This window comes from Methanobrevibacter sp. (assembly GCF_017427765.1).
Classification (GTDB): domain Archaea; phylum Methanobacteriota; class Methanobacteria; order Methanobacteriales; family Methanobacteriaceae; genus Methanocatella.
Genome location: NZ_JAFRSC010000006.1, coordinates 1 through 57671, shown reverse-complemented (window position 1 = coordinate 57671; position 57671 = coordinate 1). Strand labels below are relative to the sequence as shown.

Sequence of the window (57671 nt, the reverse complement as noted above, 5' to 3'; positions counted from 1 at the left end):
TTCCTGATAACTTTACTATGGGTGGTATCTGTGCAGGTGCATCCGGAAGATTTTTGGATATGACTTCCCGTAGGTTGGATGTTGATATTACTGAATTAGGCCCTCTTGCAGTACAGGGTGACTGGAGAAAAGCAATGTTGAACTCCTATTGTATTGTATTCGGTATTCAGGATCTTGTTACCACACTTGCAGCCGGAGGTTCTAAAGCAGATGTGGCAGCGGCAGCATGTCACTCAGTATCAGAGCAAGTTTACGAACAGCAACTTCAGGAAATTGATATTCGTGAACCATTAATCCAAGTAGGTGGAACCAGTTTAATTTCAGGTCTTGTTGAAGCAGTTAGTGAAACTTTAGGTGGAATTGAAGTTATTGTTCCTGAATATTCCCAACATATTGGTGCTGTAGGAGCAGCTCTTTTGGTATCTGGAATGGGACACAGACAAGATAATAAATAATTATATTTTTTTATAGGTGATTTGATGTTAGTTGAATGCTATGATGAAAAGGGTGCAGAAGTTTATGAAATCATCATTAAACAAATCTTTCAGGATTTAGTTCTTGGTGCATCTGTTGAGGATTTAAAAGCTTATGTTAATCCAGATGACCCTGTATTTGTCTTAGCTATTAAAATGAGAAAAACTTCAAATGCTATTACTTTTGAAGAAGTAGCTAATTTGTCTTATGTTAAAGCTGAAGACATTACAAGAATTATTATTGATGATGAAAACTATCTTCCGAATATCCTTAAACAGTTATGGATGAGATTTTCAAGAGACGAAATTTATCAGCCAAACAGATATCAGCTTGAAATTGAAGGTGACCATTCGGATTTAAAAACAGTCATTGTTGATGATCCTCACTCAAATTTACAAAGAAGAATCTATGATGCAATCTTTAGAATATTGCCTGAGGGTTTTAAGATTATTAAAGATATGTCAACTAATGATATTGTTGCTGTCGTAGCTACTGATGAGTTAATTGCAGATGCATGGATTGAGAAAGCTAATGAGTATATTGATGAGTTGAACAACGGTAAATAGAAAACTTTATATATTTGTTCGTATCAATACAAATTAACAGGAGTTATATTTTGGAGAAGTGATATTATGGTTGAACATAAAGGTTCAAGATTTGCACATATAACTAAAGCACATCCATGCTTTAATGAAAAAATGCATGATAAAGTCGGCAGAGCACACGTACCGGTAGCACCAAAGTGTAATATCTTTTGTAATTTTTGTACAAGGGATTTGAATGATGAAGAAAATAGGCCTGGTGTTGCCAGTTGCGTCATGAATCCGGAAGATGCTATTAATCATATTAATGAAGTTACCTCAGATGGCCCAATAGCTGTTGTGGGGGTTGCTGGTCCTGGAGATTCTCTGGCTAATGAAGAAACTTTTGAGTTTTTTGAAAAATTAGCAACCGAACAACCAGATTTAATTAAATGTATGAGTACAAATGGGCTTTTACTTCCAAAATATGCAGATAAACTTGCAGAACTTGGGGTAAACTCTGTTACTGTAACAATTAATGCGATAGATCCAGATATTGCAGTTGATATTTATTCTTTCATTAAATATGAGGGTAAAGTCTACAAAGGATATGAGGCTGTTGAAATTTTAATTAAAAATCAGTTGGAAGGTGTTGAAAAGGCAGCTGCTAACGGTTTGGTTGTTAAAGTTAATTCAGTTTTAATTCCTGGATTGAATGATGAGCATATTGTTGAAATAGCTAAAGAAGTTAAAAAAAGAGGAGCTTCTTTAATGAATATTTTACCATTAATTCCTTTAGCTAAAATGAAACATTACTCTCGTCCGGACTGTTCTATGATGGAATCTGTAAGAGAACAGGTAGAAGAAATTATACCTGTATTTAGAGCATGCACTCAATGTAGAGCAGATGCCTATGGAATTCCTGGTAAGAAAAGCGAAGACCATCATTTAGGAATGACTCCGCAAAGTCATTACTAAACTTTCTTTTTCTTTTTTAAATATTATTTTGTACTGTATAATTGCAACAGTATTTTAAAACTTTTTTTTTTAACTTTAATTTAATTCATTGATGCTTGTACCTTTTGTTTCAGGGAATGTCCAAATCCAAATACCAACAAGCAGCGCAAATATTGCTGCAATAGCTATTCCATAACTTAAATCAAAGTATGTTGCAACAAGGGTTATAATAACTGGTGTCAAAAATTGCACTCCTCTTGCAAGGTTGAATACGGTTCCAACACCGGTGTTTCGTATTTTTGTAGGGAATAATTCTGAAAATAATGCACCAAATCCTCCGAAAAATCCTGTTCCAAATCCGGTTAAAAACATGAAGACCAGTATCAAATTTGGGATTGCAACAATCTGATTCCAGCATATGGTTATCATGGATATGCTTAAAGCCATTATAAAGCTGTAAATGGTAAATGCAGGACGTCTTCCAAGCTTTTCAGCCACAAAACCGAATGTTGTATAACCAGCAAAATCTCCGCATTGGATTAATACTATTCCAAGTGTGGTACCTATTAGTGCTAGGCCTCGCTCCTGTTCGAGATAAGTTGGAAGCCAGGAATATGTAAACCAATATGCGGACATACCGAATATACATAATATTAATGAAATAAGAAATATTTTTCTGTATTCTTTTGAGAGTAACTGTTTAAATTCTTGAAAAATGTTTTTATTAACATATTTGTCTTTGTTTTGAATCCAGACATCGGATTCTTTAAGATATCTTCTAATAAAAATTACCATAAGTGCAGGAACTATGGAAAGTAAAAATGTTAATCTCCAGCCAATTATTGGAGTTATTGTTCCACCAACTATTGAAGCTAAAATGACTCCAACTGGTGCTCCGGATTGCATGAATGCTCCAAATTTAGCTCTTAAATTGTCTGGGAATGTTTCATTAATATAAATCTGGCCTGTTGCCCATTCTCCACCAACACCTAATCCAGTAATGAATCTAAATAGTAAAAGTGAATAAAAGGACCATGAAAAAGCACACAGTAATGTGCCTATGGAATAAACTATAATTGTCCATTGTAATACTCTTTTACGACCATATTTATCACCTAATGCTCCAAATAGGATTCCTCCTAAACCTGTGGCGAATAATGATAGTCCTAAACATAAGGAAAGCATTTCAGCAGAGAAATGTAGGCTAGCTTGAAGCTGTGATATCAAAAAGGTAAACAATACCAGATCATAGAAATCAAAAACCCAACCTGCCCAACTTAAACCAAAAATCCTGTAATGATTCTTATTGAGTTTTGTCTGTTCATTCATTAACATAACTTTAACATCCTGCATTAATTTAATTATTTTCAAATTAGATTAATATATGTTCTATAATTATATTGATTATTAATTTTTTTATATATTTTTCTAATTTTATTATGCATGTATTTTTTGACAAAAGATTTGTTCCTATTTTTTTCAATTATCTATAAATTAGATGAAAAAGATAAATTAATAAGTAATATTAATTTTTGAGGAATAGATAATATGGCAAAAACTTATGTTTTTGGACATAAAAGTCCAGATAGTGATACCATTACTTCAAGTATTGTAATGGCTAATTTAGAAAAAGAATTGGGAAATGATGACGCTCAAGCTTATAGGTTAGGCAATATTAACAAAGAAACTGAATTTATTTTAAATTATTTGGGCCTTGAAGCACCTGAACTTTTGGAAAGTGTTGAAGACGATGCTGATGTTATTTTGGTTGACCACAATTCTCCTGCTGAATCTGTTGATAATTTAGAAAATGCAAATATATTGAAAGTTGTAGACCATCATAAATTGGCTTTAGAAACTTCTTATCCGTTATTTTTAAGATTTGAACCAGTAGGTTGTACTGAGACAATATTATCTAAATTATATGAAGAAAATGGTGTTGAAATCACAAAAGAAATTGCAACTTTAATGTTATCTGCAATCATTTCAGACACATTACTTTTAAAATCTCCAACTACTACTGAAGACGATAAAATGGCTGTTGAAAAACTTGCAGAAATCGCAGAAATTGATTATGAGGAATACGGTTTGGAAATGCTTAAGGCAGGTACTGATTTAAGCAGTTTTACAATTGATGAAATTTTGGCTTTGGATGCAAAGCAAATTGACTTCAAGGATGTTAAATCAATTGTAAATCAGGTAAATACTGCAGATATTTCAGATGTCATGGCAATGAAAGATGATTTGGAAGCGGGTATTAACAAAATTATTGATGAAGAGGGTCTAGATTTGTTTATGCTTTTAATTACTGACATTGTAAATAGTAATTCACAAGTTATCGCACTTGGAAAGGATGCAGGGCTTGTTGAAAAGGCATACGGTGTAAAATTAGAAGATAATACAGTTTTACTTGAAGGTGTTGTTTCACGTAAAAAACAAGTTGTACCAATCATGACTGAAAATGCTTAATAGTTAAGGTATTGCTAAATTATTTGGTTTTTTCAATTTCATATAAAAATTTATAAATGATAACTTGATAAAATAATAATTAAGATGTATTTTTAATACGTCTCTAATCAATCCGTGAGGATATTTTTTCAAAAAAGTATAATTATAAATTTTGCTCAAACATTAAACAAAATTAGAAACTAACATTTAATTATACTTTTTTACTTATTTTTTTTACATGATTTTTAAGGTGTTAAAATGAAAACACTTGAATGGGAAGATAACAAACTAAAACTTATTGATCAAAGAAAACTTCCTGATGAGTTAACTTATGTCTACTGCGATAACTATCAGGATGCTATTGTTGCAATCAAAAACATGACTGTTCGTGGAGCACCTGCTATTGGTGTCTCTGCAGGTTTTGCAATGGCGCTTGCAGAACTTGAAGGCGTTGATTTGGACAAGGCAGCTCGTGAAATAAAAGCTGCAAGACCAACCGCCGTTAATCTGTTCTGGGCGGTTGATAGAGTATTGAATAGCGATGATGATGCATTAACTGAAGCATTAAAAATGTATGGAGAGGATATGGCAACAAATCGAGCTATTGGAAAATTCGGTGCTGAAGTTATTGATGATGGAGATACAATTTTAACTCACTGTAATGCAGGAGCACTTGCATGTGTTGATTATGGAACTGCATTGGGAGTTATAAGGGCTGCAAGAGATGCCGGCAAAAACATTAATGTAATATGTGATGAAACCCGTCCACGTGGCCAGGGTGCAAGTTTAAGCGTTTGGGAAATGCAGCAGGAAAACATTCCAGTTAAGTTAATTCCAGATGTCGCTTCAGGTTTTTTAATGTCACAGGGAAAAATTGATAAAGTTGTCATTGGTGCTGACAGAATCGCAAAAGGCGGTGTTGTAAATAAAGTCGGTTCGTTTATGGTGGCGCTTGCTGCAAAACACCATGATATTCCATTTTATGTAGCTGCTCCGTATTCAACTTTTGACAATGAAATAAATATTTATGATACTGTTATTGAAGAAAGAGATGGTGATGAGGTAAGGTATTATGGCGGAGCAAGAATCTGTCCTGAAGGCACCGAAGTCATAAATCCTGCTTTTGACATTACTCCCAAAGAATTGATAACCGGAATTATTACTGAAAAAGGAATTATTGATCCTATTTAGGCAATAATCCTATTCTTTTTTTAATCTTATGAATATTTTAAATTGATTTTCAAGAAATAGATTGCATAAACAAGCAAAACAAAAGCAAAAATTAAAAATAGTGTTCCGATAGTAAATATTGACATAACACCAAAATCATTAACTAAAAATCCACCAATAGCTATTCCAATAGCTATTCCACCATTCAATATGCTTAAAAACACTCCATTTGCAAGTTCAGGGCTATTTGGAATTACTGATGTTTCAATATATTGTATTAAGTTATATCCCATGCCATCCAAAATTCCAAATATTAAAAAGAAGATTATTGTGGGAATCAAATAATCTGCCGAAAGATACAATGCCACAAAAACGGACATGCAGACTAGCTGAAATATAATCAATGTCATTTTGTCGTTTCGTGTTATTAATTTTCCACCCAGCCAAGTTCCGCAAATGGATATCAGTCCATAAACAAACAGTAAAATTCCTAATCTGTATGTGTGGATATGAGTTACGGTTTGTAAAAAGTAAGGCATATAATTATAAACAATGCTTGCGCCAATCGGCATCATTACTATTGCTACTGATGCCAGAATGAATTCTTTTGTAATTATTCTGTGCAATGGCATTTCATAATTTTTGGATTTTCCTTCAAGTTTTGGCATAAATAAAATTATAAGAATTAATGAAACAATTGTTATTGCAAAAATCCAGCTCATTGCAATTTGATAACCCCATGTAGTACCTAACCATGTTGTAATTGGAAGTCCAATAATACTTCCAACTGAAATTCCAAGTAAAATCCGAGTAATATAATCCTGTTTTTCACCTTCGGGGGCTATATCTTCGCATACGGTCAGAGCAATTGAAATAAATGCAGGATATGTTATTGCAGACATGATTCTGAAAATGAATGCAATATAAAATGTTTTTGTAAAAATAATTATAAAATTGGATATTGCAAAAACCGATAATATAAAGACAAATGTTTTCTTTCTTTCAAATTTTGAAAATAATATTGGAATAAACAGGCCACATATCGCTATTGTAAATGTAAATGAACTCACATACAGTCCAGAAATTGCAATTGTTGTATTGAAATACTCGGATATTTGAGAAATTATCCCGACAATGCTTAATGGCGTATTGATTGCAAGTGTCGATAACATTAAAACATAAAGGAGTATTTTAGAGTTTGTTTTCATAATAATCATTAAGTTTACCATAAGAATGGAAGTATTCTGTATTTCACTTTTTGTTTATATTGGACATATCCATCCAATTCATTTTCCAATACCTTTTCTTCATTTCCTATCCGGATTGCGATTATAATAGGATAAATCAAACAAATTATGAATGAATAAATGGAACCTAAAATCAGAGGCATTGTCAAAAACAATAAAATGGTTGATGTATACATGGGATGTCTTACTATTCCATATAGTCCGCTATCAATTACTTTTTGATTTGCATCCACTTCAACTGTCCGGGCTAAATACTTATTTTCACGTAAAACTTCCATGTACATTACGTATCCCAGTAAAAATAGTATTGATGCAATCATTACAATTGTTTCGGGTAATTTAATCCAGCTAAATCTGAAATTTAAACCTGCTAATATAAATGATGATATAAACATCAATCCACTAAGCAGAAGAACTAATTTTTGTGTGGATTCGTTTTCTTTAGCATTTAATCTTTTTTTTAGTAAATCCTGATCTGTAATCATTAAAATTAATCCGACTATGAACATTGGAATGAAAAGCAATCCTATAAATAACCATCCGTTAGGATAATCTAGGGTTCCTGCCGGGATAAACAATAATGCTGCGATAATGATTAGACCAACAATAAACTTTTTCAATGCTTGAGAAAATAATTTGAAATCCATATTCAATCTATCCGGTTACTTTTCCATCAATTGCCACGTGCCATTCTCCGGGACTTGTTGATTTGACTTTTCGGGTATTTATGATTTCCACTTTTTTATTTTTCTTCAAACATGCGGCTTCTAGGCGTTTAATTCCCTGTTCATATGAATCAGAAAACTCATAATAATTTATTATTCCACCATCTTCAATTAAATCCACTGCAAGGTCAAGGAAAGTATAGGCAAGGCCGGGCAAGTTCATAATAATCCGGTCAAATTTAGTGTTAAACTCCTTGCTGACCTCTGCAATATCACCAACATATGGTTTGATGCAACCTTGAAGCTTGTTAAGTCTGATATTTTCATTTAAGTATTTGATAGCTTCCTCATTGATGTCAACAGCAACAATATCAACATTTTTATTTCTTGCAATAACAATAGGAAACGGTCCGATTCCACAAAACATGTCTAATATTTTTTCACCATCGCTAACGTTTTCCATTACACGTTTTCTTTCAGTTGCAAGTCTTGGTGAAAAATACATGTTTCTAACATCTAATTTTAGTCTGGCGCCATGTTCTTTGTGTATGGTAACGGAATCGTCTGTGCCGGCTAGAAATTCCAAATCACGAACTCTTGTTGTTCCTTTAACTGCACTTTTTTTCATATAAACTGATTTTCTTTTGGTAAACTTAAGTGCGGCTTCACCTATTTTAAATTTCTTATCTTCTAAATTGTCCGGAATTTCTAGGATTATTATATCTCCAATGGTGTCGAAAGATGTTCTTAATGTTTCAATTTCTTCAGAAGTCAGTTCATCTTCTAAAATCTCAGCAAAGCTATGGGGCACTTTTTTCATTGGCTCTAATTTCATACAGACAATTTCATAGCCTTCAACATCTTCATTAACTGGAATATAACCGAATTCATTTTCTGCTTTTATTTTATATTCCATATTCATTTTTCCGGCTTCCATTAATTTTATACGTGCATCATTTAGTTGCTTTAATGGAACTTTAACACATTTCATAAAATTTATTATGTTTAAATTATTATATAATGTATTATGTTTTATTTAGTGGGTTTAGGATTATTTGATGAAAAGGATATATCTTTGAAAGGTTTGGAATGTTTAAGAAATGTTGATAAAATTTATGCCGAATTTTTTACATCAAGATTATTTGGTTCAAGTTTTGAAGCTATTGAGGAACTTGTAGGTCAAAAAATTGAAGTTTTGGTTAGGGGTGAAGTTGAAGAAGAACACAAATTCATTAATGAGGCTAAAACTGCAGATGTTGCATTAATCACTGGTGGTGATCCTTTAATTGCAACCACCCACAGTGATTTTTTGGTTCAGTGTTCTAAAAAAGGAATATATTATGAAGTTATTCACGGTTCATCAATATTGTCTTCAGCACCAGCTATCTCAGGCCTTCAGGGATACAAATTTGGAAAAGTTACTACAATTCCGTTTCCTGACTATAATTTTTATCCGAAATCTCCCTATGAGGCAATTGAAGAAAATCTAAAAATGGATTTGCATACTTTAGTTTTACTGGATATTCAGGCTCACAAAGACCGTTACATGACTGTTAATCAAGGTCTGGAGTATCTTATGAGTATTGAAAATGACCTTAATCGTGAAGGTTTGGTCACTGAAGACAGCCTGGCTATGGGTATTGCTCGAGTGGGTTCTAAAAATGTTTGTGTTAAAGCGGGTAAAATTAAAGAGTTATTAGATTTCGATTTTGGAGGTCCTCTCCATTGCATTATTATTCCGTCAAAATTGCACATTGTTGAAGCAGAGTATTTGGTTGAAATTGCCGGAGCTGACCCAAGTATTCTTGATGATGTTTAGTTTTTAAAAAAAGGGGGAGTGCGGAAGTAGATTGGTCTACTTCCCTTAAAGAACATATTCTAAACATTTTGGAGATTATAAAATGGTTGACTGATGTTCATATATAGATATGAAATTTACTTCACATCGTTTATTAATTTTATTTTAATATTATATAAATCTTATTATTTAATTTTCTTAATTTAATAAAACATTTATAATTGTCTTCTTTTAAATAAGGAATTTAAATATGTAATTAATATTTTTATAAAAAAATAGTTGGTTTCTTTTAATTAATTTCAAAAAAAGGGGGGGGAGTTTGGAAGTAGATATTGAAGTACTACTTCCGAAATGAAACATATTCTAATCATTTTGGAGATTATAAAATGGTTGAATTGTGTCATGTACAAATATGAAATTCAATTCACATCGTATAATACTTATATTTTAATATTATATAAATGTTTTCATTTGATTCAAATTATTTTTAAATATCAGTTAAGACAATATAGTACTTGATGAAATTTTAAAACAATTGTTTTATGCGATTGTTTATTTGATAGTCTAATCCTAAATATCTATACGCTAAATTTTCAAAGTGTTTTGACATATCAATTTTAATCAAATAATTAATATGGGGTGATTTAATGGATAGAAATAAAATTATTGTAGTTGCATTGATTGTGATTATTGCAGTTCTTGTAATTGGTTTGGCTTTAGTAATGCCGGGTTATGGTAAGGAAAAAGCAAACTTAACCATAAAAAGCAATGATACAATTTCTCAAGGTGAATCAATTAATGTTGAACTTACAGATGTAAATGGAACACCTATAGATAATGAGACTGTAAACGTTACAATCAAAGATGAAAACGGAACTGAAGACCACAAAGTTGCAGTCACTGACAAAAAAGGTGTTGCAGAAGTAGAAGTTGATGTGGAGGAAGCTGGAAATTATACTGTTGAGTGTACCTTTGAGGGAAACGACAATTTCACTGAAAATACAACAACTCAGGAAATAGAGGTTGTCAAAGAGGTTGTTTCAGAACAGACTTCAACTTCAGATGATGTGGATCCGGGAGCATTTTACAGCGCTCAGGAAGGAAGAATAATTTACACCGGCGAAGTTCATGAAGGGCCTGATGGCCATAAATATAAACATTTAGGATATAATGAATGGGAAATGGTTGAATAATCATTTTTCATTTTTTTTAAATGTAATCAACTTTTTTTTATTTATTTTAATTTAAAACGCATATTTTTTTATTTTAACCTTTTAAATTTATTTTTTTATATTTTTAAGATGTAAGTGAGCACTTACATTCGAAAAGCTTTATATGTGGCTTTATTCATATAATTACTTGTGAAAGAGAGTTTGTTTCTCTTGAAAAATAAATATATTCAATATTATGGTGATTATTATGGATATCTCTAAAAAATTATTAACATTACTTGCAATATTTTGTGTGATTGCATCTGCAGGTGTGGTTTGTGCAGCAGATGCAGGAAATCATGATGGGGCGGTTGGAAACAAATATGAAAACATAAGTTCTTTGACAGGAAGTCATTATGGTGGAGCCAATGACAGACTTACTGATACTTCAATATCTGAACATAACTATACTCACATGGAACATGCTGCAGGTGAACCTGTTGAAAATACATCATCTTCTAATAATACCGTTAATGATTCAATAGCTACAAATTCAGTATCTCAAAGCGCCAACAGTAATGTAAATTTCAATGAAACTGGAAATGCTTCATCCAATGCAACCACATATCATTCAATGTTAGCTACTGGCAATCCAATTTTAGGTTTTCTTGCAATTGGCGCTATTCTAGGTGGATCTGCAATAATTAACAGAAGAAATAGATTTTAACTCTTATTTTATCTGGTGCTGGTTCTCCAGCACTATTATTCTCTGTTTTTCATTTAATTTTTTTAAATAATCAAATCCTAAAATTATTGATTCACATTAATATTCATTTTTTCATCTTAAAATGACCTAAAAAACTACTAAAACTTTTATTAACTAGTTTATACAATCTATTTCTATGTCTAAAAACAAGCGTGTTACAATTAGTATCAATAATGATATTGACTTGGATTTTCGCAAATTAGCCTCAAATAAAATGCTTTTTAAAACAGGTTGGTATTCAAAAGCTATTGAGGAGGCAATGTTATTGTGGATTGAAAAGGAGAATAAGTAAAACTTTTTTTCTCTTTTTTTCTTTTTTTCATCATTAACTATTTAAATAAACATGACTTATTTATTAATATAGAGTGGTGTTAATAATGGAAAGTGATGAATTTAGAACTGTTCGAGTTTATACTAAAAAGTATACTAGTAAAGACAAAGACGGTAATGCTGTTGAAAAGGAATCTCAACAAAAACAGGTTAGTCTTAAAAAAGAAGATCCTTTTGAAGATAACGAACTGGTTAAAGTATTGGCACAAGGGGAATATGAAAATCTTATTAATAATCAGTTTTCACAAGAAAAACTCAATGAATTCGACCAGATCATTCAAGAAAAGGATAATGAAATTGCAACACTGAAAGATCAAATACAAACACTTAAAGGCTCATTTTTTGATGATGTTGGCTCACTTAAAGAACAGCTTTCAGATAAAGAGGAACTGTTGAAAGCTAAAGACGAAATTCATGAGTTAAACAAAAAAATTACAAAAATTGATGATGAAAGAGTAGCTATTTTTAAAGAACTTGATTATAAAAACAGAATGATTCTAGCTTATAATGTTGAACTCAACAAATCCATTTTAAATGCAATAAATGTTGTTATTGATGAAGCAAGAGACAATATTAACAGAAGAAATGTTGAACTTGCCGAAGGTTTAGAAAGGTCTATTGAAAAATCTAAACATGAGGTTAATGAGAAAAACAAAGCTATAGCATATGATATAAAAACCACTGTTGAGGATATGAACGAGCAGATTAGAAACACCAGCACTCTTAAAATGATTCTCAACAAAAAGAAAATTAATTTAAGAGTACCTACCGAGGATTTGCTTAAACCATTTGAATTTGACTTTGATGTTGAACAATTGCTTTCAGGTCATGCATTAGAACTTGATGCTGCTGAAATTTTAAAAGAAGTTATGCCAAAGCTTCCGGAACCATTTTCCAAATACATTGACACCATTGAAGAAGAACCTGAAACTATTGATGTTTCATCAAAAAGAGAGGATTAGTTCATGAAAACATTCAATACCGGTAGAGTCACTTTCGAATATCCTAGTTCATGGGAAGTGGAAAAGGCAGATATTCTCTCCAATCCTGACTGCATTGCAACATTATCCAAAGGTCAGGATAACTTGATTAATGCTGTGATGTTTCCTACACAAACCAATCTGGATGATTATAAAATTTTTATGGAAGATGCAATTTCAGATGATGGCGGGGTTATAATTTCTTCGGATTTTGTCCGGATTGCTTCAAAAGATGCAATTAAACTTCATGCGAACATGGATACTCCTGAAATCAATTTTGATATTCATACTTATGTTTTTATTGAGTATGGTGATATCTATATTTTTGAACTCAGAACATTAGATGTCTCAGGTGAATCAGAACGTGAGTTCAAAAACATGATTGATTCATTCAGTATAACTGGGTAAACTCAAGCAGATATTCCATAGATGTTCTATCGAGTATTTTTAAAGTTGAGATATTTTGCGGAGTTGTTCCAGAACGTTCTTCAACAAGATTTCTCAAAGACCTATTTTTCATATGTGCGCGGATTTCTTTAATTACGAATTCCATATTTTCGATATTTTTTTTCTCCAGTTCTTCCTGAGTAATATTTTCATAAATAGGATAGGTATTCAAATCATATGATTTTGTTGGTGTTTGTAAAACATTCAAATGACTATAATAATTTGCAGAGTCAGCTAAAAATCCATCAATTCCCATATATGTTAAAATTGGCATAAAAGATAATTCTGAAAATGGGAAAATAAAATAACTGCTTTTTTTAGCTTCTTTTTTAAGGGATACAATCATTTCAACCAAATCTCTTGAGTTGGTTAATAATGCATCTCCATTAGCTATTATAAATCCATTGTATCCGATTTCTTCTAATTGTTTTAAACAGTCTATTCTTAAATCAATATATTTTGATCCTTGAATAACTGCAACATCACATGAATCAACGTTTTCTTCTGCAAGTCTTAATGTTTCTTTAACATTAAATTCTGCAATTTCACGGTCAATATTATATGCAGATCCTTCATTCGGAGCTATTTTTAAATCTTTTCTATAAAATATTTTGGGAGTAATTTCTCCATCTATTTTTCCGATTCTTCCAGGCCCGTCATGTGATTTTATTTCAAATTTTTTAATCATTTGTGTCTTTCCTATTTGTTGTTATGTTAATATTTAACCTTTTAGGTTAATAAAAATTTTTTATTCATTGTAACCTTTTTGATTACACTAGCTAAAAATTTAGTAACCTTTATATATGGATTTTTAAAGAATATTATTATGGATTTGAGGAAATAGTCCGATGATTATCCGAGGTGTGTTTTCAATGTCTATTATAAATCGTTTAAAGTCTCTATTTAAAGGAGACAATGATACAGAAGAAAAAGACATCAGTAATGATGTATCAAACACATCTGATGATGTCCAAGTTACATCTTCACAAGCTGTACAAGATGACATCGTTTCAGGTACAAAGACTACTGTTCCTAGGGATGATGTAGTAAAAAGCGAACCTGAAACCGATGAAAAAGATTTAACTTTTAAAAGTGACATCGAAACTTTAGAAGAAGATGCTCCTGAAGAGGCTGCTGAAGAAATTGTGGAAGAGGCAGAAGAAACTCCTGAGGAAACTGAAGTTGAAGCTCCACAAGAAGCTGAAGTTGAAGTTGCTGAAGAAGAAGCTCCTGCTGAGGAAGTAGTTGAACAGGAAGAAGAAACTTCTGAAGAAAATGTCGAAGAAGCTAAAGAAGATTTAAATAAAAAAGATACAAAGAGAGATACTATGACTTTATTGACTGATAAAGAATTATTAACTGATAGTAATCGTGATCCAGATTTCACTGCTGAATTTATCGATGCTGGAATTGAAACTGTAAAACACTGTTTCCAATGCGGTACCTGTAGTGGAGGTTGTCCATCTGGAAGAAGAACTCCGTACAAAGTAAGACAAATTGTCAGAAAATGTTTACTTGGTTTAAAAGAAGAAGTAATCACTGACGATGCTTTATGGATGTGTACCACTTGTTACACTTGCCAAGAAAGATGTCTCAGAAGTGTTAAAATTGTAGAAATTATCAAAAAAGCACGTAACATCGCAGCTCACGCTGGTTACATGGCAAAACCTCACAAAATGACTGGTGTATTTGTAATGAATACTGGTCACGGTGTACCAATCAACGATGCTACTAAAGCTTTAAGAACTAAAATTGGTCTTTCCGAAATTCCACCTACTACTCATGCTTTCCCTGAAGCATTAGAAGAAGTACAAAAATTATGTAAAATTACCGGATTTGACGAATTAATCGGTTACGATGAAGCAACCGGTGGATTAAAAGAATAGATTTATGAGGAGAGTTATAATATGGAAATTGCATACTTCTTAGGTTGTATTATGAACAACCGTTATCCTGGTGTTGAAAAAGCTACCAGAAAATTATTCGAAGCATTAGATATTGAATTAAAAGACATGGAAGGAGCATCTTGTTGTCCTGCTCCTGGTGTATTCGGTTCTTTTGATGAAGAAACCTGGGCTACTATTGCAGCTCGTAACTTAACTCTTGCTGAAGACATGGGTGCTGACATCATGACTGAATGTAACGGATGTTTCGGTTCATTATTCGAATGTAACCACATGTTAAAAGAAAGTGAAGAGAAAAAAGCTGAAATTAACAAAAACTTAGCTGAAATCGGCAGAGAATTCAAAGGAACTGTTGAAGTAAAACACTTTGCTCAAATCTTAAGAGATGACGTTGGTTTCGAAAAATTAGCTTCATTAATCGAAAAACCTTTAGACTTAAATGTTGCAGTACACTACGGTTGCCACTTCTTAAAACCTACTAAAACTATTGGTATTGAAGAACAAGCTGAAAACCCATCCATCTTAGATGACCTTGTAGAAATTACTGGTGCTAAATCAGTAGACTACAAAGACAAAATGATGTGCTGTGGTGCTGGTGGAGGTTTAAGATCCAGAGACCTTGATGTAACTACTAGTTTCACCAAAGAAAAACTCGATCACATGACTGCTGCTGGTGTAGATGCAATTGTTAACGTATGTCCATTCTGTCACTTACAATTTGACCAAGGTCAAGTTGAAGTAAACGAAAAATACGGAACTGACTTTGCACTTCCTGTATTCCACTTAGCTCAATTATACGGATTAGCTATGGGATTATCAGCTGAAGAATTAACCTTTGATGCTCAAAGAATTGACGCAACTCCTGCAATCAAAAAAGCATTAGGTGAATAAATTTAAGGATTTTTAATCCTTTTATTTTTATTTTTTTAGGCATTGAAAAGACATTTTGGAGAGTTATCATATCTATGATAACCTTTTTTTTATCTAAATTTTTTTAGTTTGTTCACATACGAATTATTCGTAATCATGTTTATATATGATTAATAAGAAAAAATATACTATTAAATATACAATGAGGTGTAATTATGTTTGTAGCAACATTAGATGGTATTTTTAAATATTCAGACCTTCCAGAAGAATATGAGCCATATGTACAATTTAAAGCAACTATTGATAAAAGAGAACTAAAACAATCCGATGAAATAGCAATATTAAATATCGCAGGTACATCAACTCATCATGTTTTATTTTTAGATTCTTATCAAAATACTGCTGAAATTGAACGTGAATTAAAAGAAGCAGATGCAAAAATTAATCATACTACCTTAAAAATTATAGGTGGACATTTATGAGTTTGCCCTCAGAACAGAATTGGTTAGTTCTAAATCATCTCCTAACTGATTTAAGTAAAAAAGGATATGAAATTCCAAGTGGAATTAACCCCGAGATGGGATTAATTAGGTCTTCAATTAGTTCGTATAAAAGGGACCCTTCCCATCCAGATTTGATTAATGAGTTGGCAAAAGCTGAAATGTCTTTAAATAAAGTTCAAGGAACTCTTTTAACTATTGCAGAAGAAGAAGGCGAGGAATATGTTGATGAATGGCTTGATTTATTAAAGAGAGTCATGAAAGGTGAAGAAGTATTTGAATTTCCTAAATCACGATCAAAATTCCTTGTTAATTCACCGCCAGGTTTAACAACCGGTAGAATTACATTAAAAAATCCTTTAGCGGAAGAACGAGTTCAGGAAATTGCAGAATGGAATGGTCTTATCATTGAATTTGATGATGATGTGACTATTCAGCTACATGGAGATAAACCTGATCTTCAAGTAGGTTTAAAAGAAATGGGTTCATTCTTTTTAGAATAATGAAGGTGATTTTATGACAAAAATTTTAGCAGTAAGTGACGTTCACGGTGAAGAAAACGAAAACTTATATACTTATTTAAAAAATAATGATGATATTGAATTAGTTTTAATTCTTGGAGATATAACTGATTTCGGACCATTAGACTTTGTTGGAACATTTATTGATAAGGTGGCTGATTGTGGTGTTGATGTAATTGCCATACCTGGAAATTGTGACCCTAAAGGTATTTGCAATGCGATTAATGAAGTTTCTTTCTGTCTTCATAATAATATCATTGCTTATGGGGATGCAATATTGTTTGGATATGGCGGGTCTAATGAAACTCCATTTAACACTCCCGGTGAAATCCAGGACAATAAGATTTATGGAGATGTTTATGAATTGTTAGCTAATTATGACTATGTTTACAATGATAAGGTTCCTAAAGTAAGAATTCTTGTTACTCATGCTCCACCGTATAATACTGAAGCGGATAAGATGGAAAATGGGCAACATGTTGGCAGTCAGGGAATTTTAAAATCAATTCATGAATTTGAACCTGAGATTAATGTTTGCGGTCATATTCATGAAGCAAAATCAGTCAGTAAAATTGGAAAAACTACTGATGTAGCTAATCCAGGAATGCTTAAAGATAATGGAGCTGTCTTAATAGATATTAAAGATGGCTCAAATTATGATATAAGCTTAGTTTCTTTAGATGAATAATTTTTCATCTCTTTTTTTTACTTTTTTTCAATCAGAAAATCAAATAACAAATTTTATTTAATATTAATTTATAATATTTTATCATATTTTAACTGGTGAATTATTATGATTTGGATTACTGGTGATGTTGATGGTAAATTGTATAAAGAACCTTTTTCCAAAGGAATTCTGGCTCGATCTCTTAATGTTGCAGATATTGGTTCTTTAAGAGCCCATGAAATAGCCAGCGATATTGAAAATGAATTAATTAATAATGATATTTCTGAAATTTCTAATTCCGAGTTGGCCGATGTCGTTTTAAAACACCTTAGAAAAGTCGATTCAAATGTAGCTAAAAAATATCAAAATTGGAGATCACTTAGAACATCCAAAAAACCTCTTATTATTTTAATAGGTGGTGCATCTGGTGTTGGTACGTCATCAATGGCTTTTGAACTTGCAAACAGGTTAAGATTAAAGAATCTTATCAGTACAGATATGATTCGTGAAGTTATGCGTAAAATAGTTTCAAAAGACTTGAGTCCTGTTATTCATAAATCCAGCTTTGATGCATATGAGAGTATAAGAACTCCATCAATTAGAATTGACTCTGTTATTGAAGGATTTATTAGTCATGTTGATGTTGTTAATGTAGGCATTGAGGCAATTATTGAGAGATCTGTAAAAGAAGGAATTAGTACTATTATTGAAGGAGTTCATGTTGTTCCTGGGTTTATTAGAAACGATCTTTTAGAAAATAACAATATAATAATTTTTACATTGACTGTTGATGATGAAGAGTCCCACAAACAGAGGTTTTATTCCAGATGTAGGCAGCCTTGGGTAAAAAGATCCCTTGAGAGATATATGGAAAACTTTGAAACAATCAGAAAGACACAAAAATTTTTAGTTGAACAGGCAAAAATTCATGATTCTCGTATAATTAACAATGTGGATATTAATAAAACCATTGATATTATGGTTAGTGATATTCTAGAAGAGTTTGGAGGTGCTGAGAATGTTGAACAAGAAAGTTAAGGAGATTATGTCTACTGATGTCATTACAACCACATCTGATATTGATGTTGTATATGCATTTGAAAAGTTAATGAAACATAAAATTAGTTCACTTCCAGTTGTTGAGGGAGATAAACTGATAGGTATTATAACTGCAACTGATGTAGGTCATAATCTGATTTTGGATAAATATGAATTGGGTACAAGTGTTGATGAGATAATGATTAAATCTGTTTGTACAGTTTCTCCTGAAGATACTATTGAAACAGCAATAAATGTTATGAAAGAAGGTGCTTCTTCTGGAATATTGAATCAACTCCCAGTTGTTGATGATGGAAAATTAATAGGTATTATTTCTGATGGAGATATTATCCAAGAGATATTCTAATTTAACCTATTTTTATTTTCTATTTTTATTTTTTACTTATTTTTAACCAGTTACTATAATTTTATTTTTTTCTAGAAAATCGTTTTTCAGGTAATTTTTTTTATTTACAGTAATTATTTTCTTTTCCAGTAAGTCTAATTTTAATAACATTTATATAAGATTAAAGCTATATATTATTAGTGGCTAGACCGGAGGGTTAGGGGTCCTCTGTAAGCACACACCCCCTTTGGTGCGGTTGAAGTTCAAAAGGCGGCTTTTTAAGAGAATATAAGCCTAGAAAAACAACATAGAAACCTCGTCCTACAGGATTGGTGGTGGTGAAGTTTTTACTGGAGGGTAAAAATTAGTCATCTTTAGTATAGGAACGGGTCAGGCCCGGAAGGGAGCAGCTTTACTATTAACATTCAATGCTTGTAGAATCCCGGGGTGGAGTTGGCTTTTTTAGATAACTTATATTTTTGAGATTAGTCCACTTTTGAACATGCCATTATAAAAATAATTAAGTTTATAAATAAGTTTTAACATATAACTTATTATACTGTTTTTTCATATGTCGGGATGGCCCAGCCTGGTACGGCGTCGGACTGCTAATCCGATGATCATATGATCACCCGGGTTCAAATCCCGGTCCCGGCGTTTTTAATTTCAATTATCTATTTCTTGTGCATGGTTATATGATAATCCTATAGGGCATGCATGAACCATTACATATTTTACTTCTGGAATTTCGTTAAGGATGTTGTCTTGAATGGAATGTACTATTTTATGGCTTTCCTCCAAGGTTAAATTTCCATCGAGTTCAATGTGTAGTGTTACTGTTGCATATGAGCCTAAATAATCAACTTTTATATTATGAGCATTTTGAGCTTGTGGTGTTTTTTCAGCAACGTATCTGATTCTATCGATGAATTCATTAGATGGTACTTTTCCCATTATATTATCTATATTTTCTTTCCCAATTTCAATTGCAGTTTTAAAGATTAATCCACTTATGATTAATGCTATTATCGGGTCTAATATAGGAAAACCTATATTTGAAACGACAACGCCAACCAAAATCGCGATTGAAGAAAAGATATCTGTCCGCTGATGTTTCCCGTCAGCTACGATTGCAGGGCTTTTAATTTCTTTTCCAATTTGGATAATATAACTGCTAACTGAAAAATTAATAAGGATTCCAATTACAGCCATTATTGCTGCGGGTGTACTTGGAACTGTAATTAATGATGGATTCAGTATTCTTTCAACAGATCCCTGAAAAATCTCCCATCCAACTATAGCTAAAAATACTACGATTACTAATCCGCTAATAGCTTCTGCACGACCATGTCCTATTGGATGTTCATCATCTGCAGGTTTTTGTCCGTATCTAAATCCCACATAAGCTATCACTGAAGTCATCACATCTGATAATGTATGTGCTCCTTCAGATACTAATGCATAACTTCCGGAAGTCAAACCCACAATAACATTTAAAATAGTTAAAACACAGTTTGCAAGAATCGCTACTATAACTGCTTTTTTACCACCTTTTAGGCGAAGTTCATCCATTAACAACACGCTCTTCAAGAATATTCATAGCTTTTTCAATATTTTCATATGAATTTGCATAAGACATGCGCACATGGGATTTTCCATTTGATCCGAATGCTGCACCTGGAACTGTAATCACCCCTGCTTCAGCAGCTTTTGTAACGAAATTTTCATCTTCAATTCTTGGGAATACATAGAATGCACCTTCTGCATTAACAGTTTCATAGCCCATTTCATTTAAACGTGAAACAATCAAGTTTCGTCTATTTTTAAACTCATTAACCATTTTTTCCACTTCATCCTGTGGACCTGTTAATGCTGCATAAGCGCCTCTTTGTGATGTTGTGCTTGCACATGCGATGTTATACTGGTGGATTTTAAGCAATTCTTCAGTTAAATTTTCATTAGCGGTTAAATATCCAATTCTAAGCCCTGTCATTGCATAAGTTTTTGAAAATCCGTTTAAAGTAATCACATTATCACTGTATTTGGCTGGAGAGTAATGCTTTTTATCATAAATAATTTTTTCATATATTTCATCTGAAATAATTAGGAAATCATTGTCCATTGATAAATCAGCTATTGCTTTAATATCTTCTTTATCCATTACTGCACCTGTTGGATTGGATGGTGAGTTTAACATGATTGCTTTGGTGTCTTTAGTAATTTTTTCTGAGACATCATCCGCTTTTAGTTTAAATTCGTTTTCCATTTTACAGTCCACTGGGACAATATCTCCGCCAGCTATGTTTATACAGGCTTCATATGATAAAAAACTTGGATTTGGGAGGATGACTTCATCCCCTTTTTCAATAAATGCCTGAGCACACATGAATAATGCTTCACTTGCACCTACTGTAACAATAATATTTTCAGGATTTGTATTAATGTCATTTTCTTTTTTGAATTTTTTTACAATTTCTTCTCTTAATTCAATAAGTCCTTTATTTGAAGTATAATGAGTTTCATTTGCATCAATGGATTCTTTCATAGCATCCTTGATGTTTTGAGGAACATCAAAGTCAGGTTCTCCAATACCTAAGTTGATTGCATTAGGATTTGTCACTTCAAACATTTTTCTAATCTGTGATAATTCGATTGATTTTGTTCTGCTTGCAGGATTAATCATAAATTTACCTCACTATTATATTATATATTATTATAGTAAAAATTATTTTTTCTAGTAATTACTTTTTTCACAACATCCGCAATTGTAGCAAGGTGATGTTTCACACCATGGGGTTTGTTTTAAACTTTTTAATCTTCTATGCTCTGTTTTTAAAAATCTTTCAGTTACTCCAACATCAATATTGCTCCAAGGCAATTCATCATCAATAGTATAATTTGGAGTATGTTGTTTCCATTCTTTTAATGTAGGTTTTTTTTCTAAAGATTTTTCAATAAGTTCACCAACATCACTATTTCCGCAAGATAGTATATATTGGATTAGTCCTTTTTTAGGACTTTCGCATTTAATGTTATATCTTTTCATTTCACGTTTGATATATCTTGTTTTATTTTTTATATCTTTAAAATCATATGTCTCCCACTGCAGTGGTGTTTGAGGTTTTGGGATTACAGGGTTTACACTGAATTTTACATTCTTAATGTTATAATGCATATTTGCAATTTTTTTCATATAGTCTACAAGTTCTTCAATATCTTCATGGCTTTCACCTGGAATTCCAATTAAGAAATATAATTTAATTTTAAAATTCAGTTCGACAGCATCTTTGATAATTGAAAAAATTTTTTCATCGGGAATATCTTTATTAATTACTTTTCTGAGTCTGTCAATAGATTCGGGAGCAAGTGTAATTGTTTTTAACCCACTTCGTTTTAATGTTTCTAAAGTTTTTCTTGTGATTGATTCTATTCTAAGTGAAGGTGTTGATATTTGAAAACCTTCTTTTTCAAGACCCTCTGTAAGCCTGTCAAGTTCTTTATAATCTGAAACTGCAGCACCAATTAGGGTGATTTTATTTAATCCTGTTTTATTTCTGCTTTCGATAGCTATATCAATTAATTTATTATAATTTGTTTCTCTCATAGGTCTATAGATGTATCCTGACATGCAGAATCTGCATCCTCTTGTACATCCTCTTGAAACATTCAGCATTATTGAATTGTTAAAAACAGTTTGGTATGCATCATCATCACTTTCACTAAGTATCGGTTGGGTAATGTGGTATGCTTCAGTCATATCTTCAATAAGAGATATTTTTGTTTTATTATTAAGTTCGGGAATGTAAACTCCAGGAATTTCAGAATATCTTTTTAAATCTTTTTTGGGATTTTCACTGTAGGAATCTAAAAATTCATTTATGCTGTTTTCACCTTCACCGATAAAAAAAATGTCAATATAATCTGATAATGGCATGGGGTTTGATGTTGCACACGGGCCTCCTGCAATAATTAATGGATCATCTTCTGTTCTGTCTTTTCTTTTGAGTGGAATTTCTGCCATTTTTAGCATTTCCATAACATTAAAATAGTCTTCTTCAAATTGCAGTGTGAAGCTTATTATGTCAAAATACTTGCTGGGTGTGTTTGATTCAATTGATTTTGTGTTAGGATATATTATTCTCTCACACCAAACATTTTCTTTCTCATTGATTTGATTATATAATATATTAAATCCTAATGATGACATTGCAGTTCTGTAAATGTTGGGATAGGCTAATCCAAAATGAACATCGATCTGTTTTAGATTTTTTTTGAATATGTTTTTTTCATATAGCATATAATCAACAATTTTTCCATTTTTACTACTTTTTGTTTTTTTTATTAAAATAGCTTATTTTCTTTATAATTATTTTCTATTAACTCATTTTTTCTATTTAATACAATAATTTGGTGAATTTCGCTATAAAACATGAAAAATGTATTATTTTTCTTATAAAAGCTCATTATATTTAAATTTTATCTTTCATCGTTCATTAAAATTTTTAACTTAAATTCAAGTTTTTTAATCTTATCTTAGTTTATTTCAACATGAATATTCTTTTATTTTAATTTTATACATTATTTCTATCTTTTTTAGTAAATTTAATTTATTTTAATAGGTTTTTTAATTTTTAAACATGTAAAAACATTTAAATAATATTAAAATATATCTTTATCCACTCATTATGAAATACTATATTTTAGTATAATCATATTTTACTATAAAATTTTCGTAATGAGAACCAAGAGGTGGAAAAATTTCGATAAAAAATAAAGCATTTATTATATCAGTTGTGCTCCTGTTCTTTGTGATTGCAGGAACTGTATGTGCAGTTGATGTAGGTTATGCTTCAAATACAGAAGATTCAAATTTAACTACTGATAATGTTAATGCATTATCTCAAGAAAAATTGGAAATTTCTAACGAGGTTTCTATCTCAGAAACTAATATAGTTAATTCTCATGATGATAATTTAAATGATTATCCTGGAGGCGCTGTTTTAAAAAGCAGTTATGAGTCTTATTATGAGGATAATGGGGAACAAAAATTAGCTCTTGCAAATGAGGGTAGTAATGTTGTATCAGTTTCAAACGATGATTCAGTTTTAAACAAACATATTGATGAGGAAGTAATTGGTGCAAGTAAAACATCAACTTCTTTGTCTGTGTCAGATACACATTATGACAAATCAGCTACCTATTTCAAAGTAACTTTGCAAGATGCAAATGGTAAAGCTTTAAATAATCAGAAAGTTTCTTTGAAAGTTAACAGTAAGACTTTTAGCGGAACTACCAATAGTAATGGTATAGCAAATATTAAGACTACTGCTTTGGCAATAGGTACATATTCTCTAACAATTAGCTATGCAGGCAGTTCCACTTATTCTGCTTCATCAACTTCAAAGAAAGTAAAAGTTTTATCTTCAATTAGTGGAAAAGATTTGACAAAAACATATGGTACTGGTAATTATTATTCCGCAACATTCTGGAAAGATAATTCACCTTTAGCTAATACTAAAGTTACATTGTCTATTGGTAGTGCGAAATATAATCCTACTACTGATAAAAATGGTGTTGCTAAATTAAATATTAATTTAAATCCGGGAAAATATGTTATTACTGCAACAAATCCATATTCCAATGAAAAAATTACAAATAATATAATTGTTAATAAAGATTCAACTACAATTACTGGAAACGCTAAAACTTATATTTTACCTTACAATTATTATACCTACACTGTTACTTTAAAATCTAAACAAGGAAGTCCAATTAAGGATTGTAAAGTATCTTTTAGCTATAACAATCAAACTGTTAGTGCTAAAACAAATTCTGAAGGGAAAGCTTCAACAGTTATTCCTCTTCTCAAGGAAGGTACTTATAAGATAACTTATAAATTTGATGGAACAAAAGGATATGGTTCATCATCTTCATCTGGAACAATAATTATTAAAAGTGCTTCAACCAAGTTCACTGCTTCAGATTTGAAGATGACTTATAATGACGGTTCTAAATTTAGTGTGAAATTTACAACAAAAGATGGTAAAGTTTTAACCGGTAAAACCATTAAATTTATTTTAAATGGTAAAACTTCTAAGGTTAAAACAGATTCAAAAGGTGTTGCTAAATTAAGCATTGGAAACTTAAAACCGGGAACTTATAAAGTAAAATATCTATTCTCTAGTTTAGGTTCAAGTGACTATAATTACGGTTATAAAAAAGTTGTAATTAATAAAAAATCTTTAACTTTATCCGTATGGAATCTAGTAAAGAGATATAACGAAGCGGTCCAGTATACTGCTACTGTTAAAGATTCAGCTGGAAAGTTAGTCCAAAACATTGTAGTTAAATTTACTGTCAATGGTAAAGATTATACAGCTAAAACCGATTCAAAAGGTGTAGCTAAAGTAAAACTTAGCCTGCCAGTAGGTTACTATCCTGTTAAATCCACAGTTTCAGAGTCATATTATAAATCTAACACTGTGTCTAAACATATTCTAGTAAACGGATCTAGATTTAGCTGCGGTGAATTGTATGTTGCATCAGGAAACACAGTATATTATTCAGTTAAACTACTTGATGGTATGAAAAAAGGAATAAAAAATGCAAATATTAAGTTTACTATTAATAGCAATTCATATTCCAAAAAAACAGATGCTAACGGTGTTGCCAAATTCAATTTAGGTAAACTATCAGCAGGTAATTATAAAGTTAACTTTGCTTATGGTGGAAATAAAGGAACATCACAGATTCATGTTGTAGATAAGGTTTCTTTAAATGATATTATCAAGGCATCCAAGTCTGTTAAAAGTTACATTGAAAGTAATAAAAAGTTACCGTCAACTGTTAAAATTGGAACTATTACATATTCCACTGCAGATTATTTATATTTAGCTTCTAAAGCAATTGTAAATTTGGACGCTAATAAAAAAGATAGCATCGCTTCTAAAAGTATTAAAGATCCTTCTAGTCCTGGTGCTGCTTCTAATAAAGATAATTTAAATGATTATCTTTCAGTTGCAAAAAGTATTATTCAAACTGCAGATTCCAAAGGCCAAATGCCTAATTCTGTAAGTTCTGATGTTGGTGATATTGGTTATAAAGGTGTTGTTTATGCATTTGCTCGTGTTGTTGCATTTTATGGTGATAATAATATAATGCCTGCATATGTGGCAATTAAATCATTAACAAGTTCATCATCTTCAACCAGTAGTTTAAACTCTAAAAATACTATAACTAATTTAGCAGCATATTTGGCAGCTTCTACAAATTGCCAAGTTAATAATACTAAAATAAAACAATTAGTTACTAAATTGACTCAAGGACTAACTACTGATAAAGAAAAAGCTACAGCAATTTATAATTATGTACGTGACACTATTTCATATAGTTTCTATTATGATACAAAATACGGTGCTGTAGGTACATTAAATTCTAAAAAAGGAAATTGCGTAGACCATTCTCACTTGCTTGTAGCTATGTATAGAACTGCTGGCCTTGCGGCTAGATACGTTCATGGTACTTGTACTTTTACAAGTGGTACCTATGGTCACGTTTGGACTCAAGTATTAATCGGTGATACCTGGGTAGTTAGTGATGCAACTAGTCCTAGAAACTCGTTTGGAAAAGTAGTTAATTGGAATTCCAATTCCTATACCCTTAAAGGTTATTTTGCTAGTATTGGATTCTAATTTTCATTTATTTTTTTCTTTTTTTATTTTTCTTTTAAACAAATAGCTAATAATTTATAATAGTTCTAATAAAAATCTTATCAACAAGCTAATTTAGGACAATATTATGAATTCCAAGAAATATGATAAGGTGGCTGTTGGAGGAACTTTTGACAAATTCCATGATGGTCATAAAAAATTATTATCCACTGCTTTTGAAATTGCCGAAAGTCTGGAAATTGGAGTAACTTCAGATAAATTCGGTGGTTTGAAAGGGGATATTGATTCTTGTGAAGAAAGGATGAATAATCTCAAGTTATTTTTTAAGGATAAGTCTAATTTTATCATTGTTCCGTTGGAAGATCCTTATGGAACTACTATTTATGATGGTGGTTTTGATGCAATTGTTGTTAGTGAAGAAACAGAACCTACTGCAGTTGAAATTAATGAGATTAGAGCATCCAAAGGTATGAAACCTCTTGATATTGTTGTAGTTAGCTTCGTTTTAGCATATGATGGCATTCCTATTTCATCCACGAGAATTAGGCGTGGCGAAATAAATAAAAATGGAAAATTTATTCAATAGTTGAGAAAATAATCGATATGTTTATATGTACAATTCGATAAATTAATTATTATAACATATTTGTTATTTTTTTAATATGATTATATGTTTTGTTTGAGGTGGTTATATGGCAGTAAAAATTGATTCAGATAAATGCGGACATATTGATAATTGTCCTGTACAAGGATTATGTATTAAACTTTGTGAACAAGGAGCAATTATTGAAGAAGACGGGGATGTAAAAATAGTCCCTGAAAATTGTGACGATTGTGATTTATGTATCCAAAATTGTCCTAATCAAGCTATTTCTAAAGCATAGGTGATTTACTATGTTTAATGTAGAAAGAAGTGGAGCTGAAGTTCGTAAATTATCTTATAAAGATGATAAATGTGTGGGTTGTGGCATTTGTACTGATGTATGTCCAACAACATCCTTGAGATTAGGTCCTGTTGTACCTATTGCTCGTGGTTTAATTGAAATGGACTTACTTTCATGTAATGCTGACTCATGTGTTTTATGTGGTTTATGTTCAGTGGCTTGTCCATTTGATGCTTTATCATTAACTATTGATGGTGAAGATATCGCTAAGATGGGTAACTATCCTAACTGGGAAACTGAATGTGTCGTTAATGAAGAAGAATGTATTTACTGTGGCAGATGTTACAAAGTCTGTCCTCGTGATGCAATTATCTTTGAAAGAACTCTTCCAGATAGACAGGAGTTAGTAAGAGGAGAAATTTCAATCGATAAGGATGAATGTATCTACTGTTCATTCTGTGCAGATTTATGTCCAGCTGAAGCTATAACAGTTGAAAATGTACCAACTTCCAGTGTTGATGTTCTCAATAATTCCATTGAAGTGGACACTTCCAAATGTGTATTTTGCGGAGTATGTAAGAGAGTTTGCCCTCAAAATGCAATTAAGGAAGTATGTTCAACTTGTATGTTACAAGATGAAATTAAAGTTCCGGAAATTGTTGGAGACACATTTATTGCAGAAGGATCTTGTGTAAACTGCAGTTGGTGTTCAGAAATCTGCCCTGTTGATGCAATAACTATTACAAAACCATTTGACGGTACTTTAGAAGTTATTGAAAATGAGGCAGAAGAAAAAATCTGTAAAGGCGATGCTTGCCACGCATGTCAAGACGTATGTCCATGTAATGCAGTTGAAATTGTTGATGGAAAAGCAGTAACTAATTTAGATTTCTGTAACTTATGTGGTGCTTGTATTACAGCATGTCCACAACATATCAGAGTATTAAACAGAACTGCTATGAAATTGAACAATATTAACTCTGAATCATGGGATGAAATCTTAAATTCACTTTTAGGTGGAAAATAGAGAATTAATCTCTATTTTCAAATTTTATTTATTAATTTGTCTCGTTCTATTTTTAACAAGTTTTGAATATTTTCTTGTGTTTTTGCAGTTATATTCGACATATAACTTCCAACAAAGAGCACTATAACTAGTAATCCTCCTATTATGAGTATTAATTCAGCACTTCCCTGTCCTTTGTTATCTAATTTTTGTTTATACATGTGTCCTATTGTCAAGAATTGTGTTCCTAACGTCCATTATGTCATCTTTTGCTTTTAAACTGGTGTCACTTGTTTCCATATATGTTCTATAAATTGTCAGTGCAAGTAATGCAATAACTATTACGCCTCCAAAAAGGAGAATGTATTCTGCAGCCCCTTGTCCTGAATTTTCGTTGATTAATGTTTTCATTTTTTTCATTTTTTTCACCAATTTTATATTGAATTTTTTTCTATATTAATATTACTATCTTTTAAAAAAGTATTACTTATTATTTTTTTTCTCGTTTTTTTTTGGTTCTTTTTTCCATTAAATTTATTAATAGTGTTGTAGATATTCTATATTAGTTAAAATAATAGAGTGATTAATAATTAGTAAGGGTGAAATCATGGGGAATACAATAAAATTAGTTTCAGGTTTTATTTTATTTGTAATTGGTATTCTCATAGCATATGAGACAAGTGTATACAATTTGTTAGATATTTTATTAATTGTAGGTCTTATTATTTCTATTGTAGGAATAATTTTAATTATCAGTTATTTTGTTGAATATAATGCTGATAGAACTACAAATATGATTAAAGAGTTTTTAAAATCTGATGAGGCTAATGGACCTTCATTGAGTAGGCATAGTCAAAAATCAGGTAATGATGGTCCTTTAAGAGTTAGAAGGGAATTCAATGAATATGATGATTCTGACTATCAGGATTTAGTATTGGATGATTATGAAGAGTATGATACAAGCCAATTCTTGAGAGACGATTATGATGATAATCCAAAAGCTGTATTGAATGTTGTTCCTCAGGAAGAGCCTACTGCTGATTTTGACAAACAATTACAGTTTACTCCTCGTTATGATAAACCGTTGAAGGTTACAAGAGCTCCAAAAAGACGCTCAGATGATTATTTTGTTGAAGAGGTTCCTCAATTTGTAGAGGAAAATGATAAATCTGATGAAATTATCCGTGTGTTATCACAAGAGCCACAAGTTGTTGAAACTCCAAATGTGGTTACTCAAACTCAGGTGGCTCCAGAAGTTGCACAAAACAGGGAAATTAAAATAGATATCAATGATCCTGAGAGTTTACCTGTTCCAAAATCACTTAGAAGTTATGTAATTTCTGATACTGGCCTTGTTACTTCTCAAGAGGCTTTTGATCAGTTAGCTATTAATGTTAATAAAGAAATAATGTTGGAAATTCCTTCTCTGAATGATTTGTCTGACAGATTCTTGTCACATGTTCCAACTATTTATTCAAGAGTCATTATAGATGAATTTGATTTATCTGATATGTCTTACATGTTTTTAGTTTCTTCTTTAATAAAACAGGGAGTTCACATTAAGACTGTTCCTAAAGTCCATACAGTTAATTTGATTACTGATGATTCTCATGCAATGATTATTTCTGAAGGTCAAAATGATTTTGAATATGGTGCTATTTATGAAGATAGAAACTCCATTTCAAATATCCGTGCCGACTTTGAAAAAACTTGGAATATTGCATCTAGTTTAGATGAAAATGTCATTATTTCTGCTATGGGAGGCAGTGCATAATGGAAATTAGATGGTTAGGTCATTCAGCATTCGAAATAATTAATGATGATAACGTTAAGATTTTAATTGATCCGTTTATAAGTAATAATCCCTCTTGTCAGGTTCCTGTTGAGGATTTAAATCCTGATATTATCTTACTTACTCATGGTCACTCTGACCATTTTGGAGATGCATTAGAGATATCCAACAGTACTAATGCTCCAATTGCATGTATACACGAAATTTCACTCTTTTTAGCTAAACAGGGGATTAGAAACATTAGCGTTAATATTGGAGGATCATTTATATTTAGAAATATCAAGTTTACTATGCTTGAAGCAAAACATTCATCAGATATAGATATGGTTGAAGAAACAGTTCCGGGTGGTGTTGCCGCCAGTTTCATGATAACTTTTGAAGATGGAACTAAGATTTTCCATGCAGGGGATACCGGTTTATTTAGTGACATGAAAAATATCATTGGTGATATATACAAACCGGATATTGCTTTGCTTCCTATTGGTGATAAGTTTACAATGGGTCCGTTTGAAGCGGCTTTGGCTTCAATGTGGTTAAATCCAAAGGTTGTTATACCAATGCATTACAATACTTTTCCGCCTATAGAACAAGACCCTGCAATTTTTGCGAATTTTGTAAGTCAGTTCAACCCTAATATCGATGTTGTGGTTATGAATCCTGACGAATATTTTGAATATAATCCTGAAGATTATCAGGATTAACTTTTTTCATATTTTTTTCTTTGATGATATTCTTCATCAATATCACATTTTCCGGATGGCAATACTCTTATTATGTCATCTAGGGTGAGCAAGTCATCTTCATTTATTCTGTTTATTATTTTTTTAGCTATCGCTTCTTTTTTTGTAAATCCTGGTTTCAAAACAACAAAGTTTTCACAGTGTGCTTCAAGTGCATCAATTGGGCCTGCCATTATTCTTTTTCCTTCATAGTCTACAATGCCGATTGCCAATTTGACCCTTGCACCACGTATATAATTGCGTCGACCCCTTATAACAAATGAACCTTTAGGTAAAAATTCCCCTGCTTCTGGAGTTTTTGAGACTTGGTCTGGATGCACCCAAAACACGTCTTGAGATGTGAAACCTTTCGACCAAGCAGATGAAAATGATGCTGCAAACTCTCCAGATTCTTTAAGGATATTTTCATTTAATTCATTACCATTTAATTTTATAGCAGTTGATGTCGCACCATGTATATCAGCATGTAAATAAATATCATTAGGTTCCAAATATTTCTTTACAATGCCTTCATTTGTATTTGCATCACGCCCACCTATAACCAAAATGCCTTCAGAGCTAATAAACCATCTTAACTTTTCATACCATTTGAGATTTTTCTTAACTCTTTTTTTAGGTGTTGATATGTTTTCCATGGCTATATCTTTTTTAGCTTTAATGTCTTCAAGTTGTTTTTTGGTATTTTCAATAGCTATTAATGCACCTTTTGTTTTTCTGTTCGCTTTTTTAGCTTTTTCATAATAAACTTCTGCGTTTTCGGGAATGGTCAGTTTAGGATCAATAGTTATTGTTGTATCGTCTATGTTTAATGTTAAAACACCCAGTTTATCAATCGATTCATAGATTTGAGCTTCAACCATTCCATCTTTTTTAGCTTTTTTAAGTGTTTTGCCAATTTCCTTAAAAGAATAATCTTTATCCCTTGCTGAGTTGACAACATTCATTATATTTTCAATGGTTGTGTAATTAGAATAGATTGTCTCTCCTTTATGTTGGCTGTCTTCAATGGTTTTGTAAAAATTATCGAGTGTTTCTTGTTGTAAACGCAATCTTTTTTCAAACCTGTTTACTTTCTTGTTCCATGCCACCTCTTTTACATCTTTTATTGTAGTGTTTACTTTTTTGGAGTAAAATTCATCACAGGCTTCATTGAAATTGGAGTAATATGTTTTTTCATAGTCCTTATATTCTACTAAATCAATGGGTACTACATCCTCTTTGGATTCATTTTTAACAATCTGCGGTTTGATTGTTTCTTTTCTTAAATTATCAAATAAATTTTTAAATCCTTCAAACAGTCCGTTTAACTGTTCTTCTGTAAGTTCATTGTTTGGTGTGTTTTTGTCAATTTCAATATTGTCGTTGGCTCTTTTGATAATCTCTTCAGCATATAGGCTACCTAACCCATTTCTTGCGAGAGTTCTTACAATGTCACTATCTTCTTTGAATAATTCTGCAAATTCTTCTTTGGTTGCAGAAATCGGATTTATTCCTCTCTCTTCAGGGAATTTATATTCTCTTTTAGAACTGATGTCTCTATCACTCATTTGTTTTCTTTTAAGAGGTAAAATGATGTTGTTTTCATCATCTAAAAGGATAATGTTTCCTTTATCGAATAGTTCAACAATTATTGTGTAATATTTATCTTTTTTAACTTTGATTTCAACTACACGATCAAAATTATGCTGTTTAATGCTTTCCACATGGGCTCCTTTAATTCTTTTTCTTAAAAGCATTGGGAATGTTGGAGGGGTGGTTGGGTTTTCAAGAGGATATTGGCTGGTATGTATTCTGGAGCCGCATTGCATTACCAAATCAACCCTGCCTGTTCCTGGAACGTGAAATCTTACAACAACAATATCTTTGGTAGGTTGGAATGATTTGTCAACTCTTGAACCACTTAATAATTTATCTAATTCATCACTGATTGTATAAATGTCTACGTTAGACATGGACTTCATTATAAAACACCTTCATTTAATCAATACCTTAATATATTATAATCACTAAAATTATATTAATATATTTAATTATGGAGGATATCAATGGACGAAACTATTAAAGTTACAAGTATTCATATTATTTTTGGTCTTATTGCAGCTATTATTTCAACTGGTTTGACTGTAGGATGGTTTGGATTTAAAAATGAAGTCTTTGCAGGAATCATTGCATTAATTATCTTGTATTTTGTTGGTCAATTATGTCAAAAATTAGTTGGAGATGAAATATCCGGATTTTCCCAATGGTTGTGGGATGGAATTTCACCATTTTTCTTTACTTGGGTTATTTCATACACTTTATTTGTAATGTACTTATAATCCCCCAAAGAAAATCCACATAAATACTATTAATAATGCTGTAATTAGCAAAACTGGAGCTATTATTTTACTTACGGCCACAACAGAACTTATTGTTGAGATTAGTTCTGTTGAATTATTTGGTCCGAATGTGTTCAAATTCTTAATTTTTTCGGTTCCAGTTCCAACTTCTACTTTTTCTAAATCATCTATCGCTTCACTGATACTAATTTTTACATATTCTATTATTTCAGATCTTTTTGCAATTCCAATTGGGTTGTATCCTCTTGAAAGTGTGTTAACTGTATGAGTATCAGTAGTCATTACTTCAATTTCATCAATTTCCAAATCACTCACTGCATCAATAATTTCCTGTCTAAACCCAATTTCCATATTATTGGAATCAAAAAGGACATATGCGGTTCTCTGATTATCAACTTCAATAACCATTGTTTTAATGCCGCTTTCTCCGATTCCTTCCTGTTTATCTAATGTTGGCATTGGATTTTCATAACATCCGACTTTTATGGAACTCATATTCTGATTTTTATCAATTTTATCGATAACATCAATTAAATGGAATACTTCAGCGTTTCCTGGAAGAACTTCCCCGCTTTCAGGAGCAAAGGAGTTATGACAATCCACAATAATGGAGTCTTCTACATGGCATCTGCTTCTACTTTGAGCCATCATTGTAAGTCCAACACCGAACTCAATATCATCAACCGCTTCAGGAGCGAAAGTGGATAATATAACCATACCTTCATTAAAAAATTGAACTCCGATATTTGCTTTTTCAGAGTTATATCTAATAAATTTACTTGCATTTGGTGAGTATTCAACTTGTTTTAAGCCATTTTTTACAGTTGATTCAATCTTATCTATTTCACTAACTGCTATTGGATTAAAATCATGAGTTGAAGGGCCGTGTGCCACCATTGTAAAGTGGTCAAATTTATTTGCAAGAATTGTCGGCATATTGGATCCTCCTAAATTACCGAGAGGTCCTGGATGGACTGACGGTGAAATGAATAGTGATTTAATTCCAGCTTCTGTTTTAAAACTTACAAATGTAACCACTGTGTCAATTGCTTCACTCATAGGCTCAAATAATCCTTCAAGTGAGTTTGAACCTTCATTCATATGGGCAATAAATAAGCTTAACAAATCCAAAACACCGATTCCCAGATTTTTCTTAAATGGGGATGCAATCACGGTAATGAAAGCATAAATTGCCAAAACAAATATTATTGCAGCAACAAGCGCCTTAAGAGTAATCTGTAAAATAAGGGGGCCCATAAAGCTTGTGTCAATAAATAAAAATGTTATTAGGGTATACATTGCCAATATGAGTATAGGTTGGATTAAACCAGTTATTGCAGCAATTGTAAACCTTACTTTGGATGTTGCCCAGAATACTAATGTATTGAATCCATATATTAAAACACAGCCAAATAACATGGAATTTAAAAAGAGATCAGCATGTATGAACCAGGAAACAATATTTCCTAGAATTATGACAATACCTAAAAATGTCATTGAAAGGCCAGTTAAAAACATTGAATGTTTGATTTTCAAGTTTATTCCATGGAATCCACTTATAACTTGTTGGTTAAGGGCACCACTCATTATTGATGTAATTCCGAACACAACAATTCCGTATAATCCTCCGTAGAATAGGTCGTGCAAAATTCCTTGGTTGGGTACAAAATCGACTAAATAACTTGTACCTCCAATTAAAAAACTAATAATGAGTATTACCATAATTGAAAATTTTGTTTTTGGTAATGTTGTAATATATTTTGATAAACCTGCGACGCTACTCATACTTGACATGTAATTTTATCCTACACTTTTTGTTAAAATGCTCATATAAAAATTGGTCAAAACAAATATATTAAATTTGTCAAATGTGACAATGATACTGTTGAGCATAGGCTATTTTAATATAAAGTTTGGTCATGAAAGTATATTAAATTAACATAAATTAGGTGGATTGATTTTGGTGGGGATGTTTTGGGAGTGAAATTTATATGCTTAAAAAATATTAATATTTTATTATATAATTTCAATTTTGCTTGTGATATGATGAAAGTAACTTTTTTAAATCCTCCTCAAACAAATTCCAAATATAAGTTTTTAGGTGTTGTGGCTCCTTCTCTTGGAATAGGTTATATGGCTGCAGTTTTAGAAAAAAATGGTTTTGATGTGGATGTGTTGGATGCATCTGCCTTAGAATTGACATATGAGGAGATTGGAAAGGAGATTTTAAAAAGAAAACCGGATATTGTATCAATCAGCGCACTTACACCAACAATTGGTGTTGCATTAGACTCTGCTGATAAAATTAAACAAGTAAAACCTGATACTATTGTTGTTTTTGGAGGATATCATCCCACTTCCGAATTTCAAAGTGTTTTGGAAGAACCTAGTGTGGATGTTGTTGTTCGCGGTGAAGGTGAATACACATTACTTGACCTTGTTCAAACAGTCGAAGAGGGTGGTGATTTAAGAAATGTTAAGGGTTTGGCATTTCATGATGAAACAGATAATTCATTAGTTTTAACACCAGATAGGCCTGTTATTCTAGATCTGGATGAGTTACCCTTCCCTGCATTTCATTTATTCCCTATGGAAAAATACAGGATTCTAAATATTACAACGAATGTGGCCACGATTATTACCACTAGAGGTTGTCCAATGAAGTGTTCATTTTGCTCCTCAGCGGCTTTACATGGGGATAAATTAAGGAGAAGATCTTATCAAAATGTCTGTGATGAAATAGAGCTTCGCTTAAAAGAGGAAAACATTGACACAATTGCTTTTATGGATGATACATTCACGTTAAATAAGAGATTTGTTAGAGATTTATGTCATGAAATTAAAAGAAGGAATCTTAAATTTTGGTGGGGATGTACTTCAAGAGTTGATACTTTAGATGAAGATTTACTTCAAACAATGAAAGATGCTGGTTGCATTACTATTTTTATTGGTGTTGAAAGTGCAGACCAACAAATGCTTGAAAAAATGAACAAAAACATTACAGTTTCAAAAACTGAAAAAGCATTTAGGATTGCCCGTAAAGTGGGTATTAGAACTATTGCATCATGCGTTATTGGAATGCCTGAAGATACAAAAGCAACAATCAAAAAAACTATCGATTTTGTTAAGGGGTTAAATCCAAATTATGCATTATATAGTTTAGCAACCCCTTATCCTGGCACTAGATTTTATAATGAGACTTTTAAGAAGAATTTAATTCTTATCAATGATTGGTCAAAATATACTCTTCTTGACCCTGTTCTAGAAACTATTGATTGTTCAAGTAAAGAATTAAGAAGTATCCAAAAGAAAGCTTATATTAAATTTTATTTGAGGCCGGGTTATTTGTTAAGACAAGTTTCACAGGATGGTTTCGTTCTTTTGAAAACAATTTTTGGTGTTATAAAACAACTTATTTCCAAACAGACTAACGGAAATACTGATTATAATAAAACGAATATAAATAAAAATTGTGTTGGGGACACTTCTAATTAATTTCTTTGTTGTTGTTTGATTTTTAATGTGTGAAAAATGAATTTTTGATTTTCATATATTTTTTTTTAGTTATTTCAGAAAGTTAGTTTTGAATAGTTTAATGCGAGGTCATGTTAAAAAATATATTATGTTTCCAACAACATCTTTAATCAAAAATTTCCCTTATAATTTTAACATTATTATGCAAGAATTCTCCGGCTTAAAGAAGCAGGAGAGGTTAAATCAAAAGTGTTGGATAATGCAGTATATCCCTACTTGACATGGTAATTTGTCCTACACTTTTTCTTCTATGTTTATATAAAAATTAGTATTAACAGATATATTAAATTTGTTAAAATTAAAATACCTGTCGGCGGAGCAAATGTTAATATTAAATTTGGTCAAAAAAATAATATTAAATTAGATATAATCAATAGCTATTTTTTTGGTTAATTCTAGAATATATTCAGTAAATTTCTGTTTCTTGTCAGTATTTTTTATTTCCTTGCTGTCACTGTCATCCACTGCAGGAATCTGTCTGAAATAGACACGTTATTATAGTTATCATCAACTATCTTTTCACTGTCGTTTGATTTGATGATTTCCTTTTTGTTTTTTCCATCTCTTAAATAGACTGTAATTTGATCATAGTCATTGTTTCGCAGAAAAGATGTGATTTCATTATCGTCATACATTTCCATATCGATAAAGTGCTTCCAGAATCTCATGAAATTATTTGAACCATTTGTTTCTGTTCCAATTAAAAATATTCCTCCCGGTTTCAGGACTCTTTTTACTTCTCCAAAGCATTTTTCAATATCTGGCCAGAAATAAACAGTTTCAAAGGCAGTTACTATATCAAATGTATCATCTTCAAATGGCAAGTTTTTTACATTACTATTCATGATTTCAACTTTTCCTTCATTGATTAATTTTTTATTAACTTCTTTTGATAATTTCACACTTTCTTCACTATAATCAATACCATAGACTTTTTTAGCATTTTTAGCCATTCGTTTTATGTTTATTCCGCCTCCGCAACCAACATCTAGTATAATATCATCGGAGTTGATATTCAAATGCTTCAATCCCCATAGTGAAACGGGGGTGTGTTCTTTGTTCATTGATTTTAGTTGAATGTTACCTAGTTTTCCTTGAGGTTTACGCATGTTGTCAAAAAATCCCATTAAATCACCATATTCTGTTAATTTTCTTTGAGTAGTTCATAAATTCATTTCCTATATCTTCAGCAATTCTTCTGTATTTTTCATCATTAATGTTAAAAATGCTCAAACAATGGTGAGATAATTAATAATATATTTCTATATATTACTATTATCCCACTCATTATTTACAAAAAGGTTGAATAATTGGATAATTATTGTATCAATAAATTTCAGTTGTAACCAAATTTTCATATTTCTGATTATTTTGAGTTAATCATTGCAAACAACCAAAAAACAATACCAATATTAATCAATAGGATTCCAAGGATAACTAAAAAGATGTTTATTTTATTTTTATATGGGCAGGTATTATTTTCAAGGAGTTAATACTAATGCAAATAATGTTATAAATGCAATGGAGGAAATTAAATAGAATCCTACGCCAAATATCGGTAAATGTTTTTTAGCTATAATATTAATTATTATTTTTACATTATATAAATTTTTAGGTATGCCTAAATAAAATAATTTAAATCATATATTGAAATGTTTTATAGCAGTAAGAATATAATTTAAAATATGAATGAAAGTCTCTACAGATTATTTGATGATGTTTTTGTCACAGATTTTTCCATATCTGGGGATGATTATAAAAAAATCATCGATTTGGGGGATTATGGTAAATTTGAAACGTATTCATTATTCCCAGGCATTGTTCTGGCATTTATAGATATTAACCTACAAAATCATGAGGAAGTGTATGTCGAAGAAAAGCTTTCCTCAAGGTTGCTTCAAATAAATCATTGTCTCGATGGCAGGTATGCATATGGTGTAGGTGATGATAGAATAATCTATTTTGGAAAGGGTGATTTATGCATTAGCATCTATGAGTTGACTAAAACCTTGTCTGATTTTCCTTTAGGTTTTTATAATGGTTTAGAGATTTTTATAGATGTTGATGTAGCTAATGAGTATATTAATCAAATCATTCCAAATTTTGATTTGGTAGAGTTTTATGAAGATTTAAAAAAGTTTCAAGGGTATGTCCTGCTTCGTTCAAATGATAAAATAGATCATGTCATCGGTGAATTGTATAATGTTGATAATAGAATTAAATTGTCTTATTATAAATTAAAGTGTATTGAACTATTGCTGTTCTTCTCAATAACTGATTTTGTTCATCATGAAAATATTTCTATTACCAAACAACAAGTTAGAATTGTTGAAGATGTTAGAAAGGAGTTAATAAAAGATTTGGAAAGTAAAATTACTATTGATGATCTTGCAATACGTCATAATATCAGTAAAACAACTTTAAAAACTTGTTTTAAAAAAGTTTATGGAAAGCCTATTTTCAAATGGAGGAAGGAATATAAATTGGAATATGCATGTAGATTAATTGAAGATAATCATTACACTATTTCTGAAATTTCAAAAAAGGTAGGTTATTCTTCACCTTCAAAATTTACTCAGGCTTTTAAAGATTATGTTGGATGCACTCCCTCTGAGTATAAAAAATAAATTTTGTCCTTTTGGTATATTTATTGTCTTTTTAGTTCAAAAATATTTATATATCAATTTAAATAATATTTTATACTGAATACTGGTTTATCTAGTTACTTTTAATTAAAATACATTGTAACTATTTTTAATTGTTTTTTTAGGATATTATTAATCTTTTGTCCTTTTAGCACAATTTTAAATTTTTAGGTAAACCTAAATTATATTTTAAGGCGATATTAATGTCAAAAACTCAAAATAAAAATAAATTTATTAGGTTATTAAATTATTCAGGTAACTATAAATATTTAACAATTTTAGGCATGTTTTTATCAGCTTTAAGTGCAATTTGTTTATTAGTTCCGTTTATTTATATATGGGACGTGGTCAATGCCCTATTAGCAGTTGCCCCTGATTTTACAAAAGCTCAAAACTTGGATGTTTATGCGATTAATGCATTTACTTTTGCGGTATTGGGGATAATTTTAAACTTTTTTGGTTTAATGGGCACTCACTTATCTGCATTTAAAAATGAAAAGAACATGAAAGATGCTGCTATAAATCATTTACTCAGACTACCTTTAGGTTATTTTTCAAACCATACAAGTGGTGGTCTTAGAAAGGTAATTGATTATAGTACTACAAAGACAGAGACATTTCTGGCTCATCAATTGTTTGATTTGACTGGAGCTATTGTAACTCCAATTGTATTTTTAATATTGTTATTCAGTTTTGATTGGCTTTTAGGATTAATCTGTTTAATTCCAATTATATTATGTTTTGTATTCATGTATCCTATGTTTTCAAAAGAATCTCAAAACATCATGGAAGAATATCAGAAATATCTTGAAGAAATGAATGGTGAAGCAGTAGAATATGTAAGAGGAATTCCGGTTACAAAGGCATTTCAGCAAAGTGTTTATTCATTTAAAAATTTTATCAATGCTATTAAGAAATATGGAAAATTTTCAGCCGAATACTCACTTTCAACTCAGCTTCCAATGACAGCTTTTACTGTATCAATCAATGGATTTTTTGCATTATTAATTCCTGCGGGGATATTGCTTGCAGGTTCACTTGTAGATGTAAAATTCTTTGCAAACTTTATGTTTTATATTATTTTCACTCCAATTTGTGCGGTGATGATGAATAAAATAATGACAGTTTCCCAAGATTGGATGTTGGCAAGTTATGCTTTAGATGGTATCGAAGCCATTCTAAATGAAAAACCATTAGTTGAAACAAGCAATCCTCAAAAACCTAAAAATCATTCAATAGAGTTTGAAGGTGTTTACTTTGATTATGAAGCGACTGAGAGTGATGAACATATTTTAAATAATGTCAATTTGAAAATTAATGAAAATGACTCTGTTGCATTAGTTGGCCCATCAGGAGGCGGTAAAACCACAATTGCATCATTAATTCCAAGATTTTGGGATGTTAATCAAGGCTCAATTAAAGTGGGGGATGTTGATGTTAGAGACATCTCAACAAAAGAATTAATGAAAAATATTTCATTTGTATTCCAGAATACAACTTTATTCAAAGATTCAATTTATAATAATGTTGCAATTGGTCGAAAAGGAGCATCAAGAGAAGATGTTAAAAAAGCATTGAGTTTAGCCCAATGTGATGATATTATTGATGAGCTTCCAGATGGGATAGATACAGTAATTGGAAGTGAAGGAACATATCTTTCTGGAGGCCAGCAGCAAAGAATCGCACTTGCAAGAGCAATTCTTAAGGATGCTCCAATCATTATTTTAGATGAAGCAACTGCACTGGCTGATCCAGAAAATGAATATATGATTCAAAAAGCTATTTCACAAATCACTAAAGACAAAACCGTAATTATGATTGCACATAGGCTGTCCACAGTTAAAAATGTGGATAAAATCTTTGTGGTTGAAAATGGAAGAATTGTTGAAGAGGGCAATCATGATAGTCTGGTTGATGGTGAAGGCCTGTACTCTAGAATGTGGGATGAATTTAACCGTTCTATTCAATGGAAAGTTAAAAGTGAGGGGATATAATGTTATCTGAGTTTTTTTCTAAACGATTCGGACTTACAAAAGCAGGTTCCGATAATTTGATTAAAGGAATCATTTATACTGCGCTTGTGGACATATCATTAATGTTTCCTGTCGGATTATATGCTCTGCTTATCTACATGTGGGTAGAGCCGTTGACAGGTGGTGAAATAATCGATCCGAATCTTGGAATGTTTATCGTGTTGATATTGATTGTTTTAGGAATTATTTTTGCATTCGCATGGAAACAATATCATTTCGTATTCAATACAACATATGTTGAAAGTGAAAACAGAAGAATTAATCTTGGTGAGAATTTACGAAAACTACCTTTATCCTTTTTTGAAAACAGGGACTTGGCTGACTTAACTGCAACAATTATGAATGACTGCACTGATTTGGAGCATGTATTCTCACATGCAGTTCCACAATTGTTAGGTTCAATTGTTTCTTTATGTATTGTTTCAATTGGAATGTTTATATTTGAATGGAGATTAGCTATTGCACTTTTATGGGTGGCTCCTGTTGCATTTATAATATTATTTATTTCCAAAAGACTTATTTATACGGGTGGAGATATTGTAATGGCTGATTTACTTAATTGTGGGGATGCTATGCAAGAATGTATTGAATCAATTAGGGATTTGAAATCTTACAATTATGAAGATGAGTATTTTGGAAAAATCAGCAGTTTAACTTCAACAATTGAAAAATCAAGGATTAAAGCAGAGTTAATGTCAGCAGCAGGGGTTATAATAGGAAAAGTTGTATTAAACTTAGGAATCGTTTCTGTTATTCTTTTAGGTTCATATTTGATAGTAAATTCACAAATATCAATTTTTACCCTTTTGATATTCTTGATAGCCTCTGCAACAGTTTATTCCCCTCTGGAAAACGGGCTAATGTTTTTGGCTGAAATATTCATGATGGATAATAAAATTACTAGGTCTAAAGAAATTGAAAGTCAGGTTGTTGAAGGTGGATTAGCTGATTACTCAATAGAAAGTTATGATGTTGAATTTGAAAATGTCAATTTCAATTACGATGATTTAAAAGATGTCTTGACCGACATTTCATTTACCGCAAAGCAGGGTGAAGTTACAGCTCTTGTCGGACCATCAGGTGGTGGTAAAAGTACTGTGTCTAAACTTGCTGCAAGATTTTGGGATCCAGTTTCAGGCACTGTATCTCTTGGGGGTCAAGATTTATCAAAATTGGATTCAGAAAAACTTTTAGAAAACTTTTCAATTGTTTTTCAAGATGTGATTTTATTTAATAATTCAATTTTAGAAAATATTCGTGTTGGAAGAAAAGATGCGACTGATGAAGAGGTGATTGAGGCTGCACGTCTTGCAGAATGCGAAGAATTTGTCTTAAAACTTCCAAATGGATATGATACCATAATAGGTGAAAATGGTGACCTTTTATCTGGTGGTCAAAGACAGAGAATCTCAATTGCAAGAGCCTTGCTTAAAAATGCAAATGTGATTTTATTGGATGAAGCAACCTCGTTTTTGGATGTTGAAAATGAATCTAAAATCCAAAAAGCACTCTCCGAGTTGATTAAAAATAAAACAGTCATCATTATCGCTCACAGAATGAGAACAATAGCCAATGCTGATAAAATTGTAGTTTTAGATGATGGTAAAATTGCAGAGCAAGGAAAACCTGAAGAACTAATGGTGAATAATGGATTGTTTAAAAAGATGGTTGATTTACAAAACTTAAGTGGAGAATGGCAAATATAAATTCTTCACGATTATTTTCATTAATATAATATAAAATAGGAGGTCATATTATGAGTGAAATGATAAATGTAAAAGATTTAATCACTGTAGGTATTTTTGCGGTGATTTTGACAGTTTTAATATTTCTTTTTGGAATGTTGGGATACATTCCTATATTGATGATTGGATTGCCAATCATTGCGGCATTGATTGCTGGAATTCCATATATGTTGTTTTTAACTAGAGTTGATAAATTTGGAATGGTAACATTATTGGGATTAATTTTGGGAATTGTAATGTTTTTAAGCGGTCACACTTGGATTCCAATTGTAGTTTACACTATTTGTGGATTAATCGCAGACATAGTTTTAAAAATGGGAAACTACACATCTATTAAAAATTCAATTGTTAGCTATGGTTTTTTCTCATTAGGTGTATTTGGTAATATGTTGCCATTTTACATTTTAAGAGATTATTTTGTCGAATCAATTCGTGCATCCATGGGAACTGATTATGTAAATGTAATTTTACCATTTTTAACAAATGAAATGTTAATTGTGTTAATAATAGTAACATTCATTGTAGGTTTAATAGGAGCATATATTGGAAAAATTGTTTTGAAAAAACATTTCAAAAAGGCAGGAATTGCTTAAGTGATATTATGGGATTAAAACTAAATTTTAATTTAGATCCAAGGACTAAAATTATAATTCTGGTTCTGATAAGTTTCATGGTTTTTAATGAAGTACCTTTATATATTAGTGGAATTTTAGTTTTAGTTCCATTTATTTGTTTATTCTTTTCAAATCGTATTAAACTTGCTTTAAGTTATATTTTAATATATATTTTTGCAAAATATATTCAGATTTATCTTCTTCCAACAGCAACAGGGATAATCGCGATATTTCTGATAATGTTTAGTTATACCGCCACTAGAATGTTACCCATTTTAATGATGGGATATTATACAATTCAAACAACAAAGGTAAGTGAATTTATAGCTTCAATGGAAAAAAGCAACATCCCAAAAGAGATTACTATTCCGCTTTCAGTTATTTTCAGATATATTCCATCAGTTTATGAGGAAATTAAATCAATAACTGATGCGATGAAAATGAGGGGTTTCGGTTTGAATGCTAAATCATTGAAAAATCCATTAAAATTAATAGAATTTTATATGATTCCGATTTTAGTCAATGCCATTAAAACGGCAGATGAGCTATCTGCAGCTTCCCTAACAAGAGGTTTAAGCAATCCTATAAGTAGAACTCATTTTGTAGAAGTTAAATTGAATAAAATAGATTATGTTTTATTAGTTATTTCATTTATGGGTTTAGGGATTTATGCATATTATTTTTTAGGAGGTGTTTTATTTGCTTAAAATTGAGGATATTTCATTTTCATATGATAACAATGAAACTAATTATAATTTAGCAGATATTAATCAAAATATTAAAGAAGGTGAAGTCATTCTACTTTGTGGAGAATCAGGTTGTGGAAAAACAACTTTAACACGTATTATTAATGGACTTATTCCTAACTTCTTTAATGGAACAAAACAAGGAAATGTGTATTTGAAGGATAATTTAATAAATGAAATTCCCATTTATGAAATATCAAAATATGTAGGTTCTGTTTTTCAAAATCCAAAAACCCAATTTTTCAATGTTGATACAACCGGGGAAATAGTTTTTGGATGTGAAAATCTTGCAATGGATGTTGATGAAATAAAAAGTAGATTGGATCATGTCGTAAAGGATTTTAAAATACAACCTCTTCTTGATAAAAATATTTTCAAATTATCTGGCGGTGAAAAGCAGAAAATTGCATGTGCATCAGTATCTGCAGTTTTTCCGGATTTATTCGTCTTAGATGAACCTTCTTCAAATTTGGATGCTCAATCTAGTTGGGATTTGGAAGATATTATTAAAAATTGGAAACAATCTGGAAAAACAGTAATTATTGCGGAACATAAACTGTTCTTCTTAAATAATGTTGTAGACCGAGTTTTATTTCTTGAAAATGGGCGAATTACTGAAAAATGGTCTATTGATGAGTTTAAATCTATAAATCATAGAGATTATGGTTTAAGACAAATAAATTTGGAAAATTTATATGTTAATCATGATGGGTATTATTCAAATAATCAAGATTTAATGGAACTTAGAAATTTTAATTTTAAATACGGTAAAAAGCAAGTATTAGATATTGATGGGGTTAAAATCCCAAAAAATGAGATTATTGCCATCATTGGAAAAAATGGGGCTGGAAAATCTACTTTTGCGAATTGTTTATGTGGTCTTAAAAGGTCTTGTAAAGGGGAGATTATTTGGGGTGATGTTCATTTAAAAAGAAAGGACTTGCTTAAAAAGACTTATATGGTGATGCAAGATGTTAATCACCAATTATTCACTGAAAGCGTACTTGATGAAGTATTGTTAAGTATGGGTGAGGAAAATATTAGTCGTGCTGAGGAAATATTAACAAACTTAAATTTAATTCATCTAAAAGAAGCACATCCTATGGCATTGTCTGGTGGTGAAAAGCAAAGAGTTGCTATTGCATCAGCCATTGCATCGGGTAAAGAAATTTTGATTTTTGATGAACCGACAAGCGGGCTTGATTTGAAGAATATGATGAAAGTTAGTGAGAATTTAATTTATCTTCAAAAATTAGGCATTACTTCATTTATTATCACACACGATTTTGAACTAATTATGGATGTGTGTTCCCATGTTCTACATATGGAAGATGGAAAAATTATTGATAATTATAAAATAAATGAAGATAAATTAAAAAATTTTTTCTTAAAAAATTGATTTAAGATTTAATCTTTAGTTATATCTGAGTAAATTAAACTGGTTGTTAATAGATTTCATTTCAACCATTAGATATTCATAATTAACTATTGTTTCTTCTTTCATGCCATTAAATTTATTAAAGCTAAAAATTTTATATAATTATAACTACATTTTTTTTAATAATCAAATATTATATTGGTGTATAAATGGAAAGAAGATTAAATGTTCCAATTAAAGATGAAAACTTAAAAGAACTTGAAGCAGGAGATGTGGTTTACCTAACTGGAAATATATTGACTGCTAGAGACCAGGCACATAAAAGACTTCTTGAACAAGGAGCTCCATTAGATATTCGGGGTGCAGTTTTGTTCCATGCTGGACCAATCATATCTCAAAATGAAGATGGCTATAAAATGGTTGCAATTGGGCCTACAACTTCAATGAGGATGAATCCATATCAAAGTAATGTTTTAGACATGGGACCAAAAATTGTTATTGGAAAAGGCGGCATGGATGATAATGTTCGTGAATCTTTGGTTAGAAATGAAGCTATTTATGTTGTAGCTACAGGAGGCTGTGCTGCATTATATGTTGATGCTGTTGAGGAAATTGAAAGTGTTGACTGGTTAGACTTAGGAATGCCTGAAGCAATGTGGAATTTAAAAGTAAAAGATTTTGGTCCACTTATTGTTGCAATGGACAGTCACGGAAATAGTCTATATGACTGATTTTAAAATCAAAAGCTAATGCTTATATATTATTTCATTATATAGTATATTTTAATTTATATGAAATTTTAATAATATTTTTGGAAGTGTAATTATGGCTGATATTAATGAAGCTGCAGAAAAAAAATTGAAATCTAGAATTAGGAAAATTAAAAAATGCAATAAAGATGATGCTGAAAGGGAAAAGTTTTTTAATCAATTAGGTACTTCTTTTACTATTTTCTTCCCAAACAGAAATCCTGATAAACTTACTGACGGTTTAAATTTATACACTGATCCTGAAGGTAAAGTTCTTTTTGCAGATTACTTTTATCAAATACCTGAAGAAGACCAGGATACTACTGTAGAAGTTTCTGTAAAAGACTTAAAAGCAGTTATCGAGTCACTTGAACAGTTTAAATTCCAATTAGATGAATGATTAAATGGTTATAAATAATTCTTTAGAAGAAGTTAAAAAAAGAGAAAATGCCCTTTCAATTATTAAAAATATAATTGAGACTAAAGGCAGGTCATCATTATTTGATTTAACTGGATTGTCTGGAGGATTTATCGCTTCTCCTTCTGAAATTAGTCTTTTAGAGACTTATGTCGGACCGGCTATTTTTGAAGATGAACTGCAAAAGGTTGGAAAAGAGCATATGGGTGGAGAAAAGATTCTTCCATTAAACAGAACTTCTTCAGGAATATTGGCTACAATTTTAACTCTTGTTAGTAAAAATTCAAATGTTGTACACTATCTTGCACAATTGCCAGCACATCCATCAATTCCAAGAAGCTGTAAATTGGTAGGTGCCAATTATTCGGAAACTGATAATTTTGAAGAGTTTTCAATACCTAAAAATACTTCTTTGGTCATTGTAACAGGTTCAACTATGGACCATAAGGTAATTGATGAAGAGGAATTCAGAAAAGTTATTGAAATGGCTCATGAAAAGAATATTCCTGTCATGGTTGATGATGCGTCTGGAGCAAGACTCAGAACTGTTGTCTTTAATCAGCCTAAAGCATGTGATTTGGGTGCTGATATTGCTATAACCAGCACTGATAAATTAATGCCAGGTCCAAGAGGAGGACTTATGGCTGGCAGGAAAGATTTAATCGATGAAATTAAAGTTAAAGTCCACCAATTTGGTCTTGAAGCTCAGCCGCCTGCTGTTCTTGCAATGTTGAATGGTATTAAAAATTTCGATGAAACAAATTTATTGAATAGCTTTTCTAGAAAAGATGAGTTATTTGAATTGTTAAATGCAAAATATGATAATTTTCAAACTACTCCTACAGGAGTCATGATTTCTCCTGAAGGTTTAGCAAATGAAATAACTGCTGAACATAATTTATCTGAAAATGATTTGGCATTTGTTTTTTCATTTATATTATTAAGAGATTATGGGATAATTACAATTCCTGCTGTTTCAATGCCTGGTGCATCTGCTACAATAAGATTTGATTTATCTACAAATGATGCATTTGGTTTGGATTTAAAAGATTTATGTAAAAAAATAGAATCTTCAATTAATAAACTACAAGAAGTAGTTATTAATGAAGATGAATGCAGGGAGATTGTATTTAGTTTTTGATAATACATTCTCCGGAAATTACTTTTTCTAAGGTTCCGTCAATTTTTTCAACAATTAGAGCTCCTTCTTTACCAATTCCTACGACATAAGCATCGTAGTATGTGTTGAAGGGTTCTCTAACTTCAACAATTTTTCCAATAGTATATGAACGTTTTCTCCATTCTTTTAGGATAGTTTCATATTCTTTATCTTGGAAAAGTTCAATAATTTTCTCAAGTTCTTCTAAGAATATGCTAATTAATAGATTTTCATCGCCATCTCTGTTAAGTTCTTCTTTAAGTGTTGTAGTGCCTGATTGTAATTCTTCAGGGAATTGAGATACATCTAAGTTGGCATCTATACCTACACCAACAATGATGTTTTCTATAGTATTAAATTTAGCAACGGCTTCTGTTAGGATTCCGCAAGCTTTTTTACCATTTATCATTATGTCGTTCGGCCATTTGATTTCAGGATTAGGAATGCCTACTCTTTCAAATGTTTTTGCTACTGCAACCCCAGTGGCTAATGTAATTAATGGCAATCTGGAATGGTCAACACTAGGGTTTAGGATAACTGATAACCAGATTCCACCTAATGGTGATTCCCAGGATTTGCCGGATCTTCCTCTTGCGTTTGTTTGTTTTTCGGAGATTACGACGGTTCCATTTTCGACATTATTCATTGATAAAAATTTAGCAACAGTATTTGTTGAACTGACTTCATTGTAAATGAATAGGTTTTTACCAATGAATTTGGTATTTAGATTTTTTGAAATTTCAGATGCCTTAATATATGTAGTTTCTTCTTTTCCAAGTTCTTTGACTACATTGGAAAAATCATCAATATTAATATTTTTAATTTCACTTATTGTTTCTTCAGAAAGTTTATTTTCTTTTTTTAATAAGTTAATAATTTCGTCTTTCATTAATTAATCTCCAATTTATTTTTGCATTTGCTGGCTTTTAATAGCATTTTGGTAAGATCCAACAGCAGCTGAAATTGCAGCTATCTTTTTACCCGGCATAAATGTGGATTTTAATTTATTCACATATTCTGCATCTTCTTCGATTACATTAATCATTTCCATATCTATACCTTTTTTGTGCTGGTCAATGAAGTGTGTATTCAAATCTCCAGATAGGAAGTTTGGATTTCTTAAAATAGCTTTATGGAATGGAATTGTAGTTTTTACACCTAAAATGACATATTCTCTTAATGCTCTTTTCATTCTATTAATTGCGTCATTCCTGCTTCTTCCATATGTGATTAGTTTGGAAATCATGGAATCATAAAATGTAGGAATAGTATAATTCATGTAAACTCCACTATCTAAACGCACACCAGGGCCTCCTGGAGACCGGTATCCTGTAATTTTTCCAGGATTTGGTGCAAAGTCATTTAAAGGATCTTCAGCATTAATACGGCATTCAATCGCATGGCCTGATACTTTAATGTCTTCTTGCTGGTAGCTTAATTCATCTCCTGCAGCAATTTTGATTTGTTCCTTAATTAAATCAGTGTTAGTTACAAGTTCTGTGATTGGATGTTCTACTTGTATACGTGTGTTCATTTCAAGGAAATAATAGTTGCCATTATCATACAGGAATTCAACAGTACCTGCACTGGTATATCCGATATACTCTGCAGCTTTAACAGCGCTTCCTCCCATTTCTTCCCTTAACTCTTCGGTCATAATAGGGGAAGGAGCTTCTTCAAGAAGTTTTTGATGTCTTCTTTGAATGGAACATTCCCTGTCTGCAACGTGAATTACATTTCCATGTTCATCTGCTAGCAGTTGGAATTCAATGTGACGTGGCTGTTCAAGATATTTTTCAATAAATACAGTAGAATCACCGAAGTTTGTTGCTGCCACGGATTGTGTAGATTCAATAGCACGTACAAGTTCTTCTTCCTCATAAACTGCACGCATACCAATTCCTCCACCTCCTGCGGATGCTTTAACTATTACAGGATATCCTATTGATTTAGCTATTTCTTTTGCTTCTTCAATATCACTAACACCTTCAGGTGTACCTTCAATTACTGGAACTCCTGCTTTTTTCATGAGAGCTTTTGAAGTAATTTTATCTCCCATCTGATTAATTACTTTTCCAGAAGGTCCAATAAGTTTAATTCCATTTTTTTCACATTCTTCTCCAAATTTTGGATTTTCTGCTAGAAATCCGTAACCTGGGTGTATGGCATCCGCTCCTGATTCAAGAGCAATACCTATGATTTTCTCTATATTCAAATATGATTGGGCCGGTGAAGGATTTCCTAACGGGTAATTTTCATCAGCATATTTTGTATATAGGGAAGTTTTATCTGCATCAGAATAAATAGCCACGCTTTCAATGTCAAGTTCACGACATGCTCGCATAACTCTTATTGCGATTTCTCCTCTATTTGCAATTAATACTTTTTCAAACATGTGAAACCTCATAAGTAATTTTTTTATAATATATTATATTATATATTAGATAATTATTAAATATATTGATAATATGATTAGAATTACTCGCAAAAAACATTTGGAAATGCAACTTCAGTCAATACCATCCCACCCAAAACCGAAGATTGGACTTGAACAGTATTCTACTCCTTCAGTTATAGCTGCCGATTTAATTTGGAATGCGGATTCTTTAGGTGATATTGAAAATAGGAATGTTTTAGATTTGGGTTGCGGAACTGGAATTTTTACTATTGGATCTGCATTAATGGGTGCAAATATGACATGTGGTGTGGATGTTGATGTCGATTCAATTAATTTGGCAATGGAGTATTGCGATAAATCAAATGTTGATAATGTAGAGTTTATATTAAGTGATATTAATGAATTTAATGAGTGCTTTGATGTAGATACTATAATTCAGAATCCTCCTTTCGGATCTCAAAGGAAAGCAAAAGGCGGTGAAGATTTAAATTTTGTCAAAAAGGCATGCAGTCTCAAACCGGATGTTTTATATTCTTTTCATATGGCTTCAACTGAAGAATTTTTAATTAATTTTTACGAAGAAAATAATTTAAAAATTACTCATATATTCAGATATAAGTTTCCAATTCCAAAGATTTATGATTTTCACACAAAAGAAAATCAAAATGTTGATGTAATTGTAATTAGAGCGTTAATTAATTTTTAATTTTTCTAAAAATCCTATTTTTTTTAGTTATTCCTATTGAAAAACAATACATTTATATACTCCTTGTCATATATTTAATATTAATATATTCTCTGAGTATAAAAAAGTTGGTAGCATAAAAAGAGCTACAGATATTATAATTGATATAATATTTTGTAAATGTGTAAGTCTATTTAGTGATAGCTATATAAATGTAGGGTAATCTTTATATACTTTAGTTTACATAATGTAAGGTAATGTATAAAGATGAGCTATCTATATTTATTCCAAATTCATTTCTTTCTGAGTCTAAAGATCTCAAAATTCGTACTTATAAAGTTGGAATTTTAGGAAGAGCTTTAGCTATTTTTCAAGCAGATAACGTGATTATTTACAATGATGATCATGATAAAAATGAAGATGGAGATCTTGATGGAGATTTTATTGCTGAAGTTCTGGATTATATGAATACTCCTCAATACTTGAGGAAAAAAGCGTTTCCTATAAAACCTGAATTGAAGCATGTTGGAATTCTTCCACCGCTTAGGACTCCTCATCACCCTGTTGATAATCAACCTGACGTCGGTGATTATAGGCAAGGTTTCACTGTTAAGAGAAATAAGAAAGGAACTTATGTTGATATAGGTATGGATAAACTTGCATTCTGTAAAGAGCAACTTACAGTTAAAAGAATTTTTGACTTTAAGATAACTAAAATTGCTAAGAAAGAAGTAATAGTCACACCTGATAAACCAGATGACGTTTACTGGGGATATAAAGTAATATCCTCTAATAAGAGTCTTAAAAATAGCTTAAAATTAATTAAACCTGATCTTGTTGTTGAAACTACAAGATATGGAGATTATATTGATTCTATTTTTGATGAATTAAAACATAAAGTAGATGAATGTAAAAGTATTGCTATTTTATTTGGTGGCCCTTATTCTTCAATTAACGAAGACGTTTCTAATGCTAATTGGGATTTATTTAAAATAAATACAATTCCTGGGCAGGGAACTGAAACTGTTAGGACTGAAGAGGCAGTTGTCGCTACACTTTCTTTATTTAACTTTATGAGATTTTAATTCTCTTTGATTTATTAGTTATATCGCGCTAATAGATAACTTGCTCAACTTTTTATACATTAATGTTTTTAGGACTCTCCTAAAAATTTACTTAGCGCAGAATGATTTATACATTAGATATATTCTTTATTGTGCTTCAATTGTTTAAAACTCAATAGGATATATTGAAATTTAATATTTATCTAGTTGTAATCTTTTTTACGGCTATTTATTATTTCGATGAGGTTATACATTGTGTAATTCTTATCAACTTGTAAAATGACTATTCATTTAGTTATTTAAAAAAAATTTGAATATAATTAAAAAATAAGGAAAAATATTAATAAGGAGGTTAAATTAAATGGTAAGACATCACCAGCCAAGAAAAGGGTCTGTTGCTTTTAGTCCAAGGAAAAGAGCAGCTAAAGAAACCCCTAGAGTAAAATCTTGGCCTCAAATTGATGAACCAAAATTACTCGGCCTCGCAGGTTATAAAGTCGGTATGACTCACGCTTTAGTCACTGATACTGATAAAAACTCTCCTACTAATGGTATGGAAGTTTTCACTCCAGTAACTGTATTGGAAGTGCCTCCGGTCGTAGTAATGGGAATTAGAGCTTATGAAAAAACTTCTCGTGGTTTGAAAGTAATCACCGAAGTACTTGCAGACAATTTAGATCAAGAACTTTCAAGGAAGATTTCTCTTCCTAAAGAGTACAATAAATCTGAAGCTATTGCAAAAATACAAGGTGCATTAGAAAACACAGAAGAAATTAGGGTATTAGTACACACCAATCCAAAAGTAACTAGCGTACCTAAGAAAAAACCTGACATATTTGAATGTGGAATTGGAGGAGCAAATCCTGAAGAAAAATTAAATACTGCATTAGAATTATTAGGTAATGAAGTAAAAGCTAGTGAAATCTTCAATGAAGGAGAATTTGTTGATGCTATTGCAACTACAAAAGGAAAAGGATTCCAAGGTGTAGTTAAAAGATGGGGAATTAGAATTCAATATGGTAAAGCTGTTAGAGCAGGTAAAGGTAGACACGTAGGTTCTATTGGACCTTGGACACCAAGAAGAACCATGTGGACTGTTGCACAAGCAGGTCAAATGGGTTACCATAAAAGAACTGAATTCAATAAAAGAATTTTAAAAATTGCATCAGCTGATGAAGTTGATCAAATCAACCCAGATGGTGGATTTGTAAAATATGGTGTTGTTAAAAATGATTATGTCTTAGTAAAAGGTTCCCTTCCAGGTCCTTCTAAAAGATTAGTAATTTTAAGACAGCCTATCAGACCTAATAATAAAGCTGAGGATATACCTCAAATTAATTACATAAGTACAAAATCTAAACAAGGGGTATAATCATGAAAGTAAACGTTTATTCTATTAATGGGGAAGTAAAAGAAGAAATTGAACTTCCAGCTATTTTTGATGAAGTATACAGACCAGATTTAATCAAAAGAGCTGTACTTTCAGCACAATCCGCTAGAGTACAACCATGGGGTAATGACCCAATGGCAGGTAAAAGAACTTCCGCTAAAGGATGGGGTTCAGGTAGAGGTACTGCAAGAGTACCTAGGATTAAAAATGGTTCAAGAGCAGCTTTCGTACCAATGGCTATTGGTGGTAGACAAGCACATCCTACTAGAGCTGAAAAAAATCATCACGAAAAAATCAACATAAAAGAAAGAAGATTTGCTATCAGATCTGCTGTTGCAGCAACAACTAATAAAGAAATTGTTGAAAACAGAGGACATAAAGTAGCAGATTTAGAACAAGTTCCTATTATTGTTGAAGATGAACTCGAAGCTGTAAAAACTGCTAAACAATCTCGTGAAATATTTGAGAATTTAGGAGTTTATGACGATGTCATCCGTGCTAAAGAAGGTAAAAGAATCAGAGCTGGTAGAGGAAAAACTAGAGGAAGAAAATACAAAAAAGTAAAAGGACCTCTTGTTGTTGTTGGTGAAGATAAAGGTATCTCTTTAGGTGCAAGAAACCACGCTGGTGTAGATGTTGTGGTTGTTGAAAACTTAAATGCTGAATTATTAGCACCTGGTACCCACGCAGGAAGACTCACTGTTTACACTAAATCAGCTGTTGAAAAGTTAGGAGGTTTATTCCAATAATTTGGAAAATAGGTGATTATTATGGATTCATACTCAATTATTATTAAACCTCATGTTACTGAAAAAACCATGAACTTAATCGATATGAATAACGAAATTGCTTTTGTTGTAAACCGTAAAGCAAACAAAGGTCAAATCAAAAGAGCTTTTGAAGATTTATACGGCGAAAAAGTAGCAAAAGTCAATACTCATATTACTACTAAAGGTGTAAAAGTAGCATACATTAAACTTGTTGAAGAAGAAATGGCAGAAGAACTCGCTGTCAGAATAGGAGTATTCTAAGGAGGAATTTGAATGGGAAAACGATTAATTCATCAAAGAAGAGGTAGAGGAACTCCTGCACACCGTGTTGCTTCTCATCGTTTTAAAGATAAAATTAGATACAGATCTTACGATGCATTAGAAAAAGAAGGTAGTATTAAAGGTAAAGTCATTGATATTGTACATGACCCAGCAAGAACTGCTCCTATTGCAGAAGTAAAATTCGAAAATGGTGAAAAGAAATACATCTTAGCACCTGAAAGTATTCAAGTTGGAGATGAAATTGAATGTGGTATTTCTGCTCCTATCAAATTCGGTAATACATTACCTCTTGCTGAAATTCCTGAAGGTACTCCAATCTATGATATTGAAAACACTCCTGGAGATGGAGGTCGTTTTGTAAGATCTTCTGGAACTTATGCTAATGTTGTTACTCATGATGCAAACCAAACTGTTGTTGAATTACCATCCGGGGAATTAAAATACTTAAACCCTAACTGCCGTGCTAGTATTGGTGTAGTAGCTGGTGGAGGAAGAAAAGATAAACCATTCCTTAAAGCTGGTAAAAAATGGCATGCTTATAAAGCTAAAGGTAAGAAATTCATGACTGTAAGAGGAGTAGCAATGAACGCTGTTGATCACCCTCACGGGGGAGGTAACAGACAACATCCTGGTCGTCCTACTACTATTTCAAGACATGCACCACCAGGTAGAAAAGTTGGTTCAATTGCAGCTAAGAGAACAGGTTTAAAAAGATAGATAGAGGGTGTTTCATTGGCAAGAAAAGTATTTAAATATAAAGGTTATACTCTTGAAGAATTACAAGACATGTCTTTAGAGGAAGTAATGGAATTATTCCCTGCAAGACAAAGAAGATCTTTAAAGAGAGGATTCTTACCAAGACAACAAATTGTTTTGGATAAAATGAGAAAATTGAATAAAGAAGGAACTAAAGATGGTCGTCCTGTTGTAATTAGGACCCATTGTAGAGACATGATTGTTATACCTGAAATGGTTGGAACCACTTTCGGTATTTATGATGGTCAAAATTTTGTTGAAGTAACTATTGCACCAGAAATGATTGGTCATTACTTTGGTGAATACGCACCAACTAGAAAAAGAGTTCAACACGGAGACCCAGGTATGGGTGCTACCAGATCATCCATGTTTGTACCACTTAAATAAGGAGATTAGAACATGGCTAACAAATATGCTTATAATAATGACGTAGATGAAGCAAAAACTGCACGTGCTATGGCAAAATCTCTTAAGATTTCTCCAAAACACAGTGTTGAGATTTGCAGAGCAATTAGAGGAATGGAAGTAGGAAAAGCTAAAGCTTACTTAGAAGATGTAATTGACATGAAAAAAGCTGTTCCTTTCAAAAGACACAACAAAAAAGTTGGTCACAGAAAAGGACAAGAAGGCTGGCCTTCCGGAAGATACCCTGTTAAAGCTGCAGAACAAATTTTAAAAGTTTTAGAAAATGCTGAAGCTAATGCAGAGTACAAAGGTTTAGACACTGAAAAATTATTCATTGAACATATTTCAAGTCACAGAGGTGTTATTATCCCTGGTTACATCCCAAGAGCATTCGGTAGAATGACTCCGTTTAACACACCTACTACTCATATTCAAATTGTATTACAGGAGGCTAACTAATGATAGAAAAAGATTTTGTCACAGAGGGCCTTAGAAGAACCAGAATTGACGAATATTTAGAAAAAGAACTCGAAAGAGCTGGATACGGTGGTATGGAAGTTCAAATTACACCTTTAGGTACCATGGTTGTTGTTTATGCTGAAAGACCTGGTATGGTTATTGGTAGAGGTGGAAAAAACGTAAGAACTATTACCAACACTCTTAAAAACGAATTTGGTTTAGATAATCCTCAAATTGAAGTTAAAGAGGTTGAAGTTCCTGAACTTAATCCAAAAATCATGGCTTATAAAATAGCTAACATGTTACAAAGAGGTATGCATTTCAGAAGAGTTGCTTATTCCACTATTCGTAGAATTATGGGTGCTGGAGCTCAAGGTGTAGAAGTTACTATTTCTGGTAAAATCAGAGGTTCTAGATCTGCTGTAGCTAAATTCGTTGAAGGATACATTAAAAAATGTGGTGAACCTTCAATCAGATTAGTAGAAGAAGGCTTTGCTACAGTTCAATTAAAACCTGGTGTTTTAGGTATTTATGTAAGAATTATGCCTCCGGAAACTGTATTACCTGATTCTGTTGAAATCCTTCCTCCAAAAGTAACCATTGAAGAAGATGGTGAAATTGTAGAAGATGAAGAAATCGATGTTGAAACCGAAGAAATCATCGAAGAAGAAATAATCGAGGAAGTTGAAGATCTCGAAGAATTAGAAGAAGTTGTTGAAGAAGAATCTACTGAAGAAGTAGAAGAAGATGATAGTTAAATATGAAATTTAATTATCTAAAAGAGTTGGAACAATGGCGATTTTAAGAAGTAAAGAAATTTGGGACATGGAAGTTGATGAGATTCAAGATAAATTAGTTGAACTCAGAACTGAATTATCCAAAAATGTTTCTAAAAGTGCAGCTGCTGGGGTTGTTGAAAATCCTGGAAAAATTAGAGAATTAAAAAGAACAATTGCTCGTGTTCTTACAATATTGAATGAAAAACAGAAGGAGAATTAAATGTCAAAAATCTGTGATGTATGTGGGCTTCCTGAAGAACTTTGTGTTTGTGAAGAAATTGCACGTGAAGTTCAAACTCTAAAAGTTTTTACAGTTAGAAGAAGATTCGGAAAACTCATGACTATTATCGAAGGTATAGATGAACACGATATTGATATAAAAGAACTCACAAAAACTCTTAAAGCAAAATGTGCTTGCGGAGGAACAGCGA

At 31.5% G+C, this 57671-nt stretch carries 61 protein-coding genes, 1 tRNA gene and 1 other RNA gene (1 of these 63 running past the window's edge); 48 read left to right on the top strand and 15 right to left on the bottom strand.

Annotated elements, in window-relative coordinates; all coding sequences use genetic code 11:
- The 3 genes from IJL02_RS01270 to IJL02_RS01260 form a co-directional block, all read left to right on the top strand.
- A protein-coding gene (locus tag IJL02_RS01270; protein ID WP_292808199.1) for a methanogenesis marker 15 protein crosses the window boundary here: on the top strand, positions 1–455 show its 3' portion. 787 nt of this gene lie to the left of the window's left edge; the window shows 455 of its 1242 coding nt (coding positions 788–1242); its start codon lies beyond the left edge, outside the window; its stop codon occupies positions 453–455.
- Between the two features lie 24 nt (positions 456–479).
- Complete coding sequence (locus tag IJL02_RS01265; RefSeq protein WP_292808197.1) at positions 480–1040, top strand: methanogenesis marker 17 protein; 561 nt, start codon at positions 480–482, stop codon at positions 1038–1040.
- 66 nt (positions 1041–1106) lie between these two features.
- The gene (locus IJL02_RS01260; protein WP_292808195.1) at positions 1107–1973 is read left to right on the top strand and encodes a radical SAM protein; all 867 of its coding nucleotides are present in this window, start codon (positions 1107–1109) and stop codon (positions 1971–1973) included.
- 75 nt (positions 1974–2048) lie between these two features.
- On the opposite strand, the gene IJL02_RS01255 is transcribed toward IJL02_RS01260, so the two are convergent.
- A complete protein-coding gene (locus IJL02_RS01255) occupies positions 2049–3281 on the bottom strand; it encodes an MFS transporter (protein WP_292808193.1) in 1233 nt (410 codons plus the stop codon).
- Positions 3282–3500: 219 nt separating this feature from the next.
- On the opposite strand from IJL02_RS01255, the gene IJL02_RS01250 reads away from it, so the two are divergent.
- Positions 3501–4421, top strand: coding sequence for a manganese-dependent inorganic pyrophosphatase (locus IJL02_RS01250; protein WP_292808192.1), 921 nt, complete (start codon positions 3501–3503; stop codon positions 4419–4421).
- A 237-nt stretch (positions 4422–4658) separates the two neighbouring features.
- Positions 4659–5591 carry an S-methyl-5-thioribose-1-phosphate isomerase gene (gene mtnA / locus IJL02_RS01245; RefSeq protein ID WP_292808190.1) on the top strand — a complete coding sequence of 311 codons (933 nt, stop codon included), beginning with the start codon at positions 4659–4661 and terminating at the stop codon, positions 5589–5591.
- Between the two features lie 26 nt (positions 5592–5617).
- On the opposite strand, the gene IJL02_RS01240 is transcribed toward mtnA, so the two are convergent.
- Genes IJL02_RS01240 through IJL02_RS01230 form a run of 3 tightly spaced genes read right to left on the bottom strand, consistent with a single transcriptional unit; the run spans position 5618 to position 8473 of the window.
- Positions 5618–6787: an MFS transporter gene (locus IJL02_RS01240; protein WP_292808188.1), complete on the bottom strand. Its 1170-nt coding sequence runs from the start codon at positions 6785–6787 to the stop codon at positions 5618–5620.
- A gap of 5 nt (positions 6788–6792) precedes the next feature.
- Positions 6793–7464, bottom strand: coding sequence for an isoprenylcysteine carboxylmethyltransferase family protein (locus tag IJL02_RS01235; protein WP_292808186.1), 672 nt, complete (start codon positions 7462–7464; stop codon positions 6793–6795).
- 7 nt (positions 7465–7471) lie between these two features.
- Entirely contained in the window at positions 7472–8473 is a 1002-nt protein-coding gene (locus IJL02_RS01230; protein ID WP_292808184.1) for a class I SAM-dependent methyltransferase family protein, read from the bottom strand.
- Between the two features lie 36 nt (positions 8474–8509).
- Between IJL02_RS01230 and dph5 the strand changes: the two genes are divergently transcribed.
- From dph5 to IJL02_RS01200, 6 genes are all read left to right on the top strand, one after another.
- The gene (gene dph5, locus IJL02_RS01225) at positions 8510–9301 is read left to right on the top strand and encodes a diphthine synthase (RefSeq protein WP_292808183.1); all 792 of its coding nucleotides are present in this window, start codon (positions 8510–8512) and stop codon (positions 9299–9301) included.
- 626 nt (positions 9302–9927) lie between these two features.
- A complete protein-coding gene (locus IJL02_RS01220; RefSeq protein ID WP_292808182.1) occupies positions 9928–10473 on the top strand; it encodes a FixH family protein in 546 nt (181 codons plus the stop codon).
- 226 nt (positions 10474–10699) lie between these two features.
- Positions 10700–11158 carry a hypothetical protein gene (locus tag IJL02_RS01215; RefSeq protein ID WP_292808181.1) on the top strand — a complete coding sequence of 153 codons (459 nt, stop codon included), beginning with the start codon at positions 10700–10702 and terminating at the stop codon, positions 11156–11158.
- Between the two features lie 175 nt (positions 11159–11333).
- Positions 11334–11489 (top strand): hypothetical protein, encoded by a 156-nt coding sequence (locus IJL02_RS01210; protein ID WP_292808180.1) that lies wholly within the window; start codon positions 11334–11336, stop codon positions 11487–11489.
- A gap of 85 nt (positions 11490–11574) precedes the next feature.
- Positions 11575–12489 (top strand): hypothetical protein, encoded by a 915-nt coding sequence (locus IJL02_RS01205; RefSeq protein ID WP_292808179.1) that lies wholly within the window; start codon positions 11575–11577, stop codon positions 12487–12489.
- A 3-nt stretch (positions 12490–12492) separates the two neighbouring features.
- Positions 12493–12915: a hypothetical protein gene (locus IJL02_RS01200; RefSeq protein ID WP_292808178.1), complete on the top strand. Its 423-nt coding sequence runs from the start codon at positions 12493–12495 to the stop codon at positions 12913–12915.
- Here the strand turns inward: IJL02_RS01200 and IJL02_RS01195 are convergent.
- Positions 12899–13642, bottom strand: a complete 744-nt coding sequence (locus tag IJL02_RS01195; protein WP_292808177.1) for an archaeosine tRNA-ribosyltransferase — start codon at positions 13640–13642, stop codon at positions 12899–12901. The two genes, IJL02_RS01200 and IJL02_RS01195, sit on opposite strands and share 17 nt — an antisense overlap.
- Positions 13643–13826: 184 nt before the next feature.
- Between IJL02_RS01195 and hdrC the strand changes: the two genes are divergently transcribed.
- The 9 genes from hdrC (at position 13827) to IJL02_RS01150 (ending at position 19457) form a co-directional block, all read left to right on the top strand.
- Positions 13827–14840 carry a CoB--CoM heterodisulfide reductase subunit C gene (gene hdrC / locus IJL02_RS01190; protein WP_292808176.1) on the top strand — a complete coding sequence of 338 codons (1014 nt, stop codon included), beginning with the start codon at positions 13827–13829 and terminating at the stop codon, positions 14838–14840.
- Positions 14841–14861: 21 nt separating this feature from the next.
- Entirely contained in the window at positions 14862–15749 is an 888-nt protein-coding gene (hdrB, locus tag IJL02_RS01185) for a CoB--CoM heterodisulfide reductase subunit B (protein ID WP_292808175.1), read from the top strand.
- A gap of 194 nt (positions 15750–15943) precedes the next feature.
- Positions 15944–16210, top strand: a complete 267-nt coding sequence (locus IJL02_RS01180; protein ID WP_292808174.1) for a DUF749 domain-containing protein — start codon at positions 15944–15946, stop codon at positions 16208–16210.
- Entirely contained in the window at positions 16207–16731 is a 525-nt protein-coding gene (locus tag IJL02_RS01175) for a DUF2096 domain-containing protein (RefSeq protein WP_292808173.1), read from the top strand. The genes IJL02_RS01180 and IJL02_RS01175 overlap by 4 nt, the downstream gene beginning before the upstream one ends.
- Before the next feature lie 13 nt (positions 16732–16744).
- Positions 16745–17437 carry a metallophosphoesterase gene (locus tag IJL02_RS01170; RefSeq protein ID WP_292808172.1) on the top strand — a complete coding sequence of 231 codons (693 nt, stop codon included), beginning with the start codon at positions 16745–16747 and terminating at the stop codon, positions 17435–17437.
- A gap of 105 nt (positions 17438–17542) precedes the next feature.
- On the top strand, positions 17543–18454 hold the full coding sequence (locus IJL02_RS01165) for a 2-phosphoglycerate kinase (RefSeq protein WP_292808171.1): 912 nt from the start codon (positions 17543–17545) through the stop codon (positions 18452–18454).
- Positions 18435–18821, top strand: coding sequence for a CBS domain-containing protein (locus IJL02_RS01160; RefSeq protein ID WP_292808170.1), 387 nt, complete (start codon positions 18435–18437; stop codon positions 18819–18821). Before IJL02_RS01165 ends, IJL02_RS01160 begins: the two co-directional genes overlap by 20 nt.
- Positions 18822–18997: 176 nt before the next feature.
- Positions 18998–19312, top strand: an RNA gene (ffs, locus tag IJL02_RS01155) — signal recognition particle sRNA.
- A gap of 61 nt (positions 19313–19373) precedes the next feature.
- A tRNA-Ser gene (locus IJL02_RS01150) sits at positions 19374–19457 on the top strand.
- A gap of 9 nt (positions 19458–19466) precedes the next feature.
- Here IJL02_RS01150 and IJL02_RS01145 read toward each other — a convergent pair.
- The 3 genes from IJL02_RS01145 to IJL02_RS01135 are packed head-to-tail and all read right to left on the bottom strand — an operon-like array spanning position 19467 to position 23097.
- Positions 19467–20372, bottom strand: coding sequence for a cation diffusion facilitator family transporter (locus tag IJL02_RS01145; protein ID WP_292808169.1), 906 nt, complete (start codon positions 20370–20372; stop codon positions 19467–19469).
- Entirely contained in the window at positions 20365–21483 is a 1119-nt protein-coding gene (locus IJL02_RS01140; protein ID WP_292808168.1) for a pyridoxal phosphate-dependent aminotransferase, read from the bottom strand. Before IJL02_RS01140 ends, IJL02_RS01145 begins: the two co-directional genes overlap by 8 nt.
- Before the next feature lie 51 nt (positions 21484–21534).
- Entirely contained in the window at positions 21535–23097 is a 1563-nt protein-coding gene (locus tag IJL02_RS01135; RefSeq protein ID WP_292808167.1) for a radical SAM protein, read from the bottom strand.
- A gap of 511 nt (positions 23098–23608) precedes the next feature.
- On the opposite strand from IJL02_RS01135, the gene IJL02_RS01130 reads away from it, so the two are divergent.
- From IJL02_RS01130 to fwdF, 4 genes are all read left to right on the top strand, one after another.
- Positions 23609–26491, top strand: a complete 2883-nt coding sequence (locus IJL02_RS01130) for an Ig-like domain-containing protein (protein ID WP_292808166.1) — start codon at positions 23609–23611, stop codon at positions 26489–26491.
- 106 nt (positions 26492–26597) lie between these two features.
- Positions 26598–27056: a phosphopantetheine adenylyltransferase gene (locus IJL02_RS01125; protein WP_292808165.1), complete on the top strand. Its 459-nt coding sequence runs from the start codon at positions 26598–26600 to the stop codon at positions 27054–27056.
- A 106-nt stretch (positions 27057–27162) separates the two neighbouring features.
- Positions 27163–27354 carry a 4Fe-4S binding protein gene (locus tag IJL02_RS01120; RefSeq protein WP_292808164.1) on the top strand — a complete coding sequence of 64 codons (192 nt, stop codon included), beginning with the start codon at positions 27163–27165 and terminating at the stop codon, positions 27352–27354.
- A 10-nt stretch (positions 27355–27364) separates the two neighbouring features.
- Entirely contained in the window at positions 27365–28381 is a 1017-nt protein-coding gene (gene fwdF, locus IJL02_RS01115; RefSeq protein WP_292808163.1) for a tungsten-dependent formylmethanofuran dehydrogenase subunit FwdF, read from the top strand.
- Positions 28382–28398: 17 nt separating this feature from the next.
- On the opposite strand, the gene IJL02_RS01110 is transcribed toward fwdF, so the two are convergent.
- Both IJL02_RS01110 and IJL02_RS01105 read right to left on the bottom strand, forming a co-directional pair.
- Positions 28399–28581 (bottom strand): class III signal peptide-containing protein, encoded by a 183-nt coding sequence (locus IJL02_RS01110; protein ID WP_292808162.1) that lies wholly within the window; start codon positions 28579–28581, stop codon positions 28399–28401.
- On the bottom strand, positions 28574–28780 hold the full coding sequence (locus IJL02_RS01105; RefSeq protein WP_292808245.1) for a class III signal peptide-containing protein: 207 nt from the start codon (positions 28778–28780) through the stop codon (positions 28574–28576). The genes IJL02_RS01110 and IJL02_RS01105 overlap by 8 nt, the downstream gene beginning before the upstream one ends.
- Positions 28781–28967: 187 nt before the next feature.
- Here IJL02_RS01105 and IJL02_RS01100 point away from each other — a divergent pair, with 187 nt between their 5' ends.
- Positions 28968–30134: a hypothetical protein gene (locus tag IJL02_RS01100; protein ID WP_292808161.1), complete on the top strand. Its 1167-nt coding sequence runs from the start codon at positions 28968–28970 to the stop codon at positions 30132–30134.
- A complete protein-coding gene (locus IJL02_RS01095) occupies positions 30134–30853 on the top strand; it encodes a metal-dependent hydrolase (protein WP_292808160.1) in 720 nt (239 codons plus the stop codon). The genes IJL02_RS01100 and IJL02_RS01095 overlap by 1 nt, the downstream gene beginning before the upstream one ends.
- On the opposite strand, the gene rqcH is transcribed toward IJL02_RS01095, so the two are convergent.
- A complete protein-coding gene (gene rqcH / locus IJL02_RS01090; RefSeq protein WP_292808159.1) occupies positions 30850–32853 on the bottom strand; it encodes a ribosome rescue protein RqcH in 2004 nt (667 codons plus the stop codon). The genes IJL02_RS01095 and rqcH overlap by 4 nt on opposite strands.
- Positions 32854–32937: 84 nt before the next feature.
- Here rqcH and IJL02_RS01085 point away from each other — a divergent pair, with 84 nt between their 5' ends.
- On the top strand, positions 32938–33210 hold the full coding sequence (locus IJL02_RS01085) for a hypothetical protein (RefSeq protein ID WP_292808158.1): 273 nt from the start codon (positions 32938–32940) through the stop codon (positions 33208–33210).
- Here the strand turns inward: IJL02_RS01085 and IJL02_RS01080 are convergent.
- On the bottom strand, positions 33205–35025 hold the full coding sequence (locus tag IJL02_RS01080; protein ID WP_292808157.1) for a DUF2070 family protein: 1821 nt from the start codon (positions 35023–35025) through the stop codon (positions 33205–33207). The two genes, IJL02_RS01085 and IJL02_RS01080, sit on opposite strands and share 6 nt — an antisense overlap.
- A 252-nt stretch (positions 35026–35277) precedes the next feature.
- Here IJL02_RS01080 and IJL02_RS01075 point away from each other — a divergent pair, with 252 nt between their 5' ends.
- Positions 35278–36726 (top strand): B12-binding domain-containing radical SAM protein, encoded by a 1449-nt coding sequence (locus tag IJL02_RS01075; RefSeq protein WP_292808156.1) that lies wholly within the window; start codon positions 35278–35280, stop codon positions 36724–36726.
- Between the two features lie 476 nt (positions 36727–37202).
- Here the strand turns inward: IJL02_RS01075 and IJL02_RS01070 are convergent, their stop codons facing one another.
- Complete coding sequence (locus tag IJL02_RS01070) at positions 37203–37892, bottom strand: class I SAM-dependent methyltransferase (protein ID WP_292788302.1); 690 nt, start codon at positions 37890–37892, stop codon at positions 37203–37205.
- 558 nt (positions 37893–38450) lie between these two features.
- Between IJL02_RS01070 and IJL02_RS01065 the strand changes: the two genes are divergently transcribed.
- From IJL02_RS01065 to IJL02_RS01025, 9 genes are all read left to right on the top strand, one after another.
- Positions 38451–39392 carry an AraC family transcriptional regulator gene (locus IJL02_RS01065; RefSeq protein WP_292808155.1) on the top strand — a complete coding sequence of 314 codons (942 nt, stop codon included), beginning with the start codon at positions 38451–38453 and terminating at the stop codon, positions 39390–39392.
- A gap of 221 nt (positions 39393–39613) precedes the next feature.
- Entirely contained in the window at positions 39614–41404 is a 1791-nt protein-coding gene (locus IJL02_RS01060) for an ABC transporter ATP-binding protein (protein ID WP_292788299.1), read from the top strand.
- On the top strand, positions 41404–43149 hold the full coding sequence (locus tag IJL02_RS01055; protein ID WP_292788297.1) for an ABC transporter ATP-binding protein: 1746 nt from the start codon (positions 41404–41406) through the stop codon (positions 43147–43149). Before IJL02_RS01060 ends, IJL02_RS01055 begins: the two co-directional genes overlap by 1 nt.
- A 50-nt stretch (positions 43150–43199) precedes the next feature.
- Positions 43200–43781: an MptD family putative ECF transporter S component gene (locus IJL02_RS01050; protein WP_292788295.1), complete on the top strand. Its 582-nt coding sequence runs from the start codon at positions 43200–43202 to the stop codon at positions 43779–43781.
- An 8-nt stretch (positions 43782–43789) separates the two neighbouring features.
- On the top strand, positions 43790–44509 hold the full coding sequence (locus tag IJL02_RS01045; RefSeq protein WP_292788293.1) for an energy-coupling factor transporter transmembrane component T: 720 nt from the start codon (positions 43790–43792) through the stop codon (positions 44507–44509).
- On the top strand, positions 44502–45947 hold the full coding sequence (locus IJL02_RS01040) for an energy-coupling factor ABC transporter ATP-binding protein (protein WP_342765167.1): 1446 nt from the start codon (positions 44502–44504) through the stop codon (positions 45945–45947). The genes IJL02_RS01045 and IJL02_RS01040 overlap by 8 nt, the downstream gene beginning before the upstream one ends.
- Positions 45948–46135: 188 nt before the next feature.
- On the top strand, positions 46136–46657 hold the full coding sequence (locus IJL02_RS01035) for a FumA C-terminus/TtdB family hydratase beta subunit (RefSeq protein ID WP_292788289.1): 522 nt from the start codon (positions 46136–46138) through the stop codon (positions 46655–46657).
- A gap of 94 nt (positions 46658–46751) precedes the next feature.
- Positions 46752–47075, top strand: coding sequence for a hypothetical protein (locus IJL02_RS01030; protein ID WP_292788287.1), 324 nt, complete (start codon positions 46752–46754; stop codon positions 47073–47075).
- 4 nt (positions 47076–47079) lie between these two features.
- Entirely contained in the window at positions 47080–48234 is a 1155-nt protein-coding gene (locus IJL02_RS01025) for a TIGR03576 family pyridoxal phosphate-dependent enzyme (protein ID WP_292788285.1), read from the top strand.
- On the opposite strand, the gene IJL02_RS01020 is transcribed toward IJL02_RS01025, so the two are convergent.
- Both IJL02_RS01020 and IJL02_RS01015 read right to left on the bottom strand, forming a co-directional pair.
- A complete protein-coding gene (locus tag IJL02_RS01020; protein ID WP_292788283.1) occupies positions 48224–49141 on the bottom strand; it encodes a biotin--[acetyl-CoA-carboxylase] ligase in 918 nt (305 codons plus the stop codon). The genes IJL02_RS01025 and IJL02_RS01020 overlap by 11 nt on opposite strands.
- A gap of 15 nt (positions 49142–49156) precedes the next feature.
- A complete protein-coding gene (locus tag IJL02_RS01015; RefSeq protein ID WP_292788281.1) occupies positions 49157–50647 on the bottom strand; it encodes an acetyl-CoA carboxylase biotin carboxylase subunit in 1491 nt (496 codons plus the stop codon).
- Between the two features lie 73 nt (positions 50648–50720).
- Between IJL02_RS01015 and IJL02_RS01010 the strand changes: the two genes are divergently transcribed.
- The 11 genes from IJL02_RS01010 to yciH all read left to right on the top strand — a co-directional run.
- Positions 50721–51356: an METTL5 family protein gene (locus tag IJL02_RS01010; RefSeq protein WP_292788279.1), complete on the top strand. Its 636-nt coding sequence runs from the start codon at positions 50721–50723 to the stop codon at positions 51354–51356.
- Positions 51357–51592: 236 nt separating this feature from the next.
- The gene (locus tag IJL02_RS01005; RefSeq protein ID WP_292808154.1) at positions 51593–52420 is read left to right on the top strand and encodes a putative RNA uridine N3 methyltransferase; all 828 of its coding nucleotides are present in this window, start codon (positions 51593–51595) and stop codon (positions 52418–52420) included.
- A 340-nt stretch (positions 52421–52760) separates the two neighbouring features.
- The gene (rpl3p, locus tag IJL02_RS01000) at positions 52761–53771 is read left to right on the top strand and encodes a 50S ribosomal protein L3 (RefSeq protein WP_292808153.1); all 1011 of its coding nucleotides are present in this window, start codon (positions 52761–52763) and stop codon (positions 53769–53771) included.
- A gap of 2 nt (positions 53772–53773) precedes the next feature.
- Positions 53774–54538, top strand: a complete 765-nt coding sequence (gene rpl4p, locus IJL02_RS00995; RefSeq protein WP_292808152.1) for a 50S ribosomal protein L4 — start codon at positions 53774–53776, stop codon at positions 54536–54538.
- Positions 54539–54559: 21 nt separating this feature from the next.
- Entirely contained in the window at positions 54560–54820 is a 261-nt protein-coding gene (locus IJL02_RS00990) for a 50S ribosomal protein L23 (protein WP_292808151.1), read from the top strand.
- Positions 54821–54832: 12 nt separating this feature from the next.
- The gene (locus tag IJL02_RS00985) at positions 54833–55558 is read left to right on the top strand and encodes a 50S ribosomal protein L2 (protein ID WP_292808150.1); all 726 of its coding nucleotides are present in this window, start codon (positions 54833–54835) and stop codon (positions 55556–55558) included.
- Positions 55559–55573: 15 nt separating this feature from the next.
- The gene (rpsS, locus tag IJL02_RS00980) at positions 55574–55984 is read left to right on the top strand and encodes a 30S ribosomal protein S19 (protein WP_292808149.1); all 411 of its coding nucleotides are present in this window, start codon (positions 55574–55576) and stop codon (positions 55982–55984) included.
- 12 nt (positions 55985–55996) lie between these two features.
- A complete protein-coding gene (locus tag IJL02_RS00975; RefSeq protein ID WP_292808148.1) occupies positions 55997–56461 on the top strand; it encodes a 50S ribosomal protein L22 in 465 nt (154 codons plus the stop codon).
- Entirely contained in the window at positions 56461–57219 is a 759-nt protein-coding gene (locus IJL02_RS00970; protein WP_292784696.1) for a 30S ribosomal protein S3, read from the top strand. Before IJL02_RS00975 ends, IJL02_RS00970 begins: the two co-directional genes overlap by 1 nt.
- A 34-nt stretch (positions 57220–57253) precedes the next feature.
- Positions 57254–57460 carry a 50S ribosomal protein L29 gene (rpmC, locus tag IJL02_RS00965; RefSeq protein ID WP_116591334.1) on the top strand — a complete coding sequence of 69 codons (207 nt, stop codon included), beginning with the start codon at positions 57254–57256 and terminating at the stop codon, positions 57458–57460.
- Positions 57461–57671 (top strand): stress response translation initiation inhibitor YciH (gene yciH, locus IJL02_RS00960; protein ID WP_292808147.1); only part of this gene is annotated, 211 nt, incomplete at its 3' end.

Bases quoted from the DNA above. Each gene is read 5' to 3' on its own strand.
- IJL02_RS01235 (WP_292808186.1), bottom strand. From the start codon at position 7,464: ATGGATTTCAAATTATTTTCTCAAGCATTGAAAAAGTTTATTGTTGGT.
- IJL02_RS01105 (WP_292808245.1), bottom strand. From the start codon at position 28,780: ATGAAAAAAATGAAAACATTAATCAACGAAAATTCAGGACAAGGGGCT.
- IJL02_RS01170 (WP_292808172.1), top strand. From the start codon at position 16,745: ATGACAAAAATTTTAGCAGTAAGTGACGTTCACGGTGAAGAAAACGAA.
- IJL02_RS01075 (WP_292808156.1), top strand. From the start codon at position 35,278: ATGAAAGTAACTTTTTTAAATCCTCCTCAAACAAATTCCAAATATAAG.
- IJL02_RS01045 (WP_292788293.1), top strand. From the start codon at position 43,790: ATGGGATTAAAACTAAATTTTAATTTAGATCCAAGGACTAAAATTATA.
- IJL02_RS01230 (WP_292808184.1), bottom strand. From the start codon at position 8,473: ATGAAATGTGTTAAAGTTCCATTAAAGCAACTAAATGATGCACGTATA.
- IJL02_RS01205 (WP_292808179.1), top strand. From the start codon at position 11,575: ATGGAAAGTGATGAATTTAGAACTGTTCGAGTTTATACTAAAAAGTAT.
- IJL02_RS01015 (WP_292788281.1), bottom strand. From the start codon at position 50,647: ATGTTTGAAAAAGTATTAATTGCAAATAGAGGAGAAATCGCAATAAGA.
- IJL02_RS01220 (WP_292808182.1), top strand. From the start codon at position 9,928: ATGGATAGAAATAAAATTATTGTAGTTGCATTGATTGTGATTATTGCA.
- IJL02_RS01265 (WP_292808197.1), top strand. From the start codon at position 480: ATGTTAGTTGAATGCTATGATGAAAAGGGTGCAGAAGTTTATGAAATC.
- IJL02_RS01135 (WP_292808167.1), bottom strand. From the start codon at position 23,097: ATGCTATATGAAAAAAACATATTCAAAAAAAATCTAAAACAGATCGAT.
- IJL02_RS00970 (WP_292784696.1), top strand. From the start codon at position 56,461: ATGATAGAAAAAGATTTTGTCACAGAGGGCCTTAGAAGAACCAGAATT.
- rpl4p (WP_292808152.1), top strand. From the start codon at position 53,774: ATGAAAGTAAACGTTTATTCTATTAATGGGGAAGTAAAAGAAGAAATT.
- rpl3p (WP_292808153.1), top strand. From the start codon at position 52,761: ATGGTAAGACATCACCAGCCAAGAAAAGGGTCTGTTGCTTTTAGTCCA.
- IJL02_RS01110 (WP_292808162.1), bottom strand. From the start codon at position 28,581: ATGTATAAACAAAAATTAGATAACAAAGGACAGGGAAGTGCTGAATTA.
- IJL02_RS01140 (WP_292808168.1), bottom strand. From the start codon at position 21,483: ATGATTAATCCTGCAAGCAGAACAAAATCAATCGAATTATCACAGATT.
- IJL02_RS01010 (WP_292788279.1), top strand. From the start codon at position 50,721: ATGATTAGAATTACTCGCAAAAAACATTTGGAAATGCAACTTCAGTCA.
- IJL02_RS00990 (WP_292808151.1), top strand. From the start codon at position 54,560: ATGGATTCATACTCAATTATTATTAAACCTCATGTTACTGAAAAAACC.
- IJL02_RS00985 (WP_292808150.1), top strand. From the start codon at position 54,833: ATGGGAAAACGATTAATTCATCAAAGAAGAGGTAGAGGAACTCCTGCA.
- IJL02_RS01240 (WP_292808188.1), bottom strand. From the start codon at position 6,787: ATGATTATTATGAAAACAAACTCTAAAATACTCCTTTATGTTTTAATG.
- IJL02_RS01085 (WP_292808158.1), top strand. From the start codon at position 32,938: ATGGACGAAACTATTAAAGTTACAAGTATTCATATTATTTTTGGTCTT.
- IJL02_RS01070 (WP_292788302.1), bottom strand. From the start codon at position 37,892: ATGGGATTTTTTGACAACATGCGTAAACCTCAAGGAAAACTAGGTAAC.
- hdrB (WP_292808175.1), top strand. From the start codon at position 14,862: ATGGAAATTGCATACTTCTTAGGTTGTATTATGAACAACCGTTATCCT.
- IJL02_RS01050 (WP_292788295.1), top strand. From the start codon at position 43,200: ATGAGTGAAATGATAAATGTAAAAGATTTAATCACTGTAGGTATTTTT.
- IJL02_RS01030 (WP_292788287.1), top strand. From the start codon at position 46,752: ATGGCTGATATTAATGAAGCTGCAGAAAAAAAATTGAAATCTAGAATT.
- IJL02_RS01260 (WP_292808195.1), top strand. From the start codon at position 1,107: ATGGTTGAACATAAAGGTTCAAGATTTGCACATATAACTAAAGCACAT.
- IJL02_RS01120 (WP_292808164.1), top strand. From the start codon at position 27,163: ATGGCAGTAAAAATTGATTCAGATAAATGCGGACATATTGATAATTGT.
- IJL02_RS01210 (WP_292808180.1), top strand. From the start codon at position 11,334: ATGTCTAAAAACAAGCGTGTTACAATTAGTATCAATAATGATATTGAC.
- IJL02_RS01180 (WP_292808174.1), top strand. From the start codon at position 15,944: ATGTTTGTAGCAACATTAGATGGTATTTTTAAATATTCAGACCTTCCA.
- fwdF (WP_292808163.1), top strand. From the start codon at position 27,365: ATGTTTAATGTAGAAAGAAGTGGAGCTGAAGTTCGTAAATTATCTTAT.
- IJL02_RS01145 (WP_292808169.1), bottom strand. From the start codon at position 20,372: ATGGATGAACTTCGCCTAAAAGGTGGTAAAAAAGCAGTTATAGTAGCG.
- IJL02_RS01020 (WP_292788283.1), bottom strand. From the start codon at position 49,141: ATGAAAGACGAAATTATTAACTTATTAAAAAAAGAAAATAAACTTTCT.
- rqcH (WP_292808159.1), bottom strand. From the start codon at position 32,853: ATGAAGTCCATGTCTAACGTAGACATTTATACAATCAGTGATGAATTA.
- hdrC (WP_292808176.1), top strand. From the start codon at position 13,827: ATGTCTATTATAAATCGTTTAAAGTCTCTATTTAAAGGAGACAATGAT.
- IJL02_RS00975 (WP_292808148.1), top strand. From the start codon at position 55,997: ATGGCTAACAAATATGCTTATAATAATGACGTAGATGAAGCAAAAACT.
- IJL02_RS01175 (WP_292808173.1), top strand. From the start codon at position 16,207: ATGAGTTTGCCCTCAGAACAGAATTGGTTAGTTCTAAATCATCTCCTA.
- IJL02_RS01035 (WP_292788289.1), top strand. From the start codon at position 46,136: ATGGAAAGAAGATTAAATGTTCCAATTAAAGATGAAAACTTAAAAGAA.
- IJL02_RS01080 (WP_292808157.1), bottom strand. From the start codon at position 35,025: ATGTCAAGTATGAGTAGCGTCGCAGGTTTATCAAAATATATTACAACA.
- IJL02_RS01215 (WP_292808181.1), top strand. From the start codon at position 10,700: ATGGATATCTCTAAAAAATTATTAACATTACTTGCAATATTTTGTGTG.
- IJL02_RS01060 (WP_292788299.1), top strand. From the start codon at position 39,614: ATGTCAAAAACTCAAAATAAAAATAAATTTATTAGGTTATTAAATTAT.
- dph5 (WP_292808183.1), top strand. From the start codon at position 8,510: ATGTTTTATTTAGTGGGTTTAGGATTATTTGATGAAAAGGATATATCT.
- IJL02_RS01255 (WP_292808193.1), bottom strand. From the start codon at position 3,281: ATGAATGAACAGACAAAACTCAATAAGAATCATTACAGGATTTTTGGT.
- IJL02_RS01125 (WP_292808165.1), top strand. From the start codon at position 26,598: ATGAATTCCAAGAAATATGATAAGGTGGCTGTTGGAGGAACTTTTGAC.
- IJL02_RS01195 (WP_292808177.1), bottom strand. From the start codon at position 13,642: ATGATTAAAAAATTTGAAATAAAATCACATGACGGGCCTGGAAGAATC.
- IJL02_RS01065 (WP_292808155.1), top strand. From the start codon at position 38,451: ATGAATGAAAGTCTCTACAGATTATTTGATGATGTTTTTGTCACAGAT.
- IJL02_RS01200 (WP_292808178.1), top strand. From the start codon at position 12,493: ATGAAAACATTCAATACCGGTAGAGTCACTTTCGAATATCCTAGTTCA.
- IJL02_RS01055 (WP_292788297.1), top strand. From the start codon at position 41,404: ATGTTATCTGAGTTTTTTTCTAAACGATTCGGACTTACAAAAGCAGGT.
- rpmC (WP_116591334.1), top strand. From the start codon at position 57,254: ATGGCGATTTTAAGAAGTAAAGAAATTTGGGACATGGAAGTTGATGAG.
- IJL02_RS01100 (WP_292808161.1), top strand. From the start codon at position 28,968: ATGGGGAATACAATAAAATTAGTTTCAGGTTTTATTTTATTTGTAATT.
- IJL02_RS01160 (WP_292808170.1), top strand. From the start codon at position 18,435: ATGTTGAACAAGAAAGTTAAGGAGATTATGTCTACTGATGTCATTACA.
- IJL02_RS01250 (WP_292808192.1), top strand. From the start codon at position 3,501: ATGGCAAAAACTTATGTTTTTGGACATAAAAGTCCAGATAGTGATACC.
- IJL02_RS01025 (WP_292788285.1), top strand. From the start codon at position 47,080: ATGGTTATAAATAATTCTTTAGAAGAAGTTAAAAAAAGAGAAAATGCC.
- mtnA (WP_292808190.1), top strand. From the start codon at position 4,659: ATGAAAACACTTGAATGGGAAGATAACAAACTAAAACTTATTGATCAA.
- IJL02_RS01005 (WP_292808154.1), top strand. From the start codon at position 51,593: ATGTATAAAGATGAGCTATCTATATTTATTCCAAATTCATTTCTTTCT.
- IJL02_RS01095 (WP_292808160.1), top strand. From the start codon at position 30,134: ATGGAAATTAGATGGTTAGGTCATTCAGCATTCGAAATAATTAATGAT.
- IJL02_RS01165 (WP_292808171.1), top strand. From the start codon at position 17,543: ATGATTTGGATTACTGGTGATGTTGATGGTAAATTGTATAAAGAACCT.